We start from the raw sequence: 53,871 nt of genomic DNA on the forward strand, positions 1-53,871 counted from the left end.
CGTCACCAGCCCGAGGTTGAAGCGCTCCGGCAGCCCGCGCACGAACTGCGTCGCCGCCGCCCGCGCCGCCGTGAACCGGTCCGGGGCGACGTCCGTGGCGCCCATCGAGGCCGACACGTCGAACGCCACCATGATCGTGGCCCGCTCCCTGGGCACCTGCACCTCCGCCGTTGGCCGGGCGAAACCGACCACGAGCAGCGCGAACATCCCCAGCAGCGCGCCAGCCGGAACGTGCCGCCGCCAGCGCGGGCGCTTCGGGGCCACCTTGTCCAGCAGGTCGAGGTTGGTGAAGCGGACCGCGTAGGCGCTGCGCCGTACCGACATCAGGACGTAGGCGAGCGCGAGCAGCGCGACCGGCACAAGCAGCCACAGCCAGACCGGAGAGATCAGCGTCATGCGGCGCCGCCCCCTCCCTGCCACGATCCGCGCGCGCCCAGCCGGGCCAGCCGGCGCTGGCGCAGCACGTGCTCCACCAGGTCGCGCACCCAGCCGCCGTCGGTGCGCAGCCGCAGGTGCGCGGCGCGGGCCCGGCGCAGCGCCGTCTCGATCCCGGCCCGCTGCCCGGCGGCGGCCTCGGCGTAGCGGCGGCGCAGCCGGGCGCTGGCCGTCGCGTACTCGCGCCGCCGGCCCGTCTCCGGGTCCATCAGCGTGAGCAGCCCCACGTCGGGCAGCGCGAGCTCGCGCGGGTCCAGCACCTCGACCGCGAGCACCTGATGGCGTACGGCCAGCCGCCGCAGCTCCGGCTCCCACGTCTCCGGCGGGTCCAGGAAGTCGGAGACCACCACGACCAGCCCGCGGCGCACCACGGTCCGGCCCAGCCGATGCGCCGCCGCGCCCAGGACGGCGGCCTTCGTCCCCGGCCTGGCCCGCGGCATCGTGAAGATCTCCTGCAGCAGCGCCATCAGGTGCGGCCGGCCGGTCCTGGCCGGCAACGCCCTGAGGCCGGAGCCGTGCAGGAGGTGGGCGCCGATCCGGTTGCCGGTCCGCTGGGTCAGGAACCCGATCGCGGCCGTCGCGGCCAGGGCCAGGTCCCGCTTCTCCATGGCGGCGGTGCCGAAGTCCATGCTGGCGCTGGCGTCCAGCAGCACCCACAGCTCCAGCTCGCGGTCGGCGACCACGTCGCGCACGTGGGGCTCGGCGGTGCGCGCGGTGACGTTCCAGTCGATCCGCCGCACGTCGTCACCCGCCTGGTACGGCCGCGCCTCGGCGAGCTCACTTCCCGGACCGGGCAGCAGGCCGAGATGGTCGCCCTGCAGCAGGCCGTCGAGCCGCCGGGTGATCGTCAGCTCCAGGCGGCGCAGCGCGGGCTCGGCCCGCTCGTACCCGTGAAGGTTCATGCCGCCGACTCCCCCCGCCGGGCCTGGGCCAGGTTCTGGGCGGTTTCCAGGTTCTGGGCGGTTCCCAGGTGCGGCGCGCCGCCCGTCTGAGGGGCGATCACCGGCGTCGGGACGGCGCCCAGAACGCGGTCCACCAGCTGACGCGGCGTGACCCCCTCCGCCAGCGCGTCGAACGACAGCACCAGCCGGTGCGCCATCACGTCGTGCGCCACGTCCCCGACGTCCTCCGGCAGGACGTACTCCCTGCCGCGCAGCAGGGCCAGCGCGCGACCGGCCGCCAGCAGGCCCAGCGTGGCGCGCGGGCTGGCGCCGAAGGCCAGCATCCGCTCCACGTCGGGTACGGCGTAGCGGGCCGGGGCCCGGGTGGCGTAGACGAGGCGGACCGCGTACTCGGCGACCGCGTGGTGCACGAACACCCGGTCGGCGCGCCGCTGCAGCGCGATCACCCGGGCCGGGTCCAGGATCGCCCGTGCCCGCGGCGGGTCCACGCTCATGCGGTAGACGATCGCCAACTCCTCCGATTCGCTGGGATAGCCCACGTCGATCTTCATGAGGAACCGGTCCCGCTGCGCCTCGGGCAGGTGGTAGACGCCTTCCGACTCGATGGGGTTCTGGGTGGCCAGCACCAGGAACGGCGCGGGCACCGGGTGCGTGACGCCGCCGATGCTCACCTGCCGCTCGGCCATGATCTCCAGCAGGGCCGACTGCACCTTGGCCGGGGCGCGGTTGATCTCGTCGGCCAGCAGCAGGTTGGCCATGACCGGGCCGAGTTCGACGTCGAAGCTCTCGGTGGAGGGGCGGTAGATCCGGGTGCCGACGATGTCCGACGGGACCAGGTCGGGCGTGAACTGGATCCTGGCGAACGTACCGCCCACCACCTTGGCCATCGTCTCGGCGGCGAGCGTCTTGGCGATGCCGGGGACGCCTTCGAGCAGGCAGTGGCCGCGCGCCAGCACCGCCACGAGCAGGCGCTCGACCATGTGGTCCTGGCCGACGATCACCCGCTTGACGGCGAAGAGCGCGCTCTCCAGCAGGGCGGTGTCCTCCCGGGCATCGTCCGGCCCCTGGGTCACGGCTGGACCTTGTCGTCGGGGCAGTCGTTCAGCACGAGCCTGAGCTCGATCGGCTCGGGTGCGGGGGCGGCGTGGGCGGCGCCGGTGGTGGCCAGGACCGCCCCACCGGCCAGCGCCAGCGCCGCCAGGCGTGGCAGGCGTGTCCGCCGGTGCCCGGAAGCATTACGCGATATGCGAAGCAACATGCTGTTCCTTTCGCGGGATGAGCATCAGGACGACTCCCGATGTCATCGCCCATGTCACCAACAACCTGCGAAAGCTGCCGTAACGCACGCCTTTATACGATTTTTCGCCCGACAGGCCCTACGGGGGCTATATCCCGCGCCGTCCTCAACCCGCTCCATACTCGGAGAAGACAGGATCCATCGCCGGCACAGCGGCCTTGCCCGACCTCCGAGGCTTGCCCGGAGCTTCGCGGCTTGTCGCGAGCTTTGAGGATTGCCCGGCGTGGCCTTTATCTGAGCTTTCGGTGGCCCGACGTACGGTCCGGACATGATGTCACCCTTCAAGCGGTATCTCGCGGAAGAGGTGGCCCTCGACCACGCCGAGGGACTCATCCCGCGCCGCGAGGCCCTGAGGCGGCTGGGCCTGCTCGGGCTCACCCTGCCCGCCGCCGGCGCGCTGCTGGCCGCCTGCGGCGCCGACCCGCCCACCGCCACGCCGGGCACACCGGCCACCGGCATGACCCCGGCCCCGACGAGCGCGCAGCCGAGCCCCTCGGGGACACCGGTCGGCCCCTCTCCCCTGCCGACCGAGGCCATCACGTTCCCCGGCCCGCAGGGCGCGGCGCTCCAGGGCGCCTGGGCAGCCGCCGCGAGCCCCAAGGGCGCGGTCCTGGTCATCCACGAGAACCGCGGCCTCAACGACCACACCCGATCCGTCGCCGGGCGCCTGGCCGCGAGCGGCTACTCTGCGCTCGCCCTCGACCTGCTCTCCCGCGACGGCGGCACCGCCGCCTTCACCGACACCGCGCAGGCCACCGCCAAACTGGGCGAGATCACGCCGGAGCAGTTCGTCGCCGACATGAAGGCCGCGCTGGGCGAGCTCCAGAACCGGGCGGAGGGCGCCAAGCTGGGCATGGTCGGCTTCTGCTTCGGCGGCGGCATGACCTGGCTGCTGCTGTCGTCGAACGAGCCGCGCCTGGCCGCCGCGGTCCCGTTCTACGGCCCCCTGCCCGCGGGCGCCGACATGACCGGCACGAAGGCCGCCGTCCTCGGCGTCTACGCCGAGCAGGACGACCGGGTCAACGCCACCCGCGACGCCGCGCGGGCTGCCCTGGAGAAGGCCGGTCTCACGCACGAGATCGCCACGTTCAAGAGCGCCGGGCACGCGTTCTTCAACGACACCGGCCAGCGCTTCAACCCGGCGGCCGCGGCGCAGGCGTGGGATCGGCTGCTCGGCTGGTTCGGCAGCCACCTCGGCTGAGGGGACGTCACCCGGCCCGGTCGAGTAGCCGCCGCCTCCCGCGGCCGGGTGACCAGCACGAAGTCCGAAAACCGCGCCTCATTTCCGCCCTCGCCGGTGTTCTACTCAACATGAGCATCTACACCACCATCGACAGCCCGATCGGCGAGATCGTCCTCACCGGCAGCGGCGGGGCGCTGACCTCCGTCAAGGTGGGCACGTCCGCGCCGAACGGGGCCACCAGGGACGACGCGCCCTTCGCCGAGGCGGTGCGGCAGTTCGCCGAGTACTTCGCCGGGGACCGCACCGCCTTCGACCTCGACCTGCGGCCGTCCGGGACCGCGTTCCAGCACCGCGTCTGGGCCGAGGTCGCGGCCGTGCCGTACGGGAAGACGACCACTTACGGCGAGATCGCCGCGCGCATCGGCGCGCCGCGCGACCGCATCCGCGCGGTCGGCGCGGCGGTGGGGGCCAACCCCCTGCTGATCGTACGGCCGTGCCACCGCGTCATCGGCGCGGGCGGCGCGCTGACCGGCTACGCGGCCGGGATCGAGCGCAAGCGGTTCCTGCTCACCCACGAGGGCGCCCTCCAGCCGGCGCTCATCTGAAGGACGATCATGACCGACATCCAGGACAGAACCCACGACGCCGCGATCCGGGACCGGGTCGCGGCGACCGACTGGCCCGCGGTCGCCCGCGAGGTCGACGCCCACGGCTGCGGGCTCACCGGCCCGCTGCTGACGGCGGCGGAATGCCGGGAGATCGCCGGTCTGTACGACGACGTGGCCCGCTTCCGCTCGACGATCGACATGGCGCGCTACCGCTTCGGTTCAGGGCAGTACCGGTACTTCCGGGAGCCGTTCCCCGAGGTGGTGGCGGCGCTGCGGGAGACGCTCTACCCCCGGCTGCTGCCCATCGCCCGCGAGTGGGCGGCCCGGCTCGGATGGGCTTCCACCTGGCCGGAGGAGTTCGGCGAGTGGCTGGAACGCTGCCACGCCGCCGGTCAGCTCAAACCCACACCGATCCTGCTCAAGTACGGCGAGGGCGACTGGAACGCCCTGCACCGGGACCTCTACGGCGACCTGGTCTTCCCGCTCCAGGTGGTCGTCGGCCTGGACGTGCCCGGCGCCGACTACACCGGCGGCGAGTTCCTGCTGGTGGAGCAGCGGCCCCGGGCCCAGTCGCGTGGCACGGTCACCATGCTGCCGCAGGGCCACGGCCTGGTGTTCACCACCCGCGACCGCCCGGTGAGATCGGCCCGCGGCTGGTCGGCCGCACCGGTACGGCACGGCGTGAGCACGGTCCGCTCGGGCCTGCGGCACACCCTGGGCCTGGTCTTCCACGACGCCACATGAGCTCCTACGTGCTGACCGGGGCCGACGGCCGCACCTACCTCGGCCCGTCGCCAGGGACGCTCGGCGGTTACCGGCGACGGCGCATCTACGGGCGGCTGGACTGCCCGTCCGCACTGCGGGCCATCGCCGCGGGCGGGTACGTCCGGCACCGGGTCTTCTTCGCCGACGAGCCGGCCGCGCTGGCGGCGGGGTACCGGCCGTGCGCGGTGTGCCTGCCCGAGAAGTACCGGAAGTGGAGGAAGAGTGGTTGAGCCAGGACAGGTCAGGGACGTGGCGGAGCTCGCCGGGCTGTTGAAGTGGCAGGTTCCCGGGGTGGTGACCGTCACCGTGGGGCACGGCCGCGACCCCGGGTCCGTGGCGGCGGCCGAACGGTTCGTCCGGGAGTGGGAGGCCGGGGGCGGGGTGGTGGGCGAGGTCGTGAGCTGGCCGGAGGAGGCCGCCTCGTGGCTGCGGCAGGCCCGCCGGTTCGCCTCGGGTGAGCCGGACGCGTGGGTGGTGATCGCCGGGCCGGCCGGGTGGGCGGGCATGCGCTCCCGCCTCCTGCGGCACACCACCTGGGACCCGGCCCGCACCCTGATCGCCCCCGCGAGCCCCTGACCCCGACAGTCCATGACTCCAGACCCCGCGAGCCCGTGACCGCCCGGACCACGAGGGCTCTGACGCCGCGGCCCGCCGTACCGAAAAAGCACCGCACCGGAAGGGCGCGGGAGGGCGTGCGCCGTACCGGGAAAAGCGCGGGAGGGCGCCCGGCGGGAAGCCGGACGCCCTCGTATGTCTGGCGGGACCTCAGTCGTTGAGGTGCTGGCGGAGGTAGGAGTCGACCTGGTCGAGCGCGATGCGCTGCTGCGCCATCGAGTCGCGCTCGCGGATCGTCACCGCCTGGTCCTCCAGGGTGTCGAAGTCGACCGTGATGCAGAACGGCGTGCCGATCTCGTCCTGGCGGCGGTAGCGGCGGCCGATCGCCCCGGCGTCGTCGAACTCGACGTTCCAGCGGCGGCGCAGCTGGGCGGCGAGGTCGCGGGCCTTCGGCGACAGGTCGGCGTTGCGCGACAGCGGCAGCACCGCGGCCTTGACCGGCGCGAGGCGGTGGTCGAGGCGCATGACCGTGCGCTTCTCCATGACGCCCTTGGCGTTGGGCGCCTCGTCCTCGGTGTAGGCGTCGAGCAGGAACGTCAGCGTGGCCCGGTCGACACCGGCCGCGGGCTCGATGACGTAGGGCACGTAGCGCTCGCCGGTGTCCTGCTCGAAGAAGGACAGGTCGACGCCGGAGGCCTTGCCGTGGGCGGTGAGGTCGAAGTCGGTGCGGTTGGCGACGCCTTCGAGCTCACCCCACTCGGAGCCGGTGAAGTTGAAGCGGTACTCGATGTCGACGGTGCGCTTGGAGTAGTGGGACAGCTTGTCCTTGGGGTGCTCGTACAGGCGCAGGTTGTCCTTGTTGATGCCCAGGTCGGAGTACCAGCGGTAGCGCTCGTCGATCCAGTACTGGTGCCACTCCTCGTCGCTGCCGGGCTTGACGAAGAACTCCATCTCCATCTGCTCGAACTCGCGGGTGCGGAAGATGAAGTTGCCCGGCGTGATCTCGTTGCGGAACGACTTGCCGATCTGGCCGATGCCGAACGGGATCTTCTTGCGCGCCGACTGCTGCACGTTGAGGTAGTTGATGAAGATGCCCTGCGCGGTCTCGGGGCGCAGGAAGGCCAGGCCGGACTCGTCCTCCACCGGGCCGAGATAGGTCTTCAGCAGGCCGCTGAACTGCCGCGGCTCGGTGAAGGCGCCCTTGTTGCCGCAGTTGGGGCAGGTGATGTCGGCCAGGCCGTTCTCGGGGGCCTTGCCGTTCTTCTCCTCGTACGACTCGACGAGGTGGTCGGCCCGGAACCGCTTGTGGCACGACTGGCACTCGGTCAGCGGGTCGGTGAACGTCTCCACGTGGCCGGAGGCCTGCCACACCTCGCGGGCCAGGATGACGCACGAGTCGAGGCCCACCACGTCGTCGCGGGCCTGCACCATGGACTGCCACCACTGCCGCTTGACGTTGTTCTTCAGCTCCACGCCCAGCGGACCGTAGTCCCATGACGCACGGAGTCCTCCGTAGATCTCGCTCGACGGGTAGACGAGCCCGCGGCGCTTGGCGAGGCTGACGATGGTGTCCATGACGTCTGTACGGCGTGCCATGAGGATGGGTCTCTTTCCGGCTGGAGGTCGGCGAGGGGAAACGGATGAGGTCCCAGCTTAGGGGACGTCCGGTCGCCCTCGCGCGCGACTATTCCTCTTGTCCGGATACGTAGATGTCCTCGAAGGCACTCGGCTCGTTGACCATGAGAATCATCAACGGATACATCGCCATCTTGGCGGCCGAAAGGGCGCGGCGGTAGTAGCCCGCGCCCTCCCATTCGCTCACCAGCGCCCACAGGTTCGGCTCGTCGACGGAACGCGCCAGCCTCCCGCGGAGGAATCCCGGCTGGGCGCGCAGGGTGTCGACGATGTTCTGACCTTGCTTGAGGAACTCTTGGGACTGAGCTTCCGGAACCATGTAGCGAATGACGGCGAGCACCTTCTTAGAATGTCAGACGATCTCCCGCAGCCGCGCGATCGCGGCGGACTCCGCCGCATGGATCGCGCTCACCCGTTCGGCGATTGCGGAGAAATCCACCTTTCTCGGCGCGCGATCGGCTTCCGCCCGCAGCCGCCACAGCTCCTCCGCGTCCTCCTCGCGGGCCGCGCCGTCCGACAGCACCGCCTCACGGACCGCCACCGTCAGCTCCCGGATCCGCCCGAACTCCTCATACGGCACCGCCGTCTCCGCCATCTCATGCCACATCCCATGAATCCGCCGGAACTCGGCCGCCGACTCCCCCAGTTCCTCCCTCTGGAGCAGCCCGGCCGCCGCGTCGAGCCCGTCGGCGAACAGGTCGCGCAGGTTCCCGCCGTCGATGCCCACCGGCTCGACGCACTCCCAGATCGACAGCAGCGCCCCCGCCAGCCGCGTGCCGTCCCCGAACACCTTCGGCCACCCCTTGGCGTTGCGCTCGTCGGTGAGCAGGCGGCTCCACTTGCGCCAGGCCGGCAGCGAGAACGAGTCGGACGCCGACGACAGGTGCTCCACGCAGTCCCTGAGCCCCTCGAGCACCGCCCCCGCCACGTCGACCTGAGCAGGCGGCTCTCCCAGTACATACAGACTGTTCTTGTACGAGGTGACCCGCCCCCTGGCCGCCTCCATCCGCTCCTCCGGCACCAGGATCGGCCCGCTGCCCCGGTCGTCGACATGCACGTACCCGCCATCCCTGCGGTAGGCGATGACGGGGTGACCGCCGTACCCGTCGAGCTCCTTCGGCAGCCGCCAGTAGCCGATGTGATAGCGGTCGGGCAGCACCACGCACGGCCGCCCCGCGTCGAGCTCCTCCGCCATCCGCCGCGCCGCCCCCTTGGCGCCGCCCGTCGTGTGGTGCGTGTACGGCACGCCGAGCCGGTCGAGCGTCTTGGTCATCCAGCGGTCGTAGTACTGCCACTGGTTGAGGAAGGCCATGACCAGGGCGGCGCTGTTGTGCCGCTTGAACTCCCAGAGGATGTATCCGGCCCCGATCCCGCCACCGGCCAGGAGCACCAGCGGCTCGGGAACCCCCGTGAGCCGCGACACGACCGCCGTGCTGGGATGCTGCCCGCCCCTGAACTCCCACCCGTGGTCGTCGGGCGTCCCCTGGGCGCCGAGCGTGTGCCGTCTGGCGGTGGTGTAGCTCTCGCCGGTCTTCGCCATGCGTGCCCGGATGCGGGCCTTGAGCTGCTTCTTGTCGGTCATAACCGGTGTCCGTGTCCGCGGTCGCGCAGGGGCCCGGTCCACGCCCGCCGACCCCGGCCGCCGCGATGCTCTGGGCTATGCCGAAAGATTCGTTCCCCCGAGGCGCCTGCGTCCCCTTTGCCTCCGTGGTGCTCGGCGGGCAGCGTGGATGCTCGCTTTCAGGAGGTGCGGCGCTGGGAGTCGCCGTGCCGTCCATCCTAGGGACCCCATTGGCTCCTGTCACGCGCGACCCGGTCACCCCCTGTGGGCTTGCCGCCCGCCTCGGAGCCGGCCAGGACGACCGGGGGGAGGCGAGATCCAGGGCGTCAGGAACCGGGGCGACGGGGTTCGGGGAGTTGGGGTTGGTGGGGGCGGGGTTGGGGGTTGGAGGGTTAGGCTCGGGCCGTGGCCCAAGACAATGACCGCAGGCATCCGCTGGCCCAGCCCAGGGCGGCGGCCAAGGCCAAGCGCCCGCTGCCGCCCGGTGAGCGGTTCTTCACGCCCGGCGCGACCGGCCTGCGCAAGGCCGTGGAGCAACGCAGCGCCACGCCCATGGCCTATCTGTTCACGCAGGTTCCGCGCTGGATCACGCCGGTGGTCATGGTCGTGTTGCTGCTGGCGGGGTTCGCCGTGCAGAACTGGCTGGGCGGGGTGGCGGTGCTGCCGGTGGTCGCCTTCGTGGGGCTTCTGGCGTACCTGTCGTGGCCGTCGCTCGGCACCGGCGGCAAGCTGCTGCGGGTGGCCATGCTGACGTTCCTGCTCCTGGTAGTGGCCAGCCGCTTCGGCGCCTTCTAACCGCCCACGCCGTCCACTCCCGCGCCTCAACCGCCCCACGCTCTCGCTATCCACGTCCTTGCAGGGCCACCTCGCTGACCGTGCGTCGCCAGAACGCGCACGTCCGGGCCCACGCGTCGCAGGTCGGCGCGTGTGCGCGTCGCGGGGCGTACGCATCGCGCCTATCGAGCGTCCGTGTCATCCCGCGCGTGCGCGTCCCGGCCGGGGTTTCCGGCCGGGAGCGGCGCGGGGTGGGGTCAGCTGGCGAGCAGGGTGTAGGTGGGGAAGTTGCCGGGCAGGCGTTCGCCTTCCGGGCCGGTGGTCACGGCCCGGACCAGGAGGTCGCCGCCGACGAAGGCGCCGCGCCACGATGCCCCCAGGCCGCCGAACAGCTCGTCCCGGTCCCCACGCGAACGCGGCTTGTTGTGGCCGACCTTGAAGGCCCGCACCTCGGGCGAGATCCGGGCGAAGGTCTCCTCGTCGTCGCAGGACAGGGTGGCGACCAGGGCGCCGTTGCTGGCGTTCATGGCGGCCAGGAGCTCGGCCTCGGTGTCCACGAGCATCATGGTGTCGACGGGCCCGAACGGCTCGGCGTGGTGCAGGGGTGAGGAGCGGGGCGGGTTGAGGATCGCCGTCGGCGCGAAGTAAGCGGAAATATCCTGGTTCGGCAGGAAGTGTCCGTCGGACAGCCGCGCCCGGTACAACGGCACGCCACCCCTTGCGATCGCCTGGTCCACCTGACCTGCCAACTCGGCCGCCTTCGCCGCGTTGATGAGCGGGCCGAAGTCGAGCTGCGGCAACGGGTCCTCCGGCGACTCCACCGCCAGCGGATGCCCGAACCGCAACGATCCCACCGCTTCCAGGTAAGCGGCCAGGAAGTCCGGAAAAAGCTCACGCTGTACGACGAAGCGCGGATAAGCGGTGCACCGCTGCTTTGCGTAGTCGAAGGACGCGCGGATCTGCCGCGTGAGCAGCTCCCACCCCGAGTACTCCCAGACGCCCCAGCAGTTGAGACCCTCCTGCTCCAGTACGTGCCGCCGCTCGACGTCGGCCAGCGAGGTCGCCACCTGGGCCCCCGCGTCCCTGCCGCCCACGAATGACACGCACCCCAGTGCCCGCCCGCCCACCAGCACCGGCGACAGCGCCGCCCCGCCCCCGCTGACCAGCGTGAACGGCAGCCCCTCCCGTACGGCCAGCGCACAGGCGAGCGTGAGGCAGGCAAGGCCACCGTCGGTGGGCGTCTTGGCGATCACCGCGTTCCCGGCCAGCGCCTGGACCAGCATCGCGTGCATGAGCACGCTCATCGGGTAGTTCCAGCTCGCGATGTTGCTGACCGGGCCGGGCAGCGGGGTGCGCCCGGCGGTCATGCGGTCGATCTCCCCGACGTACCAGCGCACGCCGTCCAGGCAGCGGTCCACGTCGGCGCAGGCCGTCTTCCACGGCTTGCCGATCTCCCACACGAGCAGCATCGCGAGCAGGTCGCGATGCTCGGCCATCGCCTCGACGGCGGCCGTGACACGGGCCTTGCGCTCGGCCACCGGCACGTGCCGCCACTGCCGGTGCTCGGACTCGGCGCCGGCCACCGCGCGGCCCGCGCCCGAACGGTCCAGCCTGGGCGGGACGGCGATGGCGGTGCCGTCGATCGGCGAGAAGACCGGGGTGTCGGGGCGGCCGTCGCGGTGCCAGAAGCCGCCCCAGTGGTTGAGCACCCTGTCGTCGTGGAACGCCTCCGGCGCCGCCGTACAGCATCTGTCGTAAGTGTCCTGCCAGGCTGTGCCCGGTTTGATCCGCATCTGGCCTCCTAGTCCGACCAGTCGACGGTGACGAGCTCGGGCAGGGGCTCGAACTCCTTGATCGCGTCGAGCGCGGGGCCCATGGCCGCCTTGGACTCCCGCTCGACCATGACCTCCACCAGCACGGGCAGCCGCTTCCGCGCCGCCTCGGCGGACGCCCAGGCCAGGGCGTCCCGGATGTCGCCCGGCCGTTCCACCCGGCGGGCCGGGCAGCCGAAGGACTCCATCGCCTTGACGTGGTCGACGCCGCCTTCGCCGTCGTGGAGGTCCACGGCGTCGTTCATGTCGTACGGGAGCTCCGCCTGCCCGATCAGCCCGAGGCACTCGTTGTTGATCATCACGATGACGAACGGGATCCGGTACCGCGCCGCGACCACGACCTCCTCCATCACGAACGGGAAGGAGGAGTCGCCGGCGACCGCGACGACCTGTCGTTCAGGATGGGCGCATTTGACGCCGATCGCGGCGGGCACCTCCCATCCCGGTGGCCCGGCCTGCCCGCGCACGAGGTAGCGGCGGGGCAGGTAGGTCGTCTGGAACTGGCCCGACCAGATCTGGTGGAGCCCGAACGCGGTGACGAAGGTGGTGTCGCGCGGGTAGAAGTCGTTGATCTCCCTGAACACGCGGGGCGGCTTGATCGGCACGTCGTCGAAGTCGTCGCGGCGTGCCATCGTGCGGCGCAGTTCGCCGACCCTGCGCACCCATTTGCCGGGTTGCAGGGCCGCCGTACGGCTGCGCGCCTCCGCCACCATCTCAGCCAATACGGGCCTGGCATGCCCGAACACCCCTAGGTCCGGCTCGAAGACCCTGCCGAACTGGGTGGGCTCGATGTCGACGTGGATGAAGCGGCGGCCCTTGCGGTAGACGTCCAGGTCGCCGGTGTGCCGCTCGCCGAAGCGGGCGCCGACGGCGAGCACCAGGTCACTGGCCAGGAACGCGGCGTTGCCCCAGCGGGTCTGCGTCTGGATCCCGGCCATGCCGGCGAACAGGGGATGGTCCTCGGGGAAGGCGCCCTTGCCCATGAGCGTGACCTGGACGGGGATCTGGAGGTGTTCGGCGAGTTCGAGCAGTTCGGCGCAGGCCCCGGCGCCGACGACCCCGCCTCCGGCCAGGATGAGGGGCCGCCTGGCCGTACATACCATGTCGACGGCAGCGCGCACGACCTGCGGCAGCGGGCGCGGGACCGTGACCGGCAGCGGCGCGTCCAGCGCGCGGTCGTAGAGGCAGGTGCCGCGCCGCACGTCGACGGGCAGGTCGATGAGGACCGGGCCGGGCCGGCCGGAGCGGGCGACCCTGAACGCCTCGCGGAAGACCCACGGCGCCTGGGCGGGCTCCTTGAGCCGGACGGCCCATTTGGTGACGGGTCTGGCGATCTCCACGATGCCGGCCGCCTGGCCGGTGACGCAGATCATCGGGACGGAGTCGGCCAGCGCGGCGTGGAGACCGGCGACCATCTTGGTGCCCGAGGTGCCGACGCAGACGCCGGCGTCGCCCGTCGCCCTGGCCCAGCCGTCGGCGGCGTGGGCGCCGCCCTCCTCGTGGCGTACCGTGACGTGCCGGATGGAGCTGTGGCGGAGCGCGGCGTACAGGGGCAGGACGGCGGCGCCCGGCACGCCGAAGACGGTGGTCACTCCCTCCGACTCCAGCACCGCGGCCACCGCCTCCATGCAGGGGACGCGCGTCATGTCACGGCCAGCGCCGACCGCATGAGCCGCGCGGTCTCCGACGGGGTACGCCCGACCCGCACGCCGGCCGCCTCCAGCGCCTCCTTCTTGGCCTGCGCGGTACCCGAGGAACCGGAGACGATCGCGCCGGCGTGGCCCATCGTCTTGCCTTCCGGGGCGGTGAAGCCGGCCACGTAGGCGACGACCGGTTTGGTGATGTTCGCGGAGATGTAGGCGGCGGCCCGCTCCTCGGCGTCGCCGCCGATCTCGCCGATCATCACGATCGCGTCGGTGCCCGGATCGTCCTGGAACGCCTGGAGGCAGTCGATGTGCGTGGTGCCGATGACCGGGTCGCCGCCGATCCCGACCGCGGTGGAGAAGCCCAGGTCGCGCAGCTCGTACATGAGCTGGTAGGTGAGCGTGCCCGACTTGGAGACCAGGCCGATGCGCCCGGCGGTGGTGATGTCGGCGGGGATGATCCCGGCCGACGACTGGCCGGGGCTGATCAGGCCGGGGCAGTTGGGGCCGATGATCCGCGTCCCGCCGCGGGCCAGGGCGCGGAACCTGATCGCGTCGTGCACGGGCACGCCCTCGGTGATCACCACGCACAGCGGCACCGCCGCCGCCACCGCCTCCTCCACGGCCGCGCCGGTGAAGCGCGGCGGCACGAAGACGACGGACACGTCGGCGCCGGTCTCGCCCGCGGCCTCGGCGACCGAGCCGAAGACCGGAACCGTACGCTCGCCGAAGTCGACCGTGCGCCCGCCCTTGCCGGGCGTCACCCCGGCCACCACGTTGGTTCCCGCGGCCAGCATGCGCGAGGTGTGCCGGGCGCCTTCGGAGCCCGTCATGCCCTGGACGAGCACGCGGCTGTCCCTGGTCAGGAAGATCGCCATCACGCACCTGCCGCGAGTCTGGCCGCCAGCTGGGCGGCGCCGTCCATGGTGGGCACCTGGCGGACCGCCGGGTGCCGGGCGTCGCTGAGGATGCGCCGGCCGACCTCGGCGTTGTTGCCGTCCAGCCGGACCACGATGGGCCGGGCCCGGCCGCGTTCACCCAGCAGTTCCAGCGCGGTGACGATGCCCGTGGCCACCGCGTCGCAGGTGGTGATGCCGCCGAAGACGTTGACCAGCACCGAGCGCACGTCCGGGTCGGACAGGATGATCTCCAGCCCGTCGGCCATGACCTGGGCGGAGGCGCCGCCGCCGATGTCGAGGAAGTTCGCCGGGTCGGCGCCGGCCCCGGCGACGACGTCGAGCGTGCTCATGACCAGCCCGGCGCCGTTGCCGATCACGCCCACGCGGCCGTCCAGCTTGACGTAGTTGAGCCCCTTCCCGCGGGCGCGGTCCTCCAGGCCGCCGGTCGGCTCCTCGGGTACGCGCTCGTGCCGGAACGCGGCGTTGTCGTCCAGGGTGACCTTGCCGTCGAGCGCCACGATCCGCTGGTCGGTGGTGAGGATGAGCGGGTTGACCTCGACCAGCAGGGCGTCCTCGGTCACCATGACGTCCCAGAGCCGCTGCAGCGTGGCCGCGGCCGCCTCGGGCAGGCCCGCCTTGGCCACGAGCTGCTGGGCGACGCCGGCGTCCACGCCCACGGCCGGGTCGATCGCCAGCCTGACCAGCGCGCCGGGGTCGCGCTCCGCCAGCTCTTCGATCTCCATGCCGCCCTGCGCCGACGCCATCGCCAGGAACGACCCGGCCGCCCGGTCGACGAGGAAGGCGGCGTAGTACTCCTCGAAGGGCACCGTGGCCACCTCCACGAGCACGGCGCGGGTGAGGTGTCCCTTGATGTCCATCCCGAGGACGCGCTCGGCCTCCTCCTCGGCCGCCCGCGGCCCCGGCGCGGCCCTGATGCCGCCCGCCTTGCCCCGGCCGCCGGTCTTCACCTGGGCCTTGATGACGACGGGAGCGCCGATCTCGGCTGCTATCGCGCGGGCCTCGGCGGGGGTGCGGGCCACGTCGCCGAGCGGGACCGGGATGCCGTGGCGACCGAAGAGTTCCTTCGCCTGGTACTCGTACAGGTCCATGCGAGCCTCCTTTGTAGACGGTATACCGTATGGAATATTCCTCGTCCAGAGGCTCGACAAGTATCCGATTGTGTGGATATTCCATACAGTATGGAGAATGCAATCCGAGACTGGCGCGGCCGTGCGTACCTGCCCGGCCCCGTACCCGCCGACCGTCCGCGCACGCTCTGGCTCGCCTGGGCCTCGATGGCGGCCATAGCCCCCCTCCAGTACGGCTACGCCGCCCTGCTCACCCGCGACCAGGCCGCGCTCATCCCGCTGGGCGTGTGGATCGTCTGCCAGGCGGCCGGAGCCCTGCTGCGCCGCCGCCTCTCCCTCACCGCGGGCGCCGTCCTCACCACCGCCGGCCTCCTCGCCCTCGGCCTCGGCGGCTCCTGGCCCTTCCTCACCGTGTACGCCGTACTCGGCGGCCTGGGCGCCGGACTCGTCTACGGCGTGTGCGGCGAGACCGTCGCCGCCTGGCACCCGGAACGGCCCGCCCTGCGCGTCGGCCTGGTGACCGGCGCCTTCGGCTACGGGGCGCTGCCGCTGCTGCTGTGGGCGGGCCTGTTCCCCGGCACGCTCCACCAGGCGTTCCTGGCCGCCGGGATCGTCGCGGCCCTGGTCATCGGCGCCGCCGCCCGCCACCTGCGCATGCCGCCTCCCCTGTGGTGGCCCGACACCGTCGACCCCCGCTCGTACGCGCTGGACGCCGCCGTCCTGCGCCGCACGCCCGGGGCGCTCCGCGAGTTCTCGCTGGCCCAGGCGCTGCGCACCAGGGCGTTGCCGGTGCTGGCGGCCATCCTGGTGGGCGCGGGCGCGGTCTCGATCGCCGACGTGGTCATCGTGGCCGCGTCGGGCGCCTGGGGCGCGGTGGCGATCCTGGTGGGGCTCAACGGTGCGGGCAGGGCGCTGGCCATGCGGTGCTCGGAGGCGCTGGGCCGTACGGCGGTGCTGTCCGTCGTGCTCACCCTGCTCGCGCTGGGCCAGCTCCTGCTGGCCGCCCACGCGAGCACCGGCACCTCGCTCGGCCTCTGGGCGGGGGCGGTGGCGGCGGGCCTGGGCGGCGGGGCCTTCTACCCGCTGGTCGCCAGCCTGGTCCGCGACTACTTCGGCGTGGCCGGCACCGGCACCATCCATCCCGTCGTCTACAGCGCCAAGGCCGCGGCCGGGCTGGTGGCGGTGGCGCTGAGCTGGCTCGCGCTGTCCGGGTCCGCCGCGCCCGCGCTCCTGCTCGCCGCCGCGTGCGCGGGGCTGCCCGCGCTGGCCGCCCGCCGGTTGCGCGCGCCCGGCAGGCCGGTCACGATCCCCGTGTGATGAGGCTCACCGGAAAGGTGAGAAGCGCAAACTGTATGCTGTAGGCAGTCGACGACAAACCGTTAGTGGAGCCGCGAACATGTTGCTGTCGGATCAGGCCGGTCAGACCGCGGCCAAGATTCCCCGCCCCGCCACGCTCCGCGAGAGCGTCATCGAGGCCATCCAGGAGCTCATCGTCTCCGGCCAGCTCAAGCCCGGTCAGCACCTGGTCGAGAGCGAGCTGGCCGAGCTGCTCGGCGTCTCCAGGCAACCGGTGCGCGAGGCGCTCCAGCAGCTCAGCGGCGAAGGCTGGGTCGACCTCTTCCCCGGCCAGGGCGCCTTCGTCCACGTGCCGACCCTCGAAGAGGCCGACCAGCTGCTCGCCGTACGCACGCTGCTGGAGACCGAGTCGGCGCGGCTGGCCGCGCAGAACGCCGGCGAGGACGGCGTGCGGCAACTGCGCGCCCTGTGCGCGCGCGGCGTCGCGGCGGTGCGGTCGGACGACGTCGACGGCGCGGTCGCCACCAACTCCGAGCTCCACGCGCTCGTGACGGCGCTGTCGGGCAACAAGGTGCTGGCCGAGCTGGCCGCCCAGGTGGCCAGGCGGGTGCGCTGGTACCACACGCCCGTGGCCAGGCGGCGCGGCATGACCTCGTGGGAGGAGCACACCGCGCTCATCGACGCCATCGAGGCCCGCGACGAGGCGACCGCCGCGCGGATCATGCGCGAGCACACCGAGCACACCCGCGCCTCCTACCTGGAGTCGCGCGCCGGCCAGCCCGTCGAACCCGCCCCCAAGCCGGTACGGCGCCGCCGCCGCACCGGCTGACCCGCCGATTACCAGACCCCTCCTCGGGCAGAGGATGACACCGGACAGGAGGTGACGTGACGATGAAGGCGTTGATGAGCTTTCTCCGCGGTGATCCCATGGGCCAGAGCGGAGACGGACGCTCCTTCGGCGTCGGCCTGAGCGCCGCGCTCAGAAGGCAGTACTCGGCCGAGCAGGCCGACCGCTACCTGCGCCTGTGGACCGCCGACCGCGATATCCACAGATCCCCTCGACCGTGACAGCCCCGCCGGTACCCTTGTTTCCATGCCGTACCTCGAACAACGCATGGACAGCGTTGAAACCGACATCAAGGAGATGCGAAGCGACATCTCCGACCTGAAAGCGGACATGACGGTCGTCAAGGCCGACATTGCCGAGATGAAGAGCGACATCGTCGTCATGAAGAGCGACATCGTCGTGATGAAGGGCGACATCGGCGTCCTTCAGCGGTCGGTTGGCAACATGGAGAAATCCATGGCCGTCATGAGAGATGACATCAACGACATCAAGGCCAATCAGATGGAGACAAGTAACCTGCTGGCCAGGCTCGTAGCGAAGCTCGAAGGCGTCTAAGCCACAGGCGGACCGGCCGTGCCCGCCCGCGGCCGTGTCAGCGCTCAGCCGGCTCCTTGTCCCGAACGGCACGGGACTTCAGCAGGCTGAGCACCGTGGTGACGGCGAGCGTCCCGAGGATGACGCCGAGAGAGACCAGGATCGGGATCTCCGGCGCCCAGGACACGCCGTCGTGGTGCAGCGCCTCCAGGATGAGCTTCACCCCGATGAACGCCAGCACCACCGACAGTCCCTTGCTCAGGTACACGAGCCGGTCCAGCAGCCCGCCGATCAGGAAGAACAGCTGCCGCAGCCCCATGAGCGCGAAGGCGTTGGCGGTGAACACCAGGTAGGGCTCCTTGGTCAGGCCGAAGATGGCCGGGATGGAGTCCAGGGCGAACAACAGGTCGGTGGTCCCGATGGCGACCATGACGATGAGCATCGGGGTCACCATGCGGCGGCCGTGGTGCACGGTCAGGCGGGCGCCGTGGTAGGTGTCGGTGGCCGGCAGCACGCGGCGTACCGTCCGCAGCGCGATGTTCTCGGAGAACTCCGCTTCCTCCTCCTCGTGCCCGATCAGCTTCCACGCGGTGTAGACGAGGAAGGCGCCGAAGACGTAGAAGAGCCAGTCGAAGCGGGTCACCGCCTCGGCTCCGGCCGCGATGAAGCCGCCGCGCATGACCAGCGCCAGCACGATGCCGATGAGCAGCACCTTCTGCCGGTACTGCCGCGGCACCCGGAACCTGCTCATGATCAGCAGGAAGACGAAGAGGTTGTCGACGCTGAGGGAGTACTCGGTGATCCAGCCGGCGAAGAACTCCCCGCCGTGCGCGGGACCCGAGAACACCAGCAGCCCGAAGCCGAACAGCACGGCGAGGGAGACGTAGAAGGAGACCCAGCCGACGCACTCCTTGAAGGAGGGTTCGCGCGGGTTTCGGGCGACGAGGTAGAAGTCGAGGGCGAGGATGAGGCCGAAGCCGCCGATGGTGGCGAGCCAGACCCACAGGGGCAGGTTCATCGTCTCCTCACGGCCAGGCGTTCGTGCAGCCACACGAAGCCGATGGCGAAGCCGACGCTCACCATCGCCTGGTAGGCCAGGAACAACAGGACACCGTCCCGCATCCCCACCCCGGCCAGGCTCTCCTGGATGAGTCTGGACATCGGAAACGCGACCATCCAGAACAGGGCGACAGGTGCGAAGGCCCCGGGCCGGAAGAGCCAGCGTCCGATGAGCAGGCCGTACGCGCCGCCGCACAGCGCCAGGGGTACGGCCAGCGCGAGCGCCGACAGCGCGGCCCGTCCGAGAGGCTGCCCCGCGAGCAGGGTCAGCCCCCCGGCGGCCACGCCGGCGACGGCTCCGATCGCCGCCCCGGGCAGGGCGGGTTCGAGGCTGTGCCGGATCGCCATCAGTCCACGACCACGCCGAACGCGAACAGGCTGTAGAAGAGCATGCCCAGGTAGAACACCGCGCCGAAGCCGACGATCACGTTGGTCCACCACTTCGGCCGGATCGGTTTGGGCAGCATGCGGTTGTTGACCAGCAGCAGCGTCACGCAGTAGGCGCCCATGGCGAACGTCGACAGGAACGCCAGCGTGTCCAGGATCCCGCTGGGCCCGTCGGCCGGGCCGAAGAGCAGGATCAGGATGCCGAAGATGATCACGCCCCAGAGGAAGCCCGCGTACAGGTGGGACATCTTCCGCTTACGGGCGCCGGGCACGAAGTTGTAGGTCATGTCGGCCTGCCCGCGCGAGAACGAGTCGAACAGCCCGAGCGTGGCGTTGAGGCCGATCAGCGCGATGAAGCCGAGGAAGACCACCCCGAGCACCGAGCTGCCGGCCGAGGAGACGGCGTTCGACATGGCGGTCAGCGCCACCTCGCGGTCGTCGCCGGAGATGACCGCGCGCACCCCGGGGTTCTGCCGGACGGCCGCCTGGGCGATGACCGTGAACGAGATCGTGACCAGCATGGTCACGCCCCAGAACAGTAGGAGCGCGTCGAAGGTGACCCAGCGCCGCCAGCCCTTCCACTTGGCCATCTCGGCGGGGTCGTCGGTGTCGAACATGAACCCGCGCGCCGGCATCGCCTCTTCCTCGCCGGCGTGGCGCAGGCCGCGGATGCGCGGGATGTGCGCGCCCATGCCGGCGCCGGAGTCGCGCAGGTGCAGCGTGTACCACATCTGCTGCATCCCGGACGGCCCGGCGAACGCGCACGCCCCGACGATGACCGGGAACCACGCGGCCGACAGCGCCTCGGGCGGCAGGTAGCCGAAGGAGAACATGCCGGTGATCGTGGAGACCACGTCACCCCAGGAGCCGACCATCGCCGCGACCACCGCGGTGCTGAGCACGAGCACGCCGATGAGCACCGACAGCAGGTTCTCCAGCACGTTGTAGATCACCTTGGCCAGGGAGAAGACCACCCCGACCAGGATGAGCCCGATGACCGCGGTGACCACCCAGGGAATGCCGGTGATCTCCTCGAAGGCCGCCGCGCCCGCCGACAGGTGGCCCGGCCAGATGTAGACGGCGATGGCCGTCACGAAGAAGAACCACATGATCGGTTTGAACACGCGGGCGGCGCCGGAGAAGATGCTCTCCCCCGTCGCCATCGCGTACCGCGCCATCTCCAGCATCACGACGGCCTGCAGGGTGACGCCGATCAGGAACAACCACCTGATCTCCGGCCCGAACAGCAGGACGAGCCTGGGCCACATGTAGGACTCGCCCATCCCCACGCCCAGGGCGACCAGGAAGACGGTCGGCCCGAGAATGTGCACCGACGGGGGCGCGTCGGGCAGTTTTCTGATGGGCATCGGCTCCAGCCGGCCCGCTTTCCATACGCGTTCGTCCTCAACCGGTGGCGCTGCGGCCGCCGATGGTTTGGATGTGTCCACCTAAGGACCTCCTGGGGGGAAAGGTTGGTTCCTGTGGGCTGCCCCGATGTGCCCCCTCGCCTGCCGCGTCCGGCTCTTAACGCAGCAGTCCGGCCGCTCTGGCCCAGCGATACTTCGCGCCGAGCACGGCCACCGGCTTCTCAGTCGTGTACGGGTAGGCGATGACTCCGTGGTCGAACAGGTACGCGCAGGCTTCCTCCACTTCGGTGTCACCGGCCAGGGACGCGACGACCGGCTTGACGTTGCCCTTCTCCCGCTCCTCCGCCACCACGCGGGCGAGGAGTTCGGCGAAGACCATGGGCGGGGTGACGATCGTGTGCCAGTACCCGAGGACCAGCGCGTGGACGCGCTCGTCGGACAGCCCGAGCCTGACCGTGTTCTCGTAGGTCGACGGCGGTTCGCCGCCGGTGATGTCGATGGGGTTGCCCGCGGCTCCGAAGGGCGGGATGAAGGCGCGGAAGGCCTCGTCCAGGTCGGCCGGGATGTCCATGAGCGTGAGCCCGGCGTCCACGCACGCGTCGGACAGCAGCACGCCGGATCCGCCCGCGCCGGTGATGATGACGACGTTCTCCCCCTGCGGGGCGGGCATCAGCGGCAGCGCCCTGGCGTACTCCAGCATGTCGTTGAGCCCGGGGGCGCGCACGACTCCGGCCTGGCGCAGGATGTCGTCGTAGACCTTGTCGTCGCCGGCCAGCGCTCCGGTGTGCGAGCCGGCCGCCCGCGCGCCCATCGCCGTACGTCCGGCCTTGAGCACGATGACGGGCTTGTTCCTGACGACCCTGCGCGCGGCGTCGACGAAGCCGCGCCCGTCCTTGAGGTCCTCCAGGTGCATGGCGACCGCGCGGGTGTTGTCGTCCTGCTCGAAGAAGGTGAGCAGGTCGTCCTCGTCGACGTCGGCCTTGTTGCCGACGCCGACGATCGCCGAGACGCCCATCTTGGTGGTACGGCTGAAGCCCAGGATGGCCATGCCGATGCCGCCGCTCTGCGAGGTCAGCGCGACACTGCCCTTCACGTCGTACGGCGTGCAGAACGTGGCGCAGAGGTTCTCCGGCGTGTAGTAGTAGCCGTAGATGTTGGGCCCGAGCATCCGCACCCCGTGCCGGCGGGCGATCTCGACGATCTCCCGCTGCCCGTCGACGTTGCCGGTCTCGGCGAACCCCGACGGGATCATGATCGCGCCCGCGACCCCCTTCTTGCCCGTCTCCTCCAGCGCGGGGGCGACGAAGGCGGCGGGGATGGCGAAGACGGCGACGTCCACGTCGTAGGGGACCTCGGCGATGCTCTTGTAGGCGGGCAGCCCCATGATCTCGGTGGCCTTGGGGTTGATCGGGAAGATCTGGCCCTGGTAGCCGCCGTTGATGAGGTTGCGCATGACCGAGTTGCCGATCTTGCCCTGTTCGGCGGAGGCGCCGATGACGGCGATGGCGCGCGGCTTGAAGATGCGGGTCATCTGGTCGAGGATGCGCTCCCTCGGCAGGCGTTCGACCGGCGGGGGCGCGGCGCCGACGAGGATGCGCACGTCGGCGGCGACGGCCCCGGAGGCGCCGGCGAAGACGGGGTTGAGGTCGATCTCCACGATCTCGGGGTGCTCGTCGACCAGCCTGCCCACGCGTTCGATGAGCTGGGCGAGGGCGGCGCGGTCGGCGGGCTCGGCACCGCGCGCCCCACGCAGCACCTCCGCCGCTTTGATGTCGTCGAGCATCGTCAGGGCATCATCACCCGAGACGGGGGCCAGGCGGAAGGTCACGTCCTTGAGCACTTCGACCAGGACTCCGCCCAGGCCGAAGGCGACGACCTTGCCGAAGGTGGGGTCGGTGACGGCGCCGACGATGACCTCGTGGCCGCCGCCGACCAGTTGCTGGACCTGGACGCCGTCGATCTGGGCGCCGGGGTCGTAGGCGAGCGCGTTGGCGACGATCTTCTGGTGGCCCTCGCGGACCTCCTCGGGGGTCTTGAGTCCCACGAGCACGCCGCCGGCCTCGGTCTTGTGCAGGATGTCCGGCGAGACGATCTTCAAGACCACGGGGAAGCCGATTTTTGCTGATATTTCGACCGCTTCCTCGGCGGTGGCGGCCAGGCCCTCGCCCGGGGTGGCGATGCCGTACTCCTCGCAGATCGTCCTCCCCTCGGGGGCGGTCAGGGCCGTGCGGCCCTCGGCCAGCGCCTTCTCGATGACTTCCCTCGCGGACATCAGATGACTCCGTTCGTCTTCAGCTCGGCCAGCTCGCCCGCGCTCACGCCGAGCGCACCGTAGATCTCCTGGTTGTGCTCGCCGAGCAGGGGCGGGGTGCGCACGTCCACCGGCGAGTCGGAAAGCTGCAGCGGGCTGCCCACGGTGACGAACTCGCCCCGCTCCGGGTGCTCCACCGCGACGACGATGCCCTCCTCGCGAAGGCTCTTGTCCTGCGCCAGCTCCCTGGTCGACAGGATCGGGCCGCACGGGACGTTCTCGGCGTTGAGCCGGTCGAGCACCGACCACTTGTCGTGGCGGATGGTCCACTCCTCGATGAGCTGGAACATCTTGTCGAGCTTGCCCAGCCGGGCCTCCGGGGTGGCCCACTCGGGGTCGTCGGCCAGCTCGGGGCGGCCGATGATGCCGGCGATCGGCCGCCAGCCGACCGGCTGCACGATCACGTAGATGTAGTCGTTGGGTCCGCCCGGCGCGCAGCGCACCGCCCATCCGGGCTGGCCGCCGCCGCTGGCGTTGCCCGAGCGCGGCACCTCGTCGCCGAAGTTCCTGTTCGGGTACTCGCGCAGCGGCCCGTGCGCCAGCCGCTGCTGGTCACGCAGCTTCACCCGGCACAGATTCAGTACGGCGTGCTGCATCGCCACCTGCACCCGCTGCCCCCGCCCGGTGCCCTCCCGCTGGTACAGAGCGGCGAGGATGCCCGCCACCACGTGCACACCGGTGCCCGAGTCGCCGATCTGCGCGCCCGTGGCCAGCGGCGGCCCCTCCTCGAAGCCCGTGGTGGTCATCGAGCCGCCCATGGCCTGGGCGATCACCTCGTACGCCTTGAACTTGGCGTACTTGCCTGCGCCGAAGCCCTTGATCGAGGCGTAGATGAGGCGCGGGTTGAGCTCGCTCAGGCGTTCCCAGGTGAAGCCCATCCGGTCGACCGCGCCGGGCCCGAAGTTCTCGACCAGGATGTCGGCGCCCTTCACCAGTTCGGTGAACAGCTCCTTGCCCCGCTCGGACTTCATGTTGAGGGTGATGCTGCGTTTGTTGCAGTTGAGCATCGTGAAGTAGAGGCTGTCGACGCCGGGTTTGTCGCGCAGTTGCTGACGGGTGATGTCGCCCGTGGGCGCCTCCAGCTTGACCACGTCGGCGCCGAGCCAGGCGAGCAGCTGGGTGGCCGAAGGGCCGGACTGGACGTGGGTCATGTCGAGGACGCGGACGCCTTCCAGAGCCTTCATCTGAGCCTCACTTGTACATCGTCTGGTTCATGGTTCCGGGGGCGTAGACCTCGGGGTCGACCCACACGTTGATCAGCGAGGGCTTGCCGGACTCGCGGGCCCTGCGCAGGGCCGGGGCGATCTCGTCCGGGTCGCGGACCTCCTCGCCGTAGCCGCCGAGCAGCTTGGCGAAGTCGCCGTAGCGGATGTCGCCCAGCGTGTTGCCGACGCGGGCGCGGTCCTCGCCGTACTTGGCGGCCTGGCCGTACCTGATCTGGTTCATCGAGGAGTTGTTGCCGATGACGCCGATGAACGGCAGGTCGAAGCGGATCATCGTCTCGAAGTCCCAGCCGGTCAGGGAGAAGGCGCCGTCGCCGAACAGGCAGAGCACCTCCTTGTCGCGGCGGGCCTGCTTGGCGGCCATCGCGAACGCCATGCCGACGCCGAGGGTGCCCAGCGGGCCCGGATCCATCCAGTGGCCGGGCGACTTGGGCTGCACGACCTGGCCGGAGAAGGTGACGATGTCGCCGCCGTCGCCGATGTAGATGGTGTCCTCGGTCAGGAACTCGTTGATCTCGTGGACGAGGCGGTAGGGGTCGATGGGCGAGCTGGCCGACAGCTGCCTGGGCAGGCGCTTGTCGTAGGACTGGGTCTCGACCGCGCGCAGCTCCTCGATCCACTCCTTGCGCCGGGCGGCGGCGTCGCTGATCCGGCCGCCGGCCGCCTGGACCGCGGCCGACAGGATGAGCCCGGCGTCGCCGACGATGCCCAGGTCGATGTCGCGGTTCTTGCCGACCGTGCGGTAGTCGAGATCGATCTGGACCACGGTGGCGGCCGGGGACAGGCGCTTGCCGTACCCCATCCTGAAGTCGAACGGCGTGCCGACGATGATGATGAGGTCGGCCTCGGTGAAGGCGTACCTTCTCGACAGCTGGAAGTGGTGCGGGTCGCCGGGCGGGAGCGTGCCGCGGCCGGAGCCGTTCATGTAGGCGGGCACGTTCAGGCTTCTGACGAAGTCGATCGCCGCGTCGGTGGCCCGGCAGGTCCAGACCTGGCTGCCGAGCAGGATGCACGGCTTCTCGGCGTGGGCGAGCATGTCGGCCAGGCGTTCGATCGCCTCCGGGTCGCCGGCCTGCCGGGTGGAGGCCCGGTAGTTCTTGGGGATGCGCGCCTTCTCCAACGGGATCTTCGCGTCCAGCACGTCGCGCGGGATCTCCAGGAACGACGGGCCGGGGGCGCCGTGGTAGCACTCGCGGAAGGCCATCGACACGATGTCGGCCACGCGTTCGGTGCTCGGCACCGTGGCGGCGAACTTCGTGATCGGCGTCATCATGTCCACGTGCGGCAGGTCCTGGAGTGAGCCCATCTTGTGCTGGCTCAGCGCGCCCTGGCCGCCGATGAGCAGCATGGGGCTCTCCGCGCGGAAGGCGTTGGCCACGCCGGTGACCGCGTCGGTCGTGCCCGGTCCCGCGGTGACCACCGCGCAGCCGGGTTTGCCGGTGATGCGCGCGTAGCCGTCAGCGGCGTGCGCGGCCACCTGCTCGTGACGAACGTCGATCACTTCGATGCCCTCATCGACGCAACCGTCGTAGATGTCGATGATGTGCCCGCCGCACAGCGTGTAGATCACATCCACGCCCTCGGCCTTGAGCGCTTTGGCTACCAGATGACCGCCAGAGATCGTTTCCGACATCGTGCACCCTTCTCGGCGACTGTCTCCCGCATACTGCATACCGTATGACGCCAATGGTTACTCCCTTGTGAACGGCCTGTCCAGACCTCTACGGCAACTCGATCAACTCCACGGGCCCGCCGCACCACCCCGGTGGCACCGCCGCCAGGGCCTCGGCCAGCGCCGCTCCCCACAACGAACCCGGCCGGTCGTGCCCCACGGGAACCGCGCCCTTCTCCGAACGCCGGACCGGCACCAGGCGGGTGTCGCGCGGATGCGCCCGCACCGGCCCCGCCAGCGCGCTCATCTGTCCCCGGTACGGCCCGCCGAGCAGCGGCACCAGCAGCGTGAGAGCCGCCCCGAGCGCGGCGAAGGGATTGCCGGGCAGGCCCACGAGCATGGCCCCCGACTCCAGCCCGGCCAGGATCTGCGGATGTCCGGGACGCACGGCCACCCCGTCGACCAGCACCTCCGCACCTCGTAGCACAGCACGCAGATGGTCGGCGGGCCCCTTCGACGAGGCCCCGCAGACCACGACCACGTCGGCGTCCTGGCTCGTGAGCGCCTCGCGCAGCGCCCGCTCGCCGTCGGGCAGCCTGGCGACGCCGGCCAGGCGGCCGCCCGCCCACTCGACCAGGCCGGGCAGCATCGGGCCGATCGCATCGCGGACCCGGCCGGGTCCCGGCACGCCCGCGAAGACCACCTCGTCACCGGTCACCAGCACCGACACGGCGGGCCTGGGCACCACGCGCAGCCGGTCGTGCCCCAGCCCGGCGGCCAGCCCGAGCACGGACGGGGTGACCAGGGTTCCGGCGCCGAGCACCACGGCGTCCTCGGGGATGTCCTCGCCCCGGCGCCTGATGTGCCGCCCCGTCTCGGCCGGGCCCTTGACCCACTGGCCGTCGGCGTCGGCGGCCTCGTAGGGCAGCACCGCCGCCGCCCGTGCGGGCACCGGGGCTCCGGTGGCGATCTCGACGGCCTCGCCGCCGGCCAGCGACGGGTACGCCGCTCCCCCGGCCAGCACCCTGCCCACCAGGCGCCAGGGCGGCGGGCCGCAGACCGCGTAGCCGTCCATGGCCGACACGTCCGTGCCCGGTACCGGGACCAGGGCGCGGAGGGGTTCGGCCAGGCGGCAGCCGTACACCTCGGCGAGGGGGAGATCGGCCGGTACGGGCGGGCGGGCGCGGGCGGCGGCGAGGGCACGGGCCCGCTCCCAGGACAGCGTGCTCATGGGCGGCTCCTTGACCGGCATTTTTCCATACTGTATACCGAATGCAGATTCCGACGCGAGAACGGAGCGCAGCATGAAAGTCGCTGTTCTTGGCGCCGGCGCCATCGGCGCATACGTGGGAGCCGCCCTGCACAGGGCGGGAGTCGAGGTGCATCTGATCGCGAGAGGCGAGCACCTTGCGGCCATCCGCCGCGAGGGAGTACGGGTGCTCAGCCCCCGGGGCGATTTCGTCGCCCACCCCCATGCCACCGACGATCCGACCCACGTCGGCCAGGTGGACCACGTCTTCCTGGGCCTCAAGGCGAACAGCTACGCCGCCGCGGGCCCCATGATCAAGCCGTTGCTGCACGAGGCCACGAGCATCATCGCCGCGCAGAACGGCATCCCGTGGTGGTACTTCCACGGGCTCAACGGCCCCTACCGGGGCTACCGCATCGAGAGCGTCGATCCGGACGGGGCCGTCACCGCGGCGTTGCCGCTGGAGCGCGCGATCGGCTGCGTCGTCTACGCCGCCACCGAGATCGAGGCGCCGGGCGTCATCCGGCACCTGGAGGGAACCCGGTTCTCCATCGGCGAGCCGGGCGGGCAGCTGAGCGCCCGGTGCGCCGCCTTCAGCCGGGCCGCGGTCGAGGGCGGGCTCAAGTGCCCGGTCGAGGCCGACGTCCGGCGCGATGTGTGGATCAAGCTGATGGGCAACATCGCCTTCAACCCGATCAGCGCCCTGGCCCGCGCCACCATGGCCGGAATCGCCCGCCACCAGGGCACCCGCGAACTGGTCATGGCCATGATGCGGGAGACCGTCGAGGTGGCCGGAAGGGTCGGGTGCGATCCGGGTGTGTCGATCGAACGGCGGCTGCGCGGCGCGGAGAAGGCGGGCGAGCACAAGACCTCCACGCTGCAGGACCTGGAGAAGGGCAAGCCGCTGGAACTGGACGTCCTGCTGGCGGCGGTGGTCGAGCTGGCCGACCTGACCGGCGCCGAGGTGCCGGTGCTGCGTGCGATCCACGCGGTGAGCGATCTGCTGAACGAGAACGTTGCTCCTACGGCCTAGCCAGGCATACCGTAGGCTGTATACAGAATGGAGGGATCATGAGCTATGACCGCCTGACCCATCCACTGGTGCGCGAGGACGGCGTGCTGCGCGAGGCCACCTGGGACGAGGCGCTCGACCGCGCCGCCGAGGGCTTCAGGCGCGCCGTCGACCGGCACGGCCCCGACACCTTCGCGATGTTGTCGTGCGCCCGCTCCACCAACGAGATGAACTACATAGGCCAGAAGTTCACCCGTGTGGTCATGGGCACCAACAACGTGGACTCCTGCAACCGCACCTGCCACGCCCCCAGCGTGGCGGGGTTGTCGGCGGTGTTCGGCAGCGGTGGCGGCACCTCCTCCTACCAGGAGGTCGAGGACACCGACGTGATCGTGATGTGGGGCTCGGCCGCCAGGAACGCCCACCCGATCTTCTTCCACCACGTGCTCAAGGGCATCCACAAGGGCGCCCGCATGTTCGCCGTCGATCCCAGGCGCACCGGCACCGCGCAGTGGGCCGACCGCTGGCTCGGCCTGAACGTCGGCACCGACATCCCCCTCGCCCACGCCGTGGCCCGCGAGATCATCCACGCCGGCCTGCACAACCAGGCGTTCATCGAGCGGGCGACGGCTGGCTTCGCGGAGTTCGCCGCCTCGGTCGAGCCCTGGACGCTCACTGCCGCCGAGCAGGTGACCGGCGTACCGGCCGAGGCGATCAAGGAACTGGCCCACGCGTACGCCCGCGCCGACCGCGCCCAGCTGTGCTGGACGCTCGGCATCACCGAGCACCACAACGCCACCGACAACGTACGCGCGCTGATCAACCTGTCGCTGCTCACCGGCCACGTCGGCCGCTACGGCTCCGGCCTGTCACCCCTGCGCGGCCAGAACAACGTGCAGGGCGGCGGCGACATGGGCGCCATCCCCAACCGGCTGCCCGGCTTCCAGGACATCCTCGACCCGGCCGTACGGCGGCGCTTCGAGTCAGCCTGGAATATCGGGATTCAGCCGAAATATGGTCTTAATCTCACCCAGATGCTGGAGGCGATGGCCGAGGGCGAGGTCACGGCCTGCTACCTCATCGGCGAGAACCCCGTCCAGTCCGAGGCCGACTCGCTGGCCTGCGTCAAGCGCCTGTCCATGCTCGACCACCTGGTCGTCCAGGACATCTTCCTCACCAAGACCGCCCAGATGGCCGACGTCGTCCTGCCCGCCAGCGCCGCCTGGTGCGAGAGCGACGGCACGTTCACCAACAGCGAGCGCCGCGTCCAGCGCGTCCGCAAGGCGCTCGACCCGCCGGGCGAGGCCCGCGACGACATCTGGATCATGTGCGAACTGGCACGCAGGCTCGGCCACGACTGGCACTACGACGGCGCCGAAGAGGTCTGGAACGAACTGCGCGCCCTCTCCCCCGCCCACGCCGGCATGACCTACCAGCGGCTGGCCGACCTGCAGGGCATCCAGTGGCCCTGCCCGTCCGAGGACTCCGTCGAACCGCCCTACCTGCACGGACGACTCTGGGAGAGCGACCCTGTCAAGCGCGGCACACCGGCGCCGTTCGCCGTGCTGCGTCACTCGCCGCCGGTGGACCTGCTCGACGAGGAGTACCCGCTCCGGCTCACCACCGGGCGGCGGCTCGACTCCTACAACACCGGCGTCCAGTCCTCCGGGTTCGCCTCGCCGCTGCGCCGCGGCGAGACCATCGAACTGTGCCCGGAGGACGCGCTGCGCCTCGGGCTCACCGCCGGGGAGGAGGTGCGGATCACCTCCAGGCGCGGCTCGGTCGTCGCGCCCGTCTTCATCGACCCCGCGCTGCGGCCGGGGCTGGTCTTCATGACCATGCACTTCCCCGACGAGGTCGACACCAACGCCCTCACCATCGAGGCGACCTGCCCCATCGCGGGGACGGCCGAGTTCAAGGCGGCAGCCGTACGCGTCGAGAAGCTTGTGAAGGTGGGCTGATGGACCTGCGCTTCCGCGACGCCCAGCCCACCGACGAGGAGCGCGCGGCCGTCGACGCGCTGCTCGGACCGCCCGCCACCGCGTGGGACGGCGGCGACAGAACCGCCGCCGACCTGCGCTTCGCCGCCCGCGCCGAACCGGCGCGGGACCTGCTGCTGCCCGCGCTGCACGCGGTCAACGACCGGGTGGGCTGGATCAGCGAGGGCGCGCTCGACTACATCTGCCGCCGGCTGACCGTGCCGCCCGCCGAGGCCTTCGGGGTGGCGTCGTTCTACTCGCTGTTCTCCCTGTCCGAGCGGCCGGCCTCCGTGCTGCACGTCTGCACGGACCTGGCCTGCCACGCTCAGGGCGCTTCCGAGGTACGGCAGGCCGTCGCCGACCGGCTCGGACCGCCAGGGAAGTCCTGGCAGGAGAGCCCGTGTCTCGGGTTGTGCGAGCGGGCGCCGGCCTGTCTGACGTTGACCGCGGGCGATCCGCCCTCCGCCGCGGTGGACGCTCCCTATTCCGCGGGTCAGGCCGGTGAGCCGCCCGTGGCGGCGGCGGTGCCGCAGGCCGGGCAGGACGGGCTCGTGCTGCTGCGGCGGGTCGGCGTCGTGGATCCGCTGAGCCTGGACGACTACCGGGCGCAGGGCGGGTACCAGGCGCTGCGCCGGGCCTTCCAGCTCGGCCCCGCCGGGGTGATCAGGGAGGTCACCGACTCCGGGCTGGTCGGCAGGGGCGGCGCCGCGTTCCCGACCGGCCGCAAGTGGGAGGCCACGGCCCGCCAGCCCGACCATCCGCACTACCTGGTCTGCAACGCCGACGAGAGCGAGCCGGGCACCTTCAAGGACCGCGTGATCATGGAGGGCGACCCGTACGCGCTGATCGAGGCCATGACGATCGCCGCCTACGCCACCGGGTGCGCCAAGGGCTACCTGTACATCAGGGGCGAATATCCGCGGGCGCGGCACGCGCTGGAGAACGCCATGGCCACGGCCCGTGCCCGGGGCCTGCTCGGCGCGGACATCCTGGGCCAGGGGTTCTCCTTCGACATCGAGCTGCGGCGGGGGGCGGGGGCGTACATCTGCGGGGAGGAGACGGCGATCTTCAACTCCATCGAGGGGCAGCGCGGGGAGCCGCGCAGCAAGCCGCCGTTCCCGGTGGAGAAGGGGCTGTTCGGCAAGCCGACCGTGGTCAACAACGTGGAGACGCTGGTCAACGTGCTGCCGATTCTGGAGAGGGGGCCGGCGGCTTATCGGGGGGCAGAGCCCAAGTTGTTCTGCGTATCCGGAAATATCGCGAAACCGGGGGTCTATGAGCTGCCCTTCGGCGCCACGCTCAGGGAGCTTCTCGCCCTGGCCGTGCCCACCGGCACGGTCAGGGCGGTGCTCCTGGGCGGCGCGGCCGGGGCGTTCGTCACCGACCTGGACATCCCGCTGACCTTCGAGGGCACCCGGCAGGCCGGTGCCACCCTGGGCTCCGGCGTCGTGCTGGTACTCGGCGACGACGTCGACCTCAAGGCCATCCTGCTGCGCATCGCCGAGTTCTTCCGCGACGAGTCGTGCGGGCAGTGCGTACCGTGCCGGGTCGGGACCGTGCGGCAGGAGGAGGCGCTGCACCGCCTCTCCCGCCGCGTCGACCACTCCGACCTGGTCCTTCTGCGCGAAGTCGGCCAGACCATGCGTGACGCCTCCATCTGCGGGCTCGGCCAGACCGCCTGGAACGCGGTCGAATCCGCCATCGACCGGTTGGGAGTCTTCAAGTGATCCCGTTGCAGCCCCCTCGGCGGCTGATCGACGTCGAGATCGACGGCGAAGCCGTACGCGTACCGGAAGGAGCGACGCTCCTCGACGCCTGCGCGACGGCGGGAAAGGACATCCCGACGCTCTGCCACGGCGACACCCTCACCCCGAAGAACGCCTGCCGCGTCTGCGTCGTCGAGATCGAGGGCGCGCGCACGCTGGCCCCGGCCTGCTCGCGCAAGGCCGAGGCCGGGATGAAGGTCGCCACCGGCACCGAGCGCGCCCGCCACAGCCGCAAGGTCGTCCTCGAACTGCTGGCCTCCTCCACCGACCTGTCCACGACCCCGCGGGCCAAGGAATGGATGGCCGAGTACGGGGCCGACCCCGCCAGATTCGGCGAGGACGCGGCCACCGTCGAGCAGCCCCCCAAGGTGGACAACGACCTCTACGTGCGCGACTACGGCAAATGCATCCTCTGCTACAAGTGCGTGGACGCCTGCGGCGAGCAGTGGCAGAACTCCTTCGCCATCTCCGTGGCCGGGCGCGGCTTCGACGCGACCATCTCCACCGAATGGGACGCGGCGCTCACCGACTCGGCCTGCGTCTACTGCGGCAACTGCGTGGAGGTCTGCCCGACCGGGGCACTGTCGTTCAAGACCGAGTTCGACATGCGCGCCGACGGCACCTGGGACGAGGACCGCCAGAGCGAGACCACCACCATCTGCAGCTACTGCGGCGTCGGCTGCAACCTCACCCTCCACGTCCAGGACAACAAGATCGTCAAGGTGACGTCGCCCCACGACAACCCCGTCACCCACGGCAACCTCTGCGTGAAGGGACGCTTCGGGTACGGCTATGTCTAGAGTGACGATCAAGCGCCCCATCCTGCGCGTCCGCGACACCACCACCCGCCGCTTCGACTCCCTGGCCGCCGAGGAACCCCTGGAGATCCGCCTCGACGGCACCCCGCTGACCGTCACCATGCGTACCCCCGGGGACGACTTCGACCTGGCCGCCGGGTTTCTGGTCAGTGAGGGCGCCGTCGGTCGTGCTGCCGACGTCGCCGCCATCCGCTACTGCGCGGGCGCGCTGGCCGACGGGACGCAGACGTACAACGTCCTGGATGTACGGCTGGCGCCCGGCGTACCCCGCCCTGAACCCCGCAACTTCTACACCACCTCCTCCTGCGGCGTGTGCGGGAAGGCGTCGCTGGAGGCGGTACGCACCGTCGCCCGCTGGACGCCGCGCGAAGACCCGATCAGGCTGAGCCGCCAGACGATCACCGCCCTGCCGGACCGGCTGCGCTCGGCCCAGCGCGTCTTCGAGCGGACCGGCGGGTTGCACGCGGCCGCCCTGTTCACGCCGACCGGCGAGGCGATGTGCGTACGTGAGGACGTGGGCCGCCACAACGCCGTGGACAAACTCCTTGGCTGGGCCCTGCGCGGCGACCTGCTGCCGCTGCGCGAAACCGTCCTGATGGTCTCCGGCCGCGCCTCCTTCGAACTGGTGCAGAAGGCGGTCATGGCCGGGGTACCGGTGCTGGCCGCGGTCTCGGCACCCTCCTCCCTGGCCGTGGAACTGGCGGCCGAGGAGGGGATGACGCTGATCGGCTTCCTGCGGGGGGAGTCGATGAACGTCTATGCCGGCGAGCACCGCCTCGACGTCACCCCGGCCACCGGCCTCGGCTCGGCCGGTGGACGCAGTCCGGGATGATGACGGGATGCCGCACGGTGCTCCGGTGCCCCCGACACCGTCCGGCATCCCACCAGGCGCATTATGGGCGCTCCGCGCAAAAGGGCCTCCCCAAACAGGCGCTTCGCGCAAGGGGCTCCGGGCTCCCTTCAGTGGGGGGCCGAGCCCCCCACGACCCCCCGCCGGGGGCCTCCCGGCCCCCCGTCCCCCGAGCCTTGGCCGGGGCGCCCACGACCCATGGGCCTGCGCAAACAGGCGCTTCGCGCTATAGGCTCCGGGCTCCCCTCTGTGGGGGGCCGAGCCCCCCACGACCCCCTGCCGGGGGCCTCCCGGCCCCCCGACCCCCGAGCCTTGACCGGTGGGGTCACGGCCAAAGAACCAACGAGGACAAGAGGCCGCCGTCCGCGGCAGAGATTCTGGATCAGATCAAAGCCGCCCTCGAACGAGACGGCGGACCAGGTCCGCGAATTACACCGCCCTCGCAGAGCGGATCAAGCAGCTACGGGATCGCATCATCCAGAATTCACAGGACGCACTGGAGTTCCTGTCCGAGGCTCTGCGGATCGCCCGCGCGATCGTAAACGTCGGGAAGCACTCCGACGAAGCCATCGTGCTGGACGACGACCACGTCGGAGTCCTGTCGCGGAACATCCGCGACTACGCACCGCCCGGCCTCACGATCACGGAGAGGAACGTGGCCGAGGAGATCGATCGGGTGGTCACCCCCGCCCTCGCTCGGTCGTGGAACAACGCCGAAGAGCGCAAACCGAGGCGTCCATCGCGCCACCGTCGGTACATGTTGAAGCCGGTTGGGGAGCCGTATGACACCACCGGGGCCTACATCGCAGCCCACTATCAAGTTGACTGATCTCCTGGATCAGCGCAGGTCACGTCCGTGGACGTGACCGCTATGAATGGACGACCGTCAGCAGACTGCGTTCCAGTTTGCGAGCATGCTCAGCATTGGCGCGCGCCGCCTCCAGCGCCTGTTGAAGGGTTCTCGTCCGACTCCTTTGTCAGCATGACAGCAGCATTCCTGGCGACGGTTTCGTGGAAATCCAGCCGGACCCTGAGATCGGGCAGCGACGTATATGGGCCGAAGAAGGCGCGAGGATCGCTTCCTAACTGCGCGATGCTCGGCCTCCTTCAGGGCTGTCGCGATCAGTTCTGTGCTGGCGCTGATCTCCCCGCTCCCGTCCCGATGGGTACTGAGGAGATCACGTTCCATCGGTAGAGGTGGCCATCGCGTTGCTGCAGGACGAGATGGGCATGCCGAACCGTCATGGACTGCGGCTCTGGCCGTATGGCCAGTGCATCGACGATCGGGGCGGTGGGTCGTTCACTGTTGCTGTACGCGACACTGATGTGCGGGGTCCAGCCGGGGCTGTCATCAAGCTGGTGGTGCTCGACTGTTTCGGCGATTGCGTCTCGAATCGCCTCTCGTACAGGGTGGAGCGCGCGTGGCGGACGAATGCCGAGCATGACCGCTTCCGGATGGAACAGCACCTCGCCAAGCTTCACGGTGATCGGCTCTATCTCTTGCAGGTTCTCGGCAGCGAGCGTGAGCATGGCAGCGAGCTCAGCCTGTGTGATCTCGTCTGGGAATCCGATGATCTGTGTGGTCATGTGCAGCCAAGCAGCCGGAATGAAGTCCAATCCTTCGAGGCCGGCAAGTTTGGCCTGCGACTCATGGATGAGCGCGCGAACAGTGGGCTGGTCGTCGATGAGGATGTGCCAGACCAGCAGCCCACGGCCAGGGCGAACCCCCGGCCGCCACCACCAGTGATCAGCCATCCGTTCCGGCATCGAGTGCACGATCTCTCCCTGAAATGGCGGCGACTTCGCGTCCAAGGGACCCGCTCTGGAAGGCCCGAATGCGCTCGCGAAGATCGGCGATGCGCCTCATGTCTTGGTGACCGATGTTCTGAAGGAGCCGATCGATCTGCCCCATTCTTTCGGCGATCGTCACCACTCGATACTCGGGACCTAGTTCAAAGACTGATGCTAGTTCTGACGATGCCGCCTCGATATCGCGCAACATCACGTGCGCCATAGCCGCTCCGATGCGAATCTGTGCCCAGGTCCCGTAGACCCACGGGTCGCCCTGAGCCCAAGCGGCGTCCGCGGCTGTCACCTCACGGAGAGCCGCTGCGGGGTCGCCCGCGCCGAGTTCGACCTGGCTCGCGTAGGTGGCGTGCCGGGATCGTGGACAAAACCAAGCATCAGTTCGCGGTCTCCGTCCATCGAAGTCGTCGCGGGCCCGCTGCGCCAGGATGAGCGCCTCGTGGGCACCAACAATGTCACCCATCCCTTGCAGGGCGGCCGCCTCTGAAACCGCCAGCAGCACGCGTGGCTCGCCGGCAGGGCAGATCTCGTAGCCGCGGCGCGCGAGTCGCGCCGCGTCCTCAAAGCGTCCCTCCCAGCGCGCCGTCTTGGACTGCGAGCACAACGCCAACGCCCGTGCGGGGTCGGAATCAGCTTCTTCAGCGCACGTCCAAGCCGCGTAGCCGTAAGAATCCGCCCATGAGTAGCGCCCGAGATCACTGGCCAGGAGGTTGTTGAGCGCGAACAGTTCAGCGGAGATGGTGAGAAGGAATCGAGTCTGCGAGAGTCGCTGTCGCCCGCCTCGGAGGAGATCGTAAATGCGCTGCTGTAGCGCTGTAGCGTCCTTGAACACTTCTAGGGGTGGGCGGCGCGCGTAGTCCAAGGCCAGTCGGTGCGTCGCGTTCGCCAGGTAGTCGATGGTGGCAGATCCGATGTTGCTCTGCTCTAGCCAGGTAGCCAAATCGACCGCGTCATCCGGATGATTGGGCTCCGCGGTTCGCGACTCGCCGCCGCGGTCCGCGAACAATTCGGCCTCGCTCAGGCGAAAGACCCGGCAGTAGAGCAAGAGGTAGGGATCATTCGGCCGATGCCTGCCCCACTCATGATCCCTGATCCTGCGGATCACTGAGTCGAATTCGGGCAAGGCGCTTTCGGTATCTACCTTGAAGAGTTCGCGAGCCAATCTCTTCTGCGACCACTGATTCGCACGTCGCTGCTCGCGCAGACGCAGCGCCCAGTCAGGGATCTCACGTGGTTCGGTCATACCGTCGCACCTCAGCGCGGGGGGACACGCTCGTCACCTCTAGTGTCCTCTACCCGCACCTGTTCGCGCATGGTTACCCAGCGTTGTGATGAGGTCGTGAGGGACACTCTGAACGGCACCGGCCTGACCGCTGAGCCTGTCTCGACCTGTCGCGAAGCGCTGGAGTACACGCTCACCGAGCAGTTCGAGCGCTGGCGCCGCCTCGCTGGGTCACGGCTTCGCGAGCGCGATGTCCACGTTCGGCTTGCCGAAGTCGCGTGGGTGTCGGCGATGCACCAGACCACCTACAGCCATTCCATGGCCTCCGCCACTAGGGCCCTGCTTCAGCAGGCGCCGGTGCCCGCCGTCGTGGACGCGCTCGGCGTGGTCGACGTCGAGGCGCTCACGAGATTGTGGAAGCCGTGGGCGGCTGGGCAGAGCGTCCTGTTCGTGCAGGGGTACGACGTGGTGGCGCCGCAGGATTGCGCTCGGGTGGGGCGGCTACTGGCTGCGGAGAGGCCGTGAGCGAGATGTCGCGGCTGCGGGTGCCGTACATCACCGCCTATGACGACGAGTACGCCGAACGGCGGTTCACGCTCATTCCCGACGCGAGTGCCACCGACGGCAGGCGACTCGGGTTCGTCGGCGCCGCCGAGCAGGATTGGATGTTCGGCGTGCTATGGCATCGGCCCGGCCTGCACCGGCGCGGCCGCCCCGAGTGGAAGATGGTCAACACACTGCGGCAGCGCCGGTGCATGCTGCGCCTGCTCTGCCAGGTTTGCGGTGGCCCGGCGACCACCCAAGGCGACTGCCGGATCTCATGGCTGTTGGCAGATCCGCCCGAGACCATATCGACTGGCAAGCCGTTCACGAACGCGCCGCCCACCTGCCGCGGCTGCATCCCCGAGGCACTGACCGCCTGCCCGCGGCTCCGCCGGGCCGCCTGCGTCTACACCACGCGGTCCGCCGAGCCGTACGGCGTGGTGGGCGACACGGTACGGCCTTCCGCCCAGGGTCTCGTCAAGGTGGCATGGGACCTGCACATCCCGCTCGACTCCTTCCGTCTCCTGGAATACGCCGTCGCCAAGCAACTGCTCGTGACTATGGACGACCTGCAACCGAACAGCCCCTTCGGATACGGCGGATCCAAGCCGGGTGCACGGTCTCGCTGACAACGGAAGATCCTCAGTCCGTGCTTGCTCAGTGGGGTCAGTGGCGGCTCACCGTTGACGCCGCTCATACACTTGCCGGACCCGCGCACCCGGCACCCCATCGACCTCCACAACCGCTTCTTCTACCACTCGAACGAGCGCCGGAACGCAGGCAGACGTTCCACCCTCGCCCTGGATCGTCAGGGACGCGGTGCCATCCTCCGGGCTTGGCACCCCACTGGGCCACGATGGCCTTCAATTCCTGGGCGGAGCCGCCGAGCCGATACTTGTGCTCGAATTCGGTGATACGTAACTGAGTCACGTGGTGACCGGTCGGGACGGCCCGCTCGGGGTCGCTGCCAAGCCCGCCGTCTGGAGGATGAATCGGGTGGCGTCCTCGACCGTCAGGGCGTGGTCCAGGAGGTGCTCGTATCCGCCCGGCAGGAGATCGCGTTCCTTGAACCACTCGGCCATCTGCTCGAGAGTGAACTGTGATCGCTGAGGGCGCGTCTCGTGCCGGACGAGGGTCTCCTCCCATGGCACATCCATATAGAAGAAGACGGCCGGGCCCTGGTGGTCGCGTCGGAGGCCGTCGAGCATCGCGCCATAACGGCTGCCGGTCAAGATCCCTTCCAGGACCACATGGTGGCCGTGGGTGAGCGCGTGGAGGCAGATCGTCTTGATCAAGCCGATGTTGACGCCGCCCGGCACATCCAGCTCGCGGAGCATCTCACGGCGGACGACGTCCTGGCTGACGATCGCGAGCCCGCGCTGACCGTACGCCCCACGGACCGCTTTGGCCAAGGTGGTCTTCCCGGAACCAGAGTTGCCACGGATGACAACGAGAGTGGTCTGCGTCACAGGCATCGCTACCACTCGATGAGCTCGGCCAACCGGGCCTCGCGCAGCACTGTCGGATCCGCGGTGTAGCTGACGGTGGTCCCCATCCTCGTGACCATAGGGGTTACACGTGCGAGCCGTACGGTAGACAACGACCACCGGTTCGATAGCACCTCAGCAGGGTCAAGAAGGGCCCCGATCATCCAGCTCAGCTGCCCCGACGGTGGAGTCGGCACACCGAAGCAGGCGAGTAACCGCGCGACCCATTGCCCGCGCGGTGCCCGTCAGATTCGTGGTACTGCGTGCCGTACAGCCGCGGGCGCCCGTCGGCGACGCGGACCCGGTCAGTCAGATACGCGACGTGCGACAGCTCGGCCTGCCCCGCCACGGCGCCCTTCTGCAGCAGGTTCAGGTAGCGGTGTTTGAAGGCGACGTCGTCGACAGGAGTCAGGCGGCCGAGCTGTCGTCGTCGCCGACGAGGTCACGGCCGGGCCGGCCGTGCTCAGCGATGACCTCCTTCAGGAAGCGGGTGTTGTCGTGCTCGACCTGCTCCCATTCCCGCTGAGCCTGCTCGGTCGTCGGCACGGCTGAAAGATCTGAACTGCCGTCGAAGGTGCTGCCTGAGGTACAGGCTTTGGGACCGTCAGGAGCCGGTCGAGGGTGGACGTGGCCGGGGCCATGACGGCGGTCGTGATGCCGTCGACGGACAGGATGAAGGTCCGGCGCGCTCGGTCCAGTTTGCTCGGCATGAAGGATCAGTCCATGTTGATGGCGGATCTGAGTGCCACCCGGCGAGAACGCTGGAAGTGATGCCGGACCGCCTCGCCAACCCAGTCCTTCTCGATGATCGCCGCGATCCGGCCGCCGTCGGCGTTGGGGAACAGCCCCACCGCCAGCTCGCACGCGGACAGCAGGGCCAGGAGGGCAGCGGTCCGCCTGCTCGGCGGCTCACCGGCGAGCGCCAGGTCGATACGGCCGCTGATCTCCAGTCTCAGGCTGGGGTCTCCCTCCGGATATCGCTTGTTGCGGAGCATGGTCTTCTGCATGGACAGTGCGCCTCGGGAGATGAGCCGGTCCAGCAGGCGTTGCGCCCGCTGCGCGGAATACAGCCTGTTGAACCACTCCAGGACTCCGATCGGGGCGGTCTCACCCGCCAGGGTGCTCAACACGTCGTCGAGCTCCCCGTCGCCGGTCGCGGCCGCGTCCAGCAGCCGGATGTTTCCGTTCCGCAGGTCAATCCGGTTTCGGACGGCAAGCTCGGAGAGGACGCCGGCGGTGCTGACGAAGCCAAGGGGCTCCGAGGCGAGGAGGGGGCGGCCATCCGTCTGGTATGTCAGGAGAACGAACTCTTCGGCGATGATCAGATCCGGGTCTTCCATGGTTCTGGAGTCTGGCCGACGCGGACCGATCGCGCCATGCCCACGCCTCCGGGCCGGGGGAAACATCCCGCTCGACTCCTGCGCCTCCCGTCACGAACCTGGAATCCCCGGCCAGTGATCGGCCGGGGTTCGGATCGGTTGTCAGCTCGTGATCTCTAGGGCTGCCTCCACTGGTCTGACGGGGAGACGCCGGGCAGTGGCTTGCCGATGAGGGCCAGGGGGAGGAAGAAGCAGACCTGGCCGATCGCCATGATGAGGGTGGCGAGTGCCTTCTCGTCGTAGTGAAGCGACGCCCGCGTGTACAGCTCGTCGGGGACGCGTTCGCCCGACGGGCTCGGGGTCAGGACGGATTCGACCAGTTCCAGTGCGACCCGTTCGGCGTCGGTGAAGTAGGGCGCGTCTCGCCAGGAGGCCACGGCGGTGATGGTCTCCTCGCGCACGCCGGATTTGCGGAGGCTGCCGGTGTGCAGGACGGTCAGGTACGTGCTGCCGGCGAGTTGCCCGGCGCGGAGCTGGATCAGGCTGATGGTGGTCTGCGGGATGGCGCCGTTGCCGGTCGCCTTGTACAGGGCGCCGCCGATGTCCCTGAGCTCGGGGATGAGCGCGAGGGGGTTGGACAGGCGCGACTGCCGCTCGATGGCGGTCATGGTGGTGGGTTCCTTTCTGAACGGTGGTTTCGCCGCTATGACGGATCGGCCGCGACGGAGGCGACGGCGCGGTGCAGGGCGGTGGCGAGGCGGTCGTGTTCGGGGTAGGACCAGGCGAAGCCGAAGCGGCGCCGGGTGTAGCCGAGGACGATGCCGGTGCGGGGGTCGGCGAAGGCTTCTGAGCCGGCCGAGCCGTCGTGGCCGAACGCGTTCGCGCTGAGGAACGGGTAGCGCAGCCCCTTGGCCTGGAAGCCGAGCGCGTAGTTGCCCTGGTCGCCGCGGACCAGGTCGGCGCCGATGGAGTGCGGCTGGGCGAACTCGGCGACGGTGTCGGGCTTGAGTAGCGGGGGGTGTCCGTTCACTCCCCAAATGGCCGCCGCGTACAGGGCGGCCAGGCCGCGCGCGCTGCCCACGCCGCCGGCCGACGCCTGGCCGTTGGCGCGGACGGTCCGGTCGTTGGCGAAGGCCGCCTGGTCCAGCGGGGGCGTGCTGTTGAGGCCGTATCCGATGCCGAGGAGGCTGTGGGGGCCGGGGACGTTCTCCCAGAACGCGGCTTCCTGTTCAGGCGTGGCCGTCCACCATTGGATCGGGCGGAACCGGGCCTCCTCGGACGACGGCAGGCCCAGGTAGAGGTCCAGTCCGTACGGTATGCGGATGCGCTCGTCGTAGACCTGCTGGAGCGTCTGCCCGGTCACCCGCCGGACCACCTCGCCGGCCATGGCGAACGAGACGAACCCGCCGTAGCCATAGGCCGAGCCCGGCCGCCAGTACGGGCGCTGCGTGGCCAGGCGGCGCGCGATGACCGCGTCGTCGGCGAGTTCGGCCGCGGACAGGCCGCCGTCGACGCCGATGACGCCGGAGCGGTGGGTGAGCACGTCCCGCAGCGTGATCGTGTCCTTGCCCGCGGCGGCGAACTCCGGCCAGTGCCGGGCCACGGGCTGGTCCAGGTCGAGGATTCCCTCCTGGACCAGCACCGCCACGACCAGCGTCGCGGCGCCCTTGGTGGAGGAGTAGACGCCGGTCAGCGTGTCGCCGCTCACCTCGTCCCCGGCCCACAGGTCCACCACCTGCCGGCCGTGGGCGTAGGCGGCGAGCTGCGCGCCCGCCTGCCCATCCTGTTCCGCCACGACCGCGGCGAACTCCTCGCGTACCTGCTCGAAGCCGTCCGCCACCATTCCCTGAACGTCCGTCCCGCTCATCGCGGCCACCTTTCGTGAGTGTCGTCGCCGGGATGACGGAGAGCGCGGGTCAGAGGTGACCGGTCACCTTTCCCCGGTTCGACACGTCACCTGTGTGAGAGAGAGGTGTGCGACCGATGACGACCCATGACGCACTGGCTGGCCGGTTCGAGGGGCATCGCCCCCATCTGAGAGCGGTCGCCTACCGCATGCTCGGCTCGCTGAGCGAGGCCGAGGACGCGGTCCAGGAGTCGTGGCTACGGCTGGCGCGCTCGGACTCCGCCGACGTCGGCAACCTGGGCGGCTGGCTGACCACCGTGGTCGGCCGGATCTGCCTGGACATGCTCCGCGCCCGCAGGTCCCGGCGTGAGGAGTCTCTCGAGGACCGCCTGCCGGACCCGGTGATCAGCCGGGAGGATGCCACGGGCCCGGAGCAGGAGGCACTGCTGGCCGACTCGGTGGGGCTGGCGCTGCTGGTGGTGCTGGAGTCGCTGACTCCGGCGGAACGGCTGGCGTTCGTGCTGCACGACATGTTCGGCCTGCCGTTCGAGCAGATCGCGCCCATCGTGGACCGTTCGGCGGCGACGGCCAAGAAGCTCGCCAGCCGCGCGCGTCAGCGGGTGCGCGGCGGGTCCCCGAATCCCGACCCCGACCGGGCGGATCAGCGCCGGGTGGTGGACGCGTTCCTGAGCGCTGCGCGCGGCGGCGACTTCGCCGCGCTGGTCTCCATCCTCGACCCTGACGTGGTCCTGCGCGCCGACGGCGGCGTGCTCGCCGGTGGCCTCAAGGTCATCCGCGGCGCCGCGGACGTGGCCGGGCAGGCCGCCACCTTCCGGCGGATGGCCGGCGGCACCACCACCCGCCCGGCGCTCGTGAACGGCCTCGCCGGCCTGGTCAACACCGTCGACGGCCGGCTGTTCTCCATCATGAGCTTCACCGTCTCCGGCGGCAGGATCGCCGCGATCGACATCCTGTCCGACCGCGACCGGCTGGCCCGGCTTGACCTCACCCGTCTGGAGCCGTGATCGGTCAGGGGGCCAGGAGGTCGTGCAGTTCGGCCTCGAAGAGCAGGGCGGTGTCGATGCGCATGCCGTTGAAGTGGCCGGCGAGTTCGAGGGAAAGGACGCCGTGCACGCGGGTCCAGAAGCTCAGGCCCCGGCGCAGCGCCTCGGGTGGGGCGGGGTGGCCGGCGGCCCAGTCGCGGTGGTCGGCCAGGTGGGCGTCGAGCGGGGTCGCGGGGGCACGCGCGGGTAGCTTGACGGCGGCGTCGAGCAGGGCCGTCATGATCTCGGAAGAGATGAGCGTGATGTCGTCGGGCGCCTGGTAGCCGGGGACGGGCGTGCCGTAGATCAGCAGGTACCGCTGGGGGTCCTCCAGCGCCCAGGCGCGCATCGCGCGTGCCAGCCCGGCCAGGTCGGCACCGGCCGCGGCGGCTTCCTGGACGGTGTCGGCGAGGCTTCGGTAGGCGTCCCTGATGAGCTCGGTGATCAGGTCGTCGCGGCTGGCGTAGTAGCGGTAGAGGGCGGGGCCGCTCATGCCCATCTGTTTGGCGATGGCGTTGAGGGAGAGCGCGGATGCGCCGGTTGTGGCGATCTGTTCCCACGCGTGTTGCTTGATCTCCGCGCGTACCTGAGCCCGGTAGCGCTCGCGGGGGGTCATCGTCTCCGCCATCTCCAGCCGCCTTACATCTTGAAGATTCTGTTAGAAGGTATCACGAAACCTATTGACGCCTTCTTCTGCTTTCAGTTATAACTTCTAACGTAAGCATGAGGCCCTAACAGACAACGAGGAAACGTCATGACCACCGCATCTCTCGCCTCCACCGGCCGCCGTACTCCGCTCGCGGTGACCATCTCCGCCTGGGCGGTTCCCGTCATGGTGATCGGCCAGTTCGCCATGCTGGCGATCGTCCCGGTCGTCATCGCCCTGGTCGGCGCGCTCCGCGGTGCCCACGACCGGCTGGTCCGGTGGACGGCCGCGGCGATGGCCGCCTCGTGGGCGATCCCGTTCGCCATCTGGCAGGTGCGTCCCGACGGCGCGCCGAGCATGTCCAAGGACATCCACCCCGGCTTCGTCGCCCTGATCGTCGTCGCGTCCGCCGCGCTCATCCTCGCCATCTTCCGCGCCCGCCGCCGCGGCTGACCGCTCCTCGACCAGACACCCCCGGAAGGAAACACCATGTCCAGGAACCGCACCCGCCTCGCCGCCCTCACCGTCTCGGTCGCCACCGCCGCCATCCTCGCGGGCAACGTCCCGGCCGCCCAGGCCGCCACCGCGCGGCAGCCCAGCCCCGCCGGTCTGACGTGCCGCGGCGCGGGCGTGGACCCCGGCGCCAAGGTCCGCTACCGGAGCGAGATCCTGATCAAGGCGCCGCTGCGCACCATCTGGAACCTGCAGACCGACGTGGAGCGCTGGCCCCGGTGGCAGAAGCCCGTCGCCACCATGAAGCGCCTGGACAAGGGCCCGTTCCGCGAGCACTCGCGGTTCCGCTGGACCACCCCGGTGCCCGCCACCCCGGTCAGCCCGCCCACCACGCTCGTCATCACCTCCACGGTCAAGCAGCTGAAGAAGGACGCCTGCATCCGCTGGACCGGGCCCGCGATCGGCAAGGGTCTGCGCATCGACCAGGGCGTCCACGTCTGGACGTTCCAAAAGGTCAAGGGCGGTGTCCTCGTACGCACCGAGGAGACCCACGCCGGCAAGCAGATCGAATCCGACGTCCCCCTCGCCACCCAGTTCCTCGGCCAGGGCCTGGAGGCCTGGCTGAGCGCCCTGAAGACCACCGCCGAGGCCAAGCACCGGCGATAGAACCCCGAACAACGCCATCCACGAGGCCCGCACCGGCGCGAAGACCGCCGATGCGGGCCTCGGCGTTACAAAGCGTCAGCGCCGATGCGCCCAGGCCGGTGCCGCAGCCCATGGTCGGCGGGCCAGACGAGCCGGGTCTGCTCCCCCACGAACGTCGGCGGCGTCCTGGAAACGCCCCACGTCCGCGGGGGCCACGAAGGTGCGCACGGCATCGAGATCCACGCCTGCGAACGGGGCCCGGCGTCGTCGACCGCGCCTGGCCCCGTCCGGCCTGCCGTACCGGAGAATCAGCCCTTGTCGGCTTCGCCGGTGGCGGCTTCCTGAGCCTCTTCCGGGGAGGCCTCCAGGTCCTGCTCGGCGTCGGCGCCCGCCTGGGCGGAGGCCTTGTCCAGGCGCACCCACGAGGTGACGCTCTCCACCGCGAACAGGACGAACAGGTACGCCGTGAGCACCGCCAGCACCGGCAGCAGGATTTTCAGGGCGGCGCCGGCGCCGATGATCAGCAGCCGCACCTCCCAGCCGAGGCCCGCGTGGAAGACCCAGGCCGGCGGCCAGATGCTCTGACGGGTGCGGTAGACGGTGTCGTAGGTGTGGTAGCCGACCACGTACACCAGCACGAACAGCAGCCACTTCGGCGCGTCGGCGGCCAGCCCCACCAGGATCACGGTCAGGAACTCGGTACCGCGCAGCAGCGGCGGTGTGAGCCAGTCGAAGCGGCCCAGGTGGTCGCGCGGGGCGGTGGGCAGCACCAGCAGGACCACGACCAGCGGCGCCACGAAGAGCATCGGGCCCGGCTTGAGCAGCCCGGCCACGGCGAGGGCGATGACGACCAGCAGCGCGGCGAGCGTGGCGGGGACCGGCGGGAGGCCCTTGCCGATCTTGCCGGCGACGGCGTGGACGAGGAGACCGTCGTCGCGGTAGGCGAGCAGACGGGCCGTCTGGATACGGCGCCGCTCCTCGTCGGGGTCGGGTGTGGGGGTGGCGGCGGCCTGCGGCTGAGTGATCATGCGAGCGACCTCATGAGGCGTCCGGTGAGGGTGTAGGCGGCGGCGACGGTGCCCCAGGCCACCAGGGTGATGAAGGTGACGCGGGCGTCGAAGAGGGCGGCGGTGATCGCGATGGCCGCGAACCGCTCGCCGATGGGGAACACGACCATCTTGCGGGCCCAGTGGACGGCCCGGTAGCGCCCGGCCTTGGTCCACATCTTCAGCAGGCCGCGGATGCCCTGGCTGCGCTCGATCTTGCGCTTCTCCAGGTCCTTGCGGAGTTTGCGGTCGTCGGGGGCGTCCAGCGCGAGCGTGGGCAGCTGCGCGGGGGGCTTGCGGCGGTTGGAGATGCCGAAGGAGAAGTCGAGCAGGTGGCGCACCGACTGCAGGCCGAGCGCCGCCAGCGCGAGGATCCAGATGTCGTCGCCGTTGCCGGAGACCACCCAGCCGACGGCCAGGCCCGCGAAGACCACGTACTCCTTGAACCGGTCGAACGTGGCGTCCAGCCACGCGCCCAGCACGCCGAACTTGCGGGCGTAGCGGGCCACCTGGCCGTCGACGCAGTCGAAGACGAAGGCGAAGTAGATGAGCACGCCGCCGGCGACCATCCACGGCCGCTGGCCGGTGGCGAAACAGGCCGCCGCAGCCACGCCGAGCAGGATGGAGATCAGCGTCACCTGGTTGGGAGTCAGGCCGCGGCGGGCCGCCCAGCGGGCGATGAAACGCGAGTACGTCGAGACGAAGTAGGTGGTGAAGAAGCCGTCGGCGCCCTTGACCGCGTTGTCGAGCCTGGCGCGGTCCTCGTTCATGCCGGCCATCTCGGAGCCGGCCTCGTTGGCCTCCTCCTGGGTGGAGACCCGGCGGAAGAACAGGTCGCGGCGGCCGCGGATGCCGACCGAGACGCCCTTGCGCACCAGCCCGAACGCGACCAGCTGCGCCAGGTCGTCGTCGGGGCCGAAGCTGCCGGCCAGGTCGGCCAGCTCGCGGCAGGTCTCGGCGAGCACCGGCATGTGCTGCACCTTGATGTGCAGCGGGCCGAGCAGCACCGTGTTGGGCCTGGTCACCGCGATGGTGGCGGTGCCGACGGAGACGATGCGGGACTTGCCGGCGCGGGCCCGGACGGGCAGGCCCTCCAGGGTACGGTCGCCGATCTCGGGATCGGCCTCGTCGATCGGGACGGTGTCGGCGCTGTCCTCCTGCGTGTCCTCACCGTTGTCCGGCCGTGGCTCCTTGGCCACGAGCGCGAGGGCGCCCCGCTTGGCCTTGGTGATCTGGTAGATCAGCTCGTCGTGGATGACGGAGTTGGCCGGGAGGATGAGAAGGTTGTCCGTTGCGGATTCTGCGACGTCGGCAAGGGCACGCAAAGCGGCGGCCACGTCGTGGGGCTCGATCGTGGCCGGCTGCGGATCCAGGGAGAGGATCTGACCGCGCAGTCTCTCGCCAACCGTGGGGTTGCCGGGCAGCGCGGCCAGCCGAAGGCCGGTCGGAGCGGTGTCGGGGCCGGGCGAAGAGCCCAGCAGGACCACGCGGGTCATGACTCCCTTTCGAGGCAGTTGCGGGGGGTTGAACAACGGGTAATGCGGGGACAGACGTCAAAGTCTAGTGAGCCTTGGGTAAAGCCGGTCCACCCGTGTGCCCCAATAGGATGTCCTCGTGAGTCTCTATCGTGACGAGGGCGTAGTCCTGCGCACGCAGAAACTGGGCGAGGCCGATCGCATCATCACGGTGCTCACCAAGCGCACGGGCAAGGTCAGGGCGGTCGCCAAGGGCGTGCGCCGCACCACGAGCAAGTTCGGGGCGCGCCTCGAACCGTTCACTCACGTAGATCTTCAACTGCACGTCGGACGCTCCCTCGACGTCGTCACCCAGGCCGAGACGCTCAGGCCGTACGGCGAGGCGCTGGCGATCGACTACCCGAAGTACACCGCGGGCAGCGCGATGCTGGAGACCGCCGACCGGCTCACCCACGGCGAGAAGGAGCCGGCGCTGCGGCAGTTCCTGCTCCTGGTGGGCGGGCTGCGCACGCTGGCCGAGGGCGAACACGAAGCCAGGCTGGTCCTTGACGCGTATTTCCTGCGCTCGCTGGCCGTCGCCGGGTACGCTCCGGCGCTGGAGGCGTGCGCCAGGTGCCGTGCCCCGGCGATCAGGGCGTTCGCGATCGTGGCCGGTGGCGTGGTCTGCGGCGGCTGCAAGCCGGCGGGCTCCGCCGTACCGTCGATCGAGACCATCGGGCTCATGACGGCGCTGCTGAAGGGCGACTGGGCGGCGGCCGACGCGTCGCTGCCGCGCCACCGCGGCGAGTGCAGCGGGCTGGTGGCCGCCTACCTGCAGTGGCACCTGGAGCACGGCATCCGCTCGCTCCGACACGTAGAAAGAGAACCGGTTTGAACGTCCGTCCCCCGACGCCCCACCCCTCCGGCGTGACGCCGCCGCCGATCCCCCGTGAGCTGGTGCCCAGGCACGTGGCGATCGTCATGGACGGCAACGGCCGCTGGGCCAAGCAGCGCGGGCTGCCGCGCACCGAGGGGCACAAGGCGGGCGAGGCGTCGCTGTTCGACGTGATCGAGGGCGCGATCGAGCTGGGCATCCCCTATCTGTCGGCCTACGCCTTCTCCACGGAGAACTGGAAGCGCTCGCCGGACGAGGTGCGCTTCCTCATGGGCTTCAACCGTGACGTGATCCGCCGCCGCCGCGACGAGCTCAACGCCATGGGCGTGCGGGTGCGCTGGGCGGGCCGGCCCGGGCGGCTGTGGAAGAGCGTGATCTCCGAGCTGGAGACGGCGCAGGAGATGACCGAGCGAAACCGGACGCTGACGTTGCAGTTCTGCGTCAATTACGGTGGCCAGGCCGAAATCGTCGATGCCGCGGTGAAGCTGGCCGCCGACATCGCCGCGGGCCGGGTGAAGCCGGGCAAGGTCAACGAGAAGGTCTTCGCCCGCTACCTGGACGAACCGGACGTGCCCGAGGTCGACCTGTTCGTACGCTCGTCGGGCGAGCAGCGCTTCTCCAACTTCCTGCTGTGGCAGTCGGCCTACGCGGAGATGGTCTTCCTCAACCGCCTCTGGCCGGACTTCGACCGGCGCGATCTGTGGGAGGCCTGCGAGATCTACGCCAAGCGCGACAGAAGGTACGGCGGAGCCGTACCCAACGAAGTCGCCCGCTGAGCCGCGAGGGGGCCCGCACCACGCGGACCCCCGAGGTCCGTCAGCCGCGGCGGCGGGCGCGGTAGGCGGCGACGTGCATGCGGTTTCCGCAGGTACGGCTGTCGCAGTAGACCCGCGAGCGGTTGCGGGACTCATCTACGAACACCCGGTCGCAGTCGGGCGCCGAGCAGGTGCGCAACCGCTCCCACTCGCCCTCGACCAGCAGATGGGCCAGCGCCACCCCGCAGTCGGCGGCCACGTGCTCGGACAGCACGGCGTCCTGCGCGAAGTAGTGCATGTGCAGCGGATGCCCGTCGTGCTCGGCCAGCCGGGGCGTGATCCGCGTGTCGGCGAGCAGCGAGTTGAGCAGCCGGACCGCGACGGCCTGGTCGGTGGCGAGGAACACCCGGTGGAAGGCCTCCCGCAGCATGCGCACCTGGCCGAGGTCGCGGGGGGTGAGCACGCCGATACCGCTGACCTGCCGCGACTCGACGAAGGCCTGCAGGTCGCTCAGATCCGCCAGCCCGTCGTCGCCCCCGGTGGAGGGCGAGGTGTTCACAAGCTCGACGACGGTGGCCAGCGAGTGCACCATGTCATGGCCAAACGGCATATTGACTCCTGTCTACGCCTGCTCATAGCGTGGACGAAGCGTATCTCTACAACGGGCGGGCGGGGGTCCTCGGTGAGTGCACATCGCCGTATCGTGCTGATCGCGGTGGTGGGCGCGCTGGTCATCTCCATGTCGGGGCCGCTCGTCCGCCTGTCCGGCGTGTCACCGGCCACCTCGGCGTTCTGGCGGCTCGCCTACGCGGTGCCGCCCTTACTCCTGCTGGCCTGGCTGGAGCGACGCCGGCTCGGCCCGCTGCCGGCCAGGGGCCGCTACCTGTCCTGGGCGGCGGGCTTCGTCTTCGCCCTCGACCTGCTGTTCTGGCACACCGCGATCGAGTACGTCGGTGCCGGGCTGGCCACCGTACTCGGCAACCTGCAGGTGTTCCTGGTGGCGTTCGCCGCCTGGGCGATCTTCCGGGAACGCCCCTCCACCCGGCTCATGATCGGCACCCCGGTGGTGTTCACCGGCGTCGTCCTGATCTCCGGCCTCTTCGACAGCGCCGCCTATGGCGCCGACCCCGGGCTCGGGGTCGTGTTCGGCCTGGCCACCTCGGTCGCCTACGCCGCGTACCTGCTGCTGATGAAGGCCGCAGGCCCGCACACCATGACCCCCCTCGCGCACACCGCCGTGGTCGCCACGCTCTCGGTGGCCGTCCTCAGCCCGATCTTCGGCGGCGCCGACTTCGTACCGGACTGGCCCGCCCACGGCTGGCTGCTCGCCCTCGCCCTGGGGCCTCAGGTCCTCGGCTGGGCGCTCATCACCTGGGCACTCCCCCGCCAGCCCGCCGCCCTCACCGCGCTGCTGCTCCTCATCCAGCCGATGACGACGGTCGCGCTGTCAGCGCTCTTTCTGGAAGAACGCCCGTCACCGTGGCAGCTCGCCGGCTGCGTGGTGATCATCATCGGTGTCCTGTACGGCTCCCGCGGCTCCTCACCCCCTCCACCCGGCCCGCCAGTGCCAGCCGAGCCACTCGGCACCTCGTCCCGGCGGACCTGACCCACGCCACCCGATGGTTGATTACTGAACCTGGACGCTATGGTGCGCTCTACGCCAATTGATCTCTATCGCATGGAGCGCACGGTGCTGGAGACGAGGGAGCCCGACTGGGCGCGTGTGGTCTGGTCCTTGACCAAGGTCCTGGCCGTCACCGCGGCACTGTCCCTTGCCGCGTACGTGGCGGACCGGGTGCTGTGGGTGTTCGTCGATTTCGGTACCGAACAGAAGGCCAGCATGTACGGCACGGCCGCCCGCATCGCCAACCCCGACAAACGTTTCGTCTACGGCTCAAGCCACGACTCCGGGCTGCTGGAGAGCCGGTACACGCTGTGGGGTGAGCCGCGCCGGGCCGGACCCAGCGAGGGCCGGACGGAGTACACGATCACGGAGAACGTGTTCGGCTCCGTCCGTGCGCCCTTCCTCGACAAGCCGGACGGCAGCGTGGCCGACGCGATCGACTACGTGGAAACAGGCCACGACCCGGCCGGGAAGGACAAGGTCAGGGAGATCATCGACGCGCTGCCCCAGACGCTCAAGACCGTGGCCGTCGTGGAGTTCACCCGCGAGATGACCACCACGCAACTCATGGCCTTCAACCGCGCGTACAAGATCTGCGGAGGCCCGGACGTCTCCTACATCTACTATCCGTCCTACTACGACGACTCCAGCGACCCCGACTCCATGAACGCGATCACCTGGAACCGCGACATGACCCGCGACACCTACATGCCGGAGGTCCAGTACCAGTGCGAGGGCGAGCCCAGTCCGGCGCTGGAGGAGTTCCGCAAATGGGTGGGGCTGCTCAACGAGGGAGACGACCTCTACGCGTTCGAACTGGACCACGACTGGCTCACGCGTGCTGCCGAGGAGGGCGTCGTCTACGGACTGCTCCTTGACGGCTGGAAGCTGAGCGACGTCAGGAGGCTTCTCGACAACCCGCAGGTCGAAAGCGTGTACCTCGCCGACGTCGCCCATGACATCAGCGGGCCCGTTAGTGGCCGGGAACGCTGATCGGCACCGAGATGTGTTCGTGCGTGATCAGCCACTGGTCGTTTGACCGACGGCAGCAGACCGTCGATCGCACCCATACCTCACCTTCGGGGCCGCCCTTCCGGGTTCCCGAGTTCAGGTGCAGCATGTGCGCGAACGCCACATCCCCGCTCACCGCGACGTTCAGCTCGTGCGTCTCCAGGCCGATCGGACCTTCGTAGCCGTCGAACCACCGCACGAAATTGCGGCGGACGTCATCGGCGCCCGCGAACTGGAGCGGCGGTACGACATCGAAATAGACGATGTCGTCGGCGTAGTGCGACATGAGCCGGTCAATGTCCTTCTTCTGGGCGGCGTCGACGCGGCCTTCCAGAAACGTCCTGAACTCGGACTCGCTCGAAGTCATCTCGTCCTCCGTTCAACAATGTTCGCCGGTACTCCGACGACACAGCCCTCCGGAACGTCAGGCCGACGCCAGTAGTTCGACCGATGCGGCCCGATCGTCCGCGCTTCTAGCGTTCAGGCAAGCCACAGAACGGAGAACGCACGATGGGACAGCTGATCGTCCACAACTCCATCAGCGCCAACGGGGCCTTCGAGTCGCCCTCGCCCGAGGACTGGCTGGTCCTCGACGACGACAGCGCCAACGCCTCGCTGGAGCAGTTGACGCTGGCCGACGCGATGGTCCTCGGCCGCAAGACCTACGAAGGACTGGCCGCCGCCTGGCCGCACCTGACCGGCCATCCGGCGATGGGGCGCTTCGCCGGCCGTATCAACGCCATGCCGAAGTACGTCGCGTCGCGCACGCTGACCGAGCCGCTGGAGTGGAACGCCGTCCTGATCGAGGGCGAGCTCGGCCAGGCCGTACCCGAGCTGAAGAAGGCGCACGGCGGCAACCTGATCGTCTCCGGGGCCGGCGAGTTCGCGCACGCCCTCACCCGGCAGGGACTGGTCGACGAGTTCTGGATCTGGATCCACCCGGCCCTGTGGGCGAGGGGCCCGCGCTTCTTCGACGGCGTCGGCCCCGTGCGCCTGCAACTGGTGGCCGCGACGCCGTTCCGGTCGGGCGTCGTGTGGCTGCGCTACCGGTCCGCGGGCTGAGATGCGGTACGCCGGCCGTTGACCGCGTAACTCTGTATATATAGAGTTATGCGCATGACCCGCATCCGACGGCCTTCCCCGCAGACCATGGCGGTGGTGCTGGCGCTGGCGGAGCAGCCCGCCGCCTGGCGGTACGGCTACGAGCTCTGCCGGCAACTGGACATCAAACCGGGCTCGATGTACCCGATCCTGATGCGGCTGACCGACCGTGGCCTGCTGGAGACCTCCTGGGACTCCGACGTCCCCGCCGGCCGGCCACCGCGGCACCTGTACCGGCTCACCGGCTCCGGCCGCGCCCTGGCCACCGAGCTCGCCGCCGCCGAGCCGGCCCCGAGTCCGTTCGGAACGCGAGAGAGGTGGCAGGGCGCATGAAGTGGACGCGGCACGGATTCCTGGCCGGCGCGGCCGGGATCATCGTCGTGGTGTGGGTGGCCGCCTACGCCGTCATCCTGGTGAACTCCGAGCAGCTGCCCGCGCCGGACGCCGCCTTCCTCTACCTGGTGGGCCCGCCCGTGGTGTGGGCGGGCACCGCCGCCCTCGTCCTGCACCACTGGTGGAGGGCGACCGGCGAGCGCATGTCCGCGATGGACCCGCCGCAGCGGCTGCTGACCGCCGCGGTGGCGGCGCTGCCGGAACGCCGCCGCGAGTGGGGCCTGGCGATGACCGCGGAACTGGCCGGGATCGAGGGGCGGACGGCGCGGTGGCGGTTCGCGCTCAGCAGCGCGCGGGCCATGCTGTGGCTGCGCCCGGCGGGCGGCTGGCCGGTCCTCGTCCTGACGAGCGGCGCCGCCGTGGCCGCCGCGGCGGTGGCAGGAACGGCGATGGGCGCGCTGGCGCCCGGCCTGAGCGTGCTGGCGGCGAGCTTCACCGCGATCGTCGGCGCGATGGCGGTGCTGACCGTCGCCCGCGCGCCGCGGCTGCGGTTGCCGGTGCCGGCCGCGACCGCGGTGGTGGTCGCCGGCGTGGCGGCCGCGATCGCCATGACCGTGATCTTCTTCCGCACCGAACCGGCCGCGGTACGGCACCTGCCGCCGGTCGCGGCGATCTCCCTGGCCGCCGTTCTGGCGGGTTGCCTGTGGATCGCCCTGGCGACACCGCGGTGGCTGGGAACCGACCGGGTGGCACCCCACCTGGCCACCGCGGCCGCCGCCGGGTTCGCCGCCTGGTTCCTGCTGATCAACTTCATGGAGCGCAACGAGCCGTCGCCGGTCGTCGCGCTCCTGACCGCACCCCTGATCGTGGGCGCGCCCCTGGCCGCCTTCGTCGTGCCCGCGTTCGTGGCCGGGCGTGTCGGCCGGTCCTTCCGCGCGGGCCTGCGGGCCGCGATCTGGACCGTCGCCGCGGCCGTCCCGCTCACCTACGCGGTGTGGCTGCCCCAAGGACTGTCCGGCGGCGTCTCCCTGGTCGACGAGAGCGGCCTGGCCCCTGTCAGCGCGAACCTGGCCGACGCCCTGATCATGTGCCTCGTCGTCCTTCCTCTGGTCGGACTCCCCCTGGCCGTCTTCGCCGCCGCCCTCGGCGCCCGCA

The 53,871-nt window shown here is 70.3% G+C and carries 58 protein-coding genes (2 of these 58 cut by a window edge); 28 read left to right on the forward strand and 30 right to left on the reverse strand.

Translation table 11 applies throughout. The features are described from left to right. The 4 genes in view from ACFWYW_RS10865 to ACFWYW_RS10880 are tightly spaced (each overlapping or abutting the next) and all read right to left on the reverse strand, a layout consistent with a single transcriptional unit that may run on beyond the window. Nucleotides 1–396: the start of a VWA domain-containing protein gene (locus ACFWYW_RS10865; RefSeq protein ID WP_379622092.1), read on the reverse strand. Its footprint begins 546 nt before the window's first position; only the first 396 of its 942 coding nucleotides appear in the window; its start codon is at nt 394–396; the stop codon falls past the left edge of the window. Next, on the reverse strand, nt 393–1,337 hold the full coding sequence (locus tag ACFWYW_RS10870; protein ID WP_379622090.1) for a DUF58 domain-containing protein: 945 nt from the start codon (nt 1,335–1,337) through the stop codon (nt 393–395). Before ACFWYW_RS10870 ends, ACFWYW_RS10865 begins: the two co-directional genes overlap by 4 nt. Then, complete coding sequence (locus ACFWYW_RS10875) at nt 1,334–2,410, reverse strand: AAA family ATPase (RefSeq protein ID WP_379622088.1); 1,077 nt, start codon at nt 2,408–2,410, stop codon at nt 1,334–1,336. Before ACFWYW_RS10875 ends, ACFWYW_RS10870 begins: the two co-directional genes overlap by 4 nt. Then, nucleotides 2,407–2,595, reverse strand: coding sequence for a hypothetical protein (locus ACFWYW_RS10880; RefSeq protein ID WP_379622086.1), 189 nt, complete (start codon nt 2,593–2,595; stop codon nt 2,407–2,409). Before ACFWYW_RS10880 ends, ACFWYW_RS10875 begins: the two co-directional genes overlap by 4 nt. Nucleotides 2,596–2,902: 307 nt before the next feature. Between ACFWYW_RS10880 and ACFWYW_RS10885 the strand changes: the two genes are divergently transcribed. The 5 genes from ACFWYW_RS10885 (at nt 2,903) to ACFWYW_RS10905 (ending at nt 5,766) form a co-directional block, all read left to right on the forward strand. Beyond that, the gene (locus ACFWYW_RS10885) at nt 2,903–3,835 is read left to right on the forward strand and encodes a dienelactone hydrolase family protein (RefSeq protein WP_379622084.1); all 933 of its coding nucleotides are present in this window, start codon (nt 2,903–2,905) and stop codon (nt 3,833–3,835) included. A gap of 110 nt (nt 3,836–3,945) precedes the next feature. Next, nucleotides 3,946–4,422: a methylated-DNA--[protein]-cysteine S-methyltransferase gene (locus ACFWYW_RS10890; RefSeq protein WP_379622082.1), complete on the forward strand. Its 477-nt coding sequence runs from the start codon at nt 3,946–3,948 to the stop codon at nt 4,420–4,422. 9 nt (nt 4,423–4,431) lie between these two features. Next, entirely contained in the window at nt 4,432–5,169 is a 738-nt protein-coding gene (locus ACFWYW_RS10895) for a 2OG-Fe(II) oxygenase (protein WP_379622080.1), read from the forward strand. After that, nucleotides 5,166–5,420: an Ada metal-binding domain-containing protein gene (locus ACFWYW_RS10900; RefSeq protein ID WP_379622078.1), complete on the forward strand. Its 255-nt coding sequence runs from the start codon at nt 5,166–5,168 to the stop codon at nt 5,418–5,420. Before ACFWYW_RS10895 ends, ACFWYW_RS10900 begins: the two co-directional genes overlap by 4 nt. Further along, on the forward strand, nt 5,413–5,766 hold the full coding sequence (locus ACFWYW_RS10905) for a hypothetical protein (RefSeq protein WP_379622076.1): 354 nt from the start codon (nt 5,413–5,415) through the stop codon (nt 5,764–5,766). The genes ACFWYW_RS10900 and ACFWYW_RS10905 overlap by 8 nt, the downstream gene beginning before the upstream one ends. A gap of 189 nt (nt 5,767–5,955) precedes the next feature. Here the strand turns inward: ACFWYW_RS10905 and ACFWYW_RS10910 are convergent, their stop codons facing one another. The 3 genes from ACFWYW_RS10910 to ACFWYW_RS10920 all read right to left on the reverse strand — a co-directional run bounded on the left by ACFWYW_RS10910 (nt 5,956) and on the right by ACFWYW_RS10920 (nt 8,962). Next, nucleotides 5,956–7,341, reverse strand: a complete 1,386-nt coding sequence (locus ACFWYW_RS10910) for a glycine--tRNA ligase (protein ID WP_379622074.1) — start codon at nt 7,339–7,341, stop codon at nt 5,956–5,958. 88 nt (nt 7,342–7,429) lie between these two features. After that, nucleotides 7,430–7,720 carry an antibiotic biosynthesis monooxygenase family protein gene (locus ACFWYW_RS10915; protein ID WP_184966420.1) on the reverse strand — a complete coding sequence of 97 codons (291 nt, stop codon included), beginning with the start codon at nt 7,718–7,720 and terminating at the stop codon, nt 7,430–7,432. 12 nt (nt 7,721–7,732) lie between these two features. Then, entirely contained in the window at nt 7,733–8,962 is a 1,230-nt protein-coding gene (locus ACFWYW_RS10920; protein ID WP_379622072.1) for a BtrH N-terminal domain-containing protein, read from the reverse strand. 384 nt (nt 8,963–9,346) lie between these two features. On the opposite strand from ACFWYW_RS10920, the gene ACFWYW_RS10925 reads away from it, so the two are divergent. Next, the gene (locus ACFWYW_RS10925) at nt 9,347–9,736 is read left to right on the forward strand and encodes a DUF6703 family protein (RefSeq protein ID WP_379622070.1); all 390 of its coding nucleotides are present in this window, start codon (nt 9,347–9,349) and stop codon (nt 9,734–9,736) included. A 236-nt stretch (nt 9,737–9,972) separates the two neighbouring features. On the opposite strand, the gene ACFWYW_RS10930 is transcribed toward ACFWYW_RS10925, so the two are convergent. The 4 genes from ACFWYW_RS10930 to sucC are packed head-to-tail and all read right to left on the reverse strand — an operon-like array spanning nt 9,973 to nt 15,198. Then, nucleotides 9,973–11,508 carry an aldehyde dehydrogenase family protein gene (locus ACFWYW_RS10930; protein ID WP_379622068.1) on the reverse strand — a complete coding sequence of 512 codons (1,536 nt, stop codon included), beginning with the start codon at nt 11,506–11,508 and terminating at the stop codon, nt 9,973–9,975. A gap of 8 nt (nt 11,509–11,516) precedes the next feature. Further along, complete coding sequence (locus tag ACFWYW_RS10935; RefSeq protein WP_379622066.1) at nt 11,517–13,193, reverse strand: thiamine pyrophosphate-dependent enzyme; 1,677 nt, start codon at nt 13,191–13,193, stop codon at nt 11,517–11,519. Further along, on the reverse strand, nt 13,190–14,068 hold the full coding sequence (sucD, locus tag ACFWYW_RS10940) for a succinate--CoA ligase subunit alpha (protein ID WP_379622064.1): 879 nt from the start codon (nt 14,066–14,068) through the stop codon (nt 13,190–13,192). Before sucD ends, ACFWYW_RS10935 begins: the two co-directional genes overlap by 4 nt. After that, the gene (gene sucC / locus ACFWYW_RS10945) at nt 14,068–15,198 is read right to left on the reverse strand and encodes an ADP-forming succinate--CoA ligase subunit beta (protein ID WP_379622062.1); all 1,131 of its coding nucleotides are present in this window, start codon (nt 15,196–15,198) and stop codon (nt 14,068–14,070) included. Before sucC ends, sucD begins: the two co-directional genes overlap by 1 nt. 90 nt (nt 15,199–15,288) lie before the next feature. Between sucC and ACFWYW_RS10950 the strand changes: the two genes are divergently transcribed. The 4 genes from ACFWYW_RS10950 (at nt 15,289) to ACFWYW_RS10965 (ending at nt 17,875) form a co-directional block, all read left to right on the forward strand. Continuing rightward, nucleotides 15,289–16,494, forward strand: coding sequence for an MFS transporter (locus ACFWYW_RS10950; RefSeq protein ID WP_379622060.1), 1,206 nt, complete (start codon nt 15,289–15,291; stop codon nt 16,492–16,494). Nucleotides 16,495–16,573: 79 nt separating this feature from the next. Beyond that, nucleotides 16,574–17,302, forward strand: a complete 729-nt coding sequence (locus ACFWYW_RS10955; protein ID WP_379622058.1) for a GntR family transcriptional regulator — start codon at nt 16,574–16,576, stop codon at nt 17,300–17,302. Nucleotides 17,303–17,376: 74 nt separating this feature from the next. Next, entirely contained in the window at nt 17,377–17,541 is a 165-nt protein-coding gene (locus ACFWYW_RS10960) for a hypothetical protein (protein WP_379622056.1), read from the forward strand. 25 nt (nt 17,542–17,566) lie between these two features. Beyond that, nucleotides 17,567–17,875, forward strand: coding sequence for a hypothetical protein (locus tag ACFWYW_RS10965; protein WP_379622054.1), 309 nt, complete (start codon nt 17,567–17,569; stop codon nt 17,873–17,875). Nucleotides 17,876–17,912: 37 nt separating this feature from the next. On the opposite strand, the gene ACFWYW_RS10970 is transcribed toward ACFWYW_RS10965, so the two are convergent. The 7 genes from ACFWYW_RS10970 to ACFWYW_RS11000 all read right to left on the reverse strand — a co-directional run bounded on the left by ACFWYW_RS10970 (nt 17,913) and on the right by ACFWYW_RS11000 (nt 27,044). Next, complete coding sequence (locus tag ACFWYW_RS10970) at nt 17,913–18,872, reverse strand: TerC family protein (RefSeq protein WP_379622052.1); 960 nt, start codon at nt 18,870–18,872, stop codon at nt 17,913–17,915. Continuing rightward, the gene (locus tag ACFWYW_RS10975) at nt 18,869–19,261 is read right to left on the reverse strand and encodes a hypothetical protein (protein WP_379622050.1); all 393 of its coding nucleotides are present in this window, start codon (nt 19,259–19,261) and stop codon (nt 18,869–18,871) included. Before ACFWYW_RS10975 ends, ACFWYW_RS10970 begins: the two co-directional genes overlap by 4 nt. Continuing rightward, complete coding sequence (locus ACFWYW_RS10980; protein WP_379622048.1) at nt 19,261–20,667, reverse strand: Nramp family divalent metal transporter; 1,407 nt, start codon at nt 20,665–20,667, stop codon at nt 19,261–19,263. The genes ACFWYW_RS10975 and ACFWYW_RS10980 overlap by 1 nt, the downstream gene beginning before the upstream one ends. 157 nt (nt 20,668–20,824) lie before the next feature. After that, the gene (locus tag ACFWYW_RS10985; protein WP_379640961.1) at nt 20,825–22,939 is read right to left on the reverse strand and encodes an acetate--CoA ligase family protein; all 2,115 of its coding nucleotides are present in this window, start codon (nt 22,937–22,939) and stop codon (nt 20,825–20,827) included. Next, nucleotides 22,939–24,162 carry a formyl-CoA transferase gene (gene frc / locus ACFWYW_RS10990; RefSeq protein WP_379622044.1) on the reverse strand — a complete coding sequence of 408 codons (1,224 nt, stop codon included), beginning with the start codon at nt 24,160–24,162 and terminating at the stop codon, nt 22,939–22,941. Before frc ends, ACFWYW_RS10985 begins: the two co-directional genes overlap by 1 nt. Nucleotides 24,163–24,169: 7 nt before the next feature. Then, the gene (locus ACFWYW_RS10995) at nt 24,170–25,834 is read right to left on the reverse strand and encodes a thiamine pyrophosphate-binding protein (RefSeq protein ID WP_379622042.1); all 1,665 of its coding nucleotides are present in this window, start codon (nt 25,832–25,834) and stop codon (nt 24,170–24,172) included. An 88-nt stretch (nt 25,835–25,922) separates the two neighbouring features. Further along, entirely contained in the window at nt 25,923–27,044 is a 1,122-nt protein-coding gene (locus ACFWYW_RS11000) for a molybdopterin molybdotransferase MoeA (RefSeq protein WP_379622040.1), read from the reverse strand. A 73-nt stretch (nt 27,045–27,117) separates the two neighbouring features. On the opposite strand from ACFWYW_RS11000, the gene ACFWYW_RS11005 reads away from it, so the two are divergent. From ACFWYW_RS11005 to ACFWYW_RS11030, 6 genes are all read left to right on the forward strand, one after another. Beyond that, entirely contained in the window at nt 27,118–28,095 is a 978-nt protein-coding gene (locus ACFWYW_RS11005; protein ID WP_379622038.1) for a 2-dehydropantoate 2-reductase, read from the forward strand. A gap of 38 nt (nt 28,096–28,133) precedes the next feature. Continuing rightward, nucleotides 28,134–30,035 (forward strand): molybdopterin oxidoreductase family protein, encoded by a 1,902-nt coding sequence (locus ACFWYW_RS11010; protein WP_379622036.1) that lies wholly within the window; start codon nt 28,134–28,136, stop codon nt 30,033–30,035. Next, nucleotides 30,035–31,780, forward strand: coding sequence for an NAD(P)H-dependent oxidoreductase subunit E (locus tag ACFWYW_RS11015; RefSeq protein WP_379640963.1), 1,746 nt, complete (start codon nt 30,035–30,037; stop codon nt 31,778–31,780). Before ACFWYW_RS11010 ends, ACFWYW_RS11015 begins: the two co-directional genes overlap by 1 nt. Next, entirely contained in the window at nt 31,780–32,619 is an 840-nt protein-coding gene (locus ACFWYW_RS11020) for a 2Fe-2S iron-sulfur cluster-binding protein (RefSeq protein ID WP_379622118.1), read from the forward strand. Before ACFWYW_RS11015 ends, ACFWYW_RS11020 begins: the two co-directional genes overlap by 1 nt. After that, the gene (gene fdhD / locus ACFWYW_RS11025) at nt 32,612–33,469 is read left to right on the forward strand and encodes a formate dehydrogenase accessory sulfurtransferase FdhD (RefSeq protein ID WP_379622032.1); all 858 of its coding nucleotides are present in this window, start codon (nt 32,612–32,614) and stop codon (nt 33,467–33,469) included. The genes ACFWYW_RS11020 and fdhD overlap by 8 nt, the downstream gene beginning before the upstream one ends. A 589-nt stretch (nt 33,470–34,058) precedes the next feature. Next, nucleotides 34,059–34,316 (forward strand): hypothetical protein, encoded by a 258-nt coding sequence (locus tag ACFWYW_RS11030; protein ID WP_379622030.1) that lies wholly within the window; start codon nt 34,059–34,061, stop codon nt 34,314–34,316. Nucleotides 34,317–34,609: 293 nt separating this feature from the next. Here the strand turns inward: ACFWYW_RS11030 and ACFWYW_RS11035 are convergent, their stop codons facing one another. Further along, a complete protein-coding gene (locus tag ACFWYW_RS11035) occupies nt 34,610–35,254 on the reverse strand; it encodes a 2'-5' RNA ligase family protein (protein ID WP_379622117.1) in 645 nt (214 codons plus the stop codon). Further along, nucleotides 35,235–36,536: a hypothetical protein gene (locus ACFWYW_RS11040; protein WP_379622028.1), complete on the reverse strand. Its 1,302-nt coding sequence runs from the start codon at nt 36,534–36,536 to the stop codon at nt 35,235–35,237. Before ACFWYW_RS11040 ends, ACFWYW_RS11035 begins: the two co-directional genes overlap by 20 nt. Nucleotides 36,537–36,632: 96 nt before the next feature. Between ACFWYW_RS11040 and ACFWYW_RS11045 the strand changes: the two genes are divergently transcribed. Both ACFWYW_RS11045 and ACFWYW_RS11050 read left to right on the forward strand, forming a co-directional pair. Then, nucleotides 36,633–37,040: a hypothetical protein gene (locus ACFWYW_RS11045; RefSeq protein ID WP_379622026.1), complete on the forward strand. Its 408-nt coding sequence runs from the start codon at nt 36,633–36,635 to the stop codon at nt 37,038–37,040. Beyond that, the gene (locus tag ACFWYW_RS11050) at nt 37,037–37,687 is read left to right on the forward strand and encodes a hypothetical protein (RefSeq protein ID WP_379622024.1); all 651 of its coding nucleotides are present in this window, start codon (nt 37,037–37,039) and stop codon (nt 37,685–37,687) included. Before ACFWYW_RS11045 ends, ACFWYW_RS11050 begins: the two co-directional genes overlap by 4 nt. A gap of 297 nt (nt 37,688–37,984) precedes the next feature. Here the strand turns inward: ACFWYW_RS11050 and ACFWYW_RS11055 are convergent, their stop codons facing one another. From ACFWYW_RS11055 to ACFWYW_RS11075, 5 genes are all read right to left on the reverse strand, one after another. After that, nucleotides 37,985–38,533: an AAA family ATPase gene (locus ACFWYW_RS11055; RefSeq protein WP_379622022.1), complete on the reverse strand. Its 549-nt coding sequence runs from the start codon at nt 38,531–38,533 to the stop codon at nt 37,985–37,987. 420 nt (nt 38,534–38,953) lie between these two features. Next, nucleotides 38,954–39,091, reverse strand: a complete 138-nt coding sequence (locus ACFWYW_RS11060) for a hypothetical protein (RefSeq protein WP_379622020.1) — start codon at nt 39,089–39,091, stop codon at nt 38,954–38,956. A gap of 170 nt (nt 39,092–39,261) precedes the next feature. Continuing rightward, a complete protein-coding gene (locus tag ACFWYW_RS11065) occupies nt 39,262–39,885 on the reverse strand; it encodes a GPP34 family phosphoprotein (RefSeq protein WP_379622018.1) in 624 nt (207 codons plus the stop codon). A 155-nt stretch (nt 39,886–40,040) separates the two neighbouring features. Then, nucleotides 40,041–40,532 carry a carboxymuconolactone decarboxylase family protein gene (locus tag ACFWYW_RS11070; protein WP_379622016.1) on the reverse strand — a complete coding sequence of 164 codons (492 nt, stop codon included), beginning with the start codon at nt 40,530–40,532 and terminating at the stop codon, nt 40,041–40,043. Between the two features lie 35 nt (nt 40,533–40,567). After that, entirely contained in the window at nt 40,568–41,731 is a 1,164-nt protein-coding gene (locus ACFWYW_RS11075) for a serine hydrolase domain-containing protein (protein ID WP_379622014.1), read from the reverse strand. Between the two features lie 116 nt (nt 41,732–41,847). Here ACFWYW_RS11075 and ACFWYW_RS11080 point away from each other — a divergent pair, with 116 nt between their 5' ends. Beyond that, on the forward strand, nt 41,848–42,735 hold the full coding sequence (locus tag ACFWYW_RS11080; protein ID WP_379622012.1) for a sigma-70 family RNA polymerase sigma factor: 888 nt from the start codon (nt 41,848–41,850) through the stop codon (nt 42,733–42,735). Between the two features lie 4 nt (nt 42,736–42,739). Here the strand turns inward: ACFWYW_RS11080 and ACFWYW_RS11085 are convergent, their stop codons facing one another. After that, nucleotides 42,740–43,381, reverse strand: a complete 642-nt coding sequence (locus tag ACFWYW_RS11085) for a TetR/AcrR family transcriptional regulator (protein ID WP_379622010.1) — start codon at nt 43,379–43,381, stop codon at nt 42,740–42,742. Nucleotides 43,382–43,507: 126 nt separating this feature from the next. Here ACFWYW_RS11085 and ACFWYW_RS11090 point away from each other — a divergent pair, with 126 nt between their 5' ends. After that, nucleotides 43,508–43,852 carry a hypothetical protein gene (locus tag ACFWYW_RS11090; RefSeq protein ID WP_379622008.1) on the forward strand — a complete coding sequence of 115 codons (345 nt, stop codon included), beginning with the start codon at nt 43,508–43,510 and terminating at the stop codon, nt 43,850–43,852. Between the two features lie 36 nt (nt 43,853–43,888). Then, nucleotides 43,889–44,518 carry an SRPBCC family protein gene (locus ACFWYW_RS11095; RefSeq protein WP_379622006.1) on the forward strand — a complete coding sequence of 210 codons (630 nt, stop codon included), beginning with the start codon at nt 43,889–43,891 and terminating at the stop codon, nt 44,516–44,518. Nucleotides 44,519–44,805: 287 nt separating this feature from the next. Here ACFWYW_RS11095 and ACFWYW_RS11100 read toward each other — a convergent pair whose 3' ends face one another. Together ACFWYW_RS11100 and ACFWYW_RS11105 are read right to left on the reverse strand one after the other, a co-directional pair. Beyond that, nucleotides 44,806–45,525, reverse strand: a complete 720-nt coding sequence (locus tag ACFWYW_RS11100) for a DUF5941 domain-containing protein (protein ID WP_379622004.1) — start codon at nt 45,523–45,525, stop codon at nt 44,806–44,808. Continuing rightward, nucleotides 45,522–47,039, reverse strand: coding sequence for a CDP-alcohol phosphatidyltransferase family protein (locus ACFWYW_RS11105; protein ID WP_379622002.1), 1,518 nt, complete (start codon nt 47,037–47,039; stop codon nt 45,522–45,524). Before ACFWYW_RS11105 ends, ACFWYW_RS11100 begins: the two co-directional genes overlap by 4 nt. A gap of 118 nt (nt 47,040–47,157) precedes the next feature. Here ACFWYW_RS11105 and recO point away from each other — a divergent pair, with 118 nt between their 5' ends. Beyond that, on the forward strand, nt 47,158–47,892 hold the full coding sequence (gene recO / locus ACFWYW_RS11110; RefSeq protein WP_379622000.1) for a DNA repair protein RecO: 735 nt from the start codon (nt 47,158–47,160) through the stop codon (nt 47,890–47,892). After that, complete coding sequence (locus tag ACFWYW_RS11115) at nt 47,889–48,668, forward strand: isoprenyl transferase (protein WP_379621998.1); 780 nt, start codon at nt 47,889–47,891, stop codon at nt 48,666–48,668. The genes recO and ACFWYW_RS11115 overlap by 4 nt, the downstream gene beginning before the upstream one ends. 40 nt (nt 48,669–48,708) lie before the next feature. Here the strand turns inward: ACFWYW_RS11115 and ACFWYW_RS11120 are convergent, their stop codons facing one another. After that, complete coding sequence (locus ACFWYW_RS11120) at nt 48,709–49,257, reverse strand: CGNR zinc finger domain-containing protein (RefSeq protein WP_379621996.1); 549 nt, start codon at nt 49,255–49,257, stop codon at nt 48,709–48,711. A gap of 93 nt (nt 49,258–49,350) precedes the next feature. Here ACFWYW_RS11120 and ACFWYW_RS11125 point away from each other — a divergent pair, with 93 nt between their 5' ends. Both ACFWYW_RS11125 and ACFWYW_RS11130 read left to right on the forward strand, forming a co-directional pair. Continuing rightward, nucleotides 49,351–50,253: a DMT family transporter gene (locus tag ACFWYW_RS11125; protein ID WP_379621994.1), complete on the forward strand. Its 903-nt coding sequence runs from the start codon at nt 49,351–49,353 to the stop codon at nt 50,251–50,253. Nucleotides 50,254–50,337: 84 nt separating this feature from the next. Then, on the forward strand, nt 50,338–51,264 hold the full coding sequence (locus tag ACFWYW_RS11130) for a hypothetical protein (RefSeq protein WP_379621992.1): 927 nt from the start codon (nt 50,338–50,340) through the stop codon (nt 51,262–51,264). Here the strand turns inward: ACFWYW_RS11130 and ACFWYW_RS11135 are convergent. Beyond that, complete coding sequence (locus ACFWYW_RS11135) at nt 51,245–51,649, reverse strand: YybH family protein (protein WP_379621990.1); 405 nt, start codon at nt 51,647–51,649, stop codon at nt 51,245–51,247. The two genes, ACFWYW_RS11130 and ACFWYW_RS11135, sit on opposite strands and share 20 nt — an antisense overlap. A gap of 143 nt (nt 51,650–51,792) precedes the next feature. Here ACFWYW_RS11135 and ACFWYW_RS11140 point away from each other — a divergent pair, with 143 nt between their 5' ends. The 3 genes in view from ACFWYW_RS11140 to ACFWYW_RS11150 are tightly spaced (at most 54 nt apart) and all read left to right on the forward strand, a layout consistent with a single transcriptional unit that may run on beyond the window. Then, complete coding sequence (locus ACFWYW_RS11140) at nt 51,793–52,344, forward strand: dihydrofolate reductase family protein (protein WP_379621988.1); 552 nt, start codon at nt 51,793–51,795, stop codon at nt 52,342–52,344. Between the two features lie 54 nt (nt 52,345–52,398). Then, the gene (locus ACFWYW_RS11145) at nt 52,399–52,716 is read left to right on the forward strand and encodes a PadR family transcriptional regulator (protein ID WP_379621986.1); all 318 of its coding nucleotides are present in this window, start codon (nt 52,399–52,401) and stop codon (nt 52,714–52,716) included. Continuing rightward, nucleotides 52,713–53,871: the 5' portion of a hypothetical protein gene (locus tag ACFWYW_RS11150; protein WP_379621984.1), read on the forward strand. Its footprint extends 29 nt past the window's final position; 1,159 of the gene's 1,188 nt are visible here — the first part of the coding sequence; it begins with the start codon at nt 52,713–52,715; the stop codon falls past the right edge of the window. The genes ACFWYW_RS11145 and ACFWYW_RS11150 overlap by 4 nt, the downstream gene beginning before the upstream one ends.

Source organism: Nonomuraea sp. NPDC059023, from assembly GCF_042740095.1.
In the GTDB taxonomy this organism is placed as follows: Bacteria; Actinomycetota; Actinomycetes; order Streptosporangiales; family Streptosporangiaceae; genus Nonomuraea.

Bases quoted from the DNA above. Each gene is read 5' to 3' on its own strand.
- ACFWYW_RS10870 (WP_379622090.1), bottom strand. From the start codon at position 1,337: ATGAACCTTCACGGGTACGAGCGGGCCGAGCCCGCGCTGCGCCGCCTG.
- ACFWYW_RS10880 (WP_379622086.1), bottom strand. From the start codon at position 2,595: ATGTTGCTTCGCATATCGCGTAATGCTTCCGGGCACCGGCGGACACGC.
- ACFWYW_RS10885 (WP_379622084.1), top strand. From the start codon at position 2,903: ATGATGTCACCCTTCAAGCGGTATCTCGCGGAAGAGGTGGCCCTCGAC.
- ACFWYW_RS10890 (WP_379622082.1), top strand. From the start codon at position 3,946: ATGAGCATCTACACCACCATCGACAGCCCGATCGGCGAGATCGTCCTC.
- ACFWYW_RS10895 (WP_379622080.1), top strand. From the start codon at position 4,432: ATGACCGACATCCAGGACAGAACCCACGACGCCGCGATCCGGGACCGG.
- ACFWYW_RS10900 (WP_379622078.1), top strand. From the start codon at position 5,166: ATGAGCTCCTACGTGCTGACCGGGGCCGACGGCCGCACCTACCTCGGC.
- ACFWYW_RS10910 (WP_379622074.1), bottom strand. From the start codon at position 7,341: ATGGCACGCCGTACAGACGTCATGGACACCATCGTCAGCCTCGCCAAG.
- ACFWYW_RS10920 (WP_379622072.1), bottom strand. From the start codon at position 8,962: ATGACCGACAAGAAGCAGCTCAAGGCCCGCATCCGGGCACGCATGGCG.
- ACFWYW_RS10930 (WP_379622068.1), bottom strand. From the start codon at position 11,508: ATGCGGATCAAACCGGGCACAGCCTGGCAGGACACTTACGACAGATGC.
- ACFWYW_RS10935 (WP_379622066.1), bottom strand. From the start codon at position 13,193: ATGACGCGCGTCCCCTGCATGGAGGCGGTGGCCGCGGTGCTGGAGTCG.
- sucD (WP_379622064.1), bottom strand. From the start codon at position 14,068: ATGGCGATCTTCCTGACCAGGGACAGCCGCGTGCTCGTCCAGGGCATG.
- sucC (WP_379622062.1), bottom strand. From the start codon at position 15,198: ATGGACCTGTACGAGTACCAGGCGAAGGAACTCTTCGGTCGCCACGGC.
- ACFWYW_RS10950 (WP_379622060.1), top strand. From the start codon at position 15,289: ATGGAGAATGCAATCCGAGACTGGCGCGGCCGTGCGTACCTGCCCGGC.
- ACFWYW_RS10955 (WP_379622058.1), top strand. From the start codon at position 16,574: ATGTTGCTGTCGGATCAGGCCGGTCAGACCGCGGCCAAGATTCCCCGC.
- ACFWYW_RS10960 (WP_379622056.1), top strand. From the start codon at position 17,377: ATGAGCTTTCTCCGCGGTGATCCCATGGGCCAGAGCGGAGACGGACGC.
- ACFWYW_RS10965 (WP_379622054.1), top strand. From the start codon at position 17,567: ATGCCGTACCTCGAACAACGCATGGACAGCGTTGAAACCGACATCAAG.
- ACFWYW_RS10970 (WP_379622052.1), bottom strand. From the start codon at position 18,872: ATGAACCTGCCCCTGTGGGTCTGGCTCGCCACCATCGGCGGCTTCGGC.
- ACFWYW_RS10975 (WP_379622050.1), bottom strand. From the start codon at position 19,261: ATGGCGATCCGGCACAGCCTCGAACCCGCCCTGCCCGGGGCGGCGATC.
- ACFWYW_RS10980 (WP_379622048.1), bottom strand. From the start codon at position 20,667: ATGCCCATCAGAAAACTGCCCGACGCGCCCCCGTCGGTGCACATTCTC.
- ACFWYW_RS10985 (WP_379640961.1), bottom strand. From the start codon at position 22,939: ATGTCCGCGAGGGAAGTCATCGAGAAGGCGCTGGCCGAGGGCCGCACG.
- frc (WP_379622044.1), bottom strand. From the start codon at position 24,162: ATGAAGGCTCTGGAAGGCGTCCGCGTCCTCGACATGACCCACGTCCAG.
- ACFWYW_RS10995 (WP_379622042.1), bottom strand. From the start codon at position 25,834: ATGTCGGAAACGATCTCTGGCGGTCATCTGGTAGCCAAAGCGCTCAAG.
- ACFWYW_RS11000 (WP_379622040.1), bottom strand. From the start codon at position 27,044: ATGAGCACGCTGTCCTGGGAGCGGGCCCGTGCCCTCGCCGCCGCCCGC.
- ACFWYW_RS11005 (WP_379622038.1), top strand. From the start codon at position 27,118: ATGAAAGTCGCTGTTCTTGGCGCCGGCGCCATCGGCGCATACGTGGGA.
- ACFWYW_RS11010 (WP_379622036.1), top strand. From the start codon at position 28,134: ATGAGCTATGACCGCCTGACCCATCCACTGGTGCGCGAGGACGGCGTG.
- ACFWYW_RS11015 (WP_379640963.1), top strand. From the start codon at position 30,035: ATGGACCTGCGCTTCCGCGACGCCCAGCCCACCGACGAGGAGCGCGCG.
- fdhD (WP_379622032.1), top strand. From the start codon at position 32,612: ATGTCTAGAGTGACGATCAAGCGCCCCATCCTGCGCGTCCGCGACACC.
- ACFWYW_RS11035 (WP_379622117.1), bottom strand. From the start codon at position 35,254: ATGCCGGAACGGATGGCTGATCACTGGTGGTGGCGGCCGGGGGTTCGC.
- ACFWYW_RS11040 (WP_379622028.1), bottom strand. From the start codon at position 36,536: ATGACCGAACCACGTGAGATCCCTGACTGGGCGCTGCGTCTGCGCGAG.
- ACFWYW_RS11055 (WP_379622022.1), bottom strand. From the start codon at position 38,533: ATGCCTGTGACGCAGACCACTCTCGTTGTCATCCGTGGCAACTCTGGT.
- ACFWYW_RS11065 (WP_379622018.1), bottom strand. From the start codon at position 39,885: ATGGAAGACCCGGATCTGATCATCGCCGAAGAGTTCGTTCTCCTGACA.
- ACFWYW_RS11070 (WP_379622016.1), bottom strand. From the start codon at position 40,532: ATGACCGCCATCGAGCGGCAGTCGCGCCTGTCCAACCCCCTCGCGCTC.
- ACFWYW_RS11075 (WP_379622014.1), bottom strand. From the start codon at position 41,731: ATGAGCGGGACGGACGTTCAGGGAATGGTGGCGGACGGCTTCGAGCAG.
- ACFWYW_RS11080 (WP_379622012.1), top strand. From the start codon at position 41,848: ATGACGACCCATGACGCACTGGCTGGCCGGTTCGAGGGGCATCGCCCC.
- ACFWYW_RS11085 (WP_379622010.1), bottom strand. From the start codon at position 43,381: ATGGCGGAGACGATGACCCCCCGCGAGCGCTACCGGGCTCAGGTACGC.
- ACFWYW_RS11090 (WP_379622008.1), top strand. From the start codon at position 43,508: ATGACCACCGCATCTCTCGCCTCCACCGGCCGCCGTACTCCGCTCGCG.
- ACFWYW_RS11095 (WP_379622006.1), top strand. From the start codon at position 43,889: ATGTCCAGGAACCGCACCCGCCTCGCCGCCCTCACCGTCTCGGTCGCC.
- ACFWYW_RS11100 (WP_379622004.1), bottom strand. From the start codon at position 45,525: ATGATCACTCAGCCGCAGGCCGCCGCCACCCCCACACCCGACCCCGAC.
- ACFWYW_RS11105 (WP_379622002.1), bottom strand. From the start codon at position 47,039: ATGACCCGCGTGGTCCTGCTGGGCTCTTCGCCCGGCCCCGACACCGCT.
- ACFWYW_RS11120 (WP_379621996.1), bottom strand. From the start codon at position 49,257: ATGCCGTTTGGCCATGACATGGTGCACTCGCTGGCCACCGTCGTCGAG.
- ACFWYW_RS11135 (WP_379621990.1), bottom strand. From the start codon at position 51,649: ATGACTTCGAGCGAGTCCGAGTTCAGGACGTTTCTGGAAGGCCGCGTC.
- ACFWYW_RS11140 (WP_379621988.1), top strand. From the start codon at position 51,793: ATGGGACAGCTGATCGTCCACAACTCCATCAGCGCCAACGGGGCCTTC.
- ACFWYW_RS11145 (WP_379621986.1), top strand. From the start codon at position 52,399: ATGACCCGCATCCGACGGCCTTCCCCGCAGACCATGGCGGTGGTGCTG.